50 protein-coding genes (2 of these 50 only partly in view) are annotated in these 57,671 nt (G+C 43.1%); 31 read left to right on the forward strand and 19 right to left on the reverse strand.

The window, feature by feature from the left end:
* From JMY05_RS03565 to pdxH, 4 genes are all read left to right on the forward strand, one after another.
* On the forward strand, positions 1-793 hold the 3' end of the coding sequence (locus JMY05_RS03565; RefSeq protein WP_227678093.1) for a mechanosensitive ion channel family protein. 1,220 nt of this gene lie to the left of the window's left edge; the window shows 793 of its 2,013 coding nt (coding positions 1,221-2,013); the start codon falls outside the window, past its left edge; the stop codon is at positions 791-793.
* 402 nt (positions 794-1,195) lie between these two features.
* Positions 1,196-2,668 (forward strand): IMP dehydrogenase, encoded by a 1,473-nt coding sequence (gene guaB / locus JMY05_RS03570; RefSeq protein ID WP_045446326.1) that lies wholly within the window; start codon positions 1,196-1,198, stop codon positions 2,666-2,668.
* Positions 2,669-2,881: 213 nt separating this feature from the next.
* A complete protein-coding gene (gene glmM, locus JMY05_RS03575; protein WP_201614185.1) occupies positions 2,882-4,249 on the forward strand; it encodes a phosphoglucosamine mutase in 1,368 nt (455 codons plus the stop codon).
* Positions 4,250-4,292: 43 nt separating this feature from the next.
* Entirely contained in the window at positions 4,293-4,937 is a 645-nt protein-coding gene (pdxH, locus tag JMY05_RS03580; protein ID WP_045446485.1) for a pyridoxamine 5'-phosphate oxidase, read from the forward strand.
* Between the two features lie 97 nt (positions 4,938-5,034).
* Here the strand turns inward: pdxH and JMY05_RS03585 are convergent, their stop codons facing one another.
* From JMY05_RS03585 to JMY05_RS03620, 8 genes are all read right to left on the reverse strand, one after another.
* Positions 5,035-5,469, reverse strand: coding sequence for a hypothetical protein (locus JMY05_RS03585; protein ID WP_045446328.1), 435 nt, complete (start codon positions 5,467-5,469; stop codon positions 5,035-5,037).
* Between the two features lie 139 nt (positions 5,470-5,608).
* Complete coding sequence (locus tag JMY05_RS03590; RefSeq protein WP_201614186.1) at positions 5,609-6,904, reverse strand: HlyD family secretion protein; 1,296 nt, start codon at positions 6,902-6,904, stop codon at positions 5,609-5,611.
* 107 nt (positions 6,905-7,011) lie between these two features.
* On the reverse strand, positions 7,012-8,628 hold the full coding sequence (locus JMY05_RS03595; RefSeq protein ID WP_045446331.1) for an MFS transporter: 1,617 nt from the start codon (positions 8,626-8,628) through the stop codon (positions 7,012-7,014).
* A 487-nt stretch (positions 8,629-9,115) separates the two neighbouring features.
* Positions 9,116-9,745 (reverse strand): glutathione S-transferase family protein, encoded by a 630-nt coding sequence (locus tag JMY05_RS03600; protein WP_201614188.1) that lies wholly within the window; start codon positions 9,743-9,745, stop codon positions 9,116-9,118.
* Between the two features lie 47 nt (positions 9,746-9,792).
* Positions 9,793-10,470 carry a type 1 glutamine amidotransferase domain-containing protein gene (locus JMY05_RS03605; RefSeq protein WP_045446333.1) on the reverse strand — a complete coding sequence of 226 codons (678 nt, stop codon included), beginning with the start codon at positions 10,468-10,470 and terminating at the stop codon, positions 9,793-9,795.
* A gap of 219 nt (positions 10,471-10,689) precedes the next feature.
* On the reverse strand, positions 10,690-11,739 hold the full coding sequence (locus JMY05_RS03610; RefSeq protein WP_201614189.1) for an NADP-dependent oxidoreductase: 1,050 nt from the start codon (positions 11,737-11,739) through the stop codon (positions 10,690-10,692).
* Positions 11,740-11,895: 156 nt separating this feature from the next.
* Positions 11,896-13,116 (reverse strand): iron-containing alcohol dehydrogenase, encoded by a 1,221-nt coding sequence (locus tag JMY05_RS03615; protein WP_045446335.1) that lies wholly within the window; start codon positions 13,114-13,116, stop codon positions 11,896-11,898.
* 208 nt (positions 13,117-13,324) lie between these two features.
* Positions 13,325-13,927, reverse strand: coding sequence for a TetR/AcrR family transcriptional regulator (locus JMY05_RS03620; RefSeq protein WP_045446337.1), 603 nt, complete (start codon positions 13,925-13,927; stop codon positions 13,325-13,327).
* 405 nt (positions 13,928-14,332) lie between these two features.
* Here JMY05_RS03620 and JMY05_RS03625 point away from each other — a divergent pair, with 405 nt between their 5' ends.
* Positions 14,333-15,823, forward strand: coding sequence for an aldehyde dehydrogenase family protein (locus tag JMY05_RS03625; RefSeq protein ID WP_045446339.1), 1,491 nt, complete (start codon positions 14,333-14,335; stop codon positions 15,821-15,823).
* Between the two features lie 93 nt (positions 15,824-15,916).
* Here the strand turns inward: JMY05_RS03625 and JMY05_RS03630 are convergent, their stop codons facing one another.
* Positions 15,917-16,147, reverse strand: coding sequence for a hypothetical protein (locus JMY05_RS03630; RefSeq protein ID WP_045446342.1), 231 nt, complete (start codon positions 16,145-16,147; stop codon positions 15,917-15,919).
* Positions 16,148-16,347: 200 nt separating this feature from the next.
* Here JMY05_RS03630 and JMY05_RS03635 point away from each other — a divergent pair, with 200 nt between their 5' ends.
* The 3 genes from JMY05_RS03635 (at position 16,348) to JMY05_RS03645 (ending at position 19,907) form a co-directional block, all read left to right on the forward strand.
* The gene (locus JMY05_RS03635; protein WP_045446345.1) at positions 16,348-17,751 is read left to right on the forward strand and encodes a DASH family cryptochrome; all 1,404 of its coding nucleotides are present in this window, start codon (positions 16,348-16,350) and stop codon (positions 17,749-17,751) included.
* Positions 17,752-17,950: 199 nt separating this feature from the next.
* Positions 17,951-19,192 carry an NnrS family protein gene (locus JMY05_RS03640; RefSeq protein ID WP_201614190.1) on the forward strand — a complete coding sequence of 414 codons (1,242 nt, stop codon included), beginning with the start codon at positions 17,951-17,953 and terminating at the stop codon, positions 19,190-19,192.
* Between the two features lie 205 nt (positions 19,193-19,397).
* Positions 19,398-19,907 carry an Rrf2 family transcriptional regulator gene (locus JMY05_RS03645; RefSeq protein ID WP_045446348.1) on the forward strand — a complete coding sequence of 170 codons (510 nt, stop codon included), beginning with the start codon at positions 19,398-19,400 and terminating at the stop codon, positions 19,905-19,907.
* Positions 19,908-20,001: 94 nt separating this feature from the next.
* Here the strand turns inward: JMY05_RS03645 and JMY05_RS03650 are convergent, their stop codons facing one another.
* Positions 20,002-20,748: a hypothetical protein gene (locus JMY05_RS03650; protein WP_045446351.1), complete on the reverse strand. Its 747-nt coding sequence runs from the start codon at positions 20,746-20,748 to the stop codon at positions 20,002-20,004.
* A gap of 301 nt (positions 20,749-21,049) precedes the next feature.
* Here JMY05_RS03650 and JMY05_RS03655 point away from each other — a divergent pair, with 301 nt between their 5' ends.
* Entirely contained in the window at positions 21,050-21,841 is a 792-nt protein-coding gene (locus JMY05_RS03655; RefSeq protein ID WP_226914666.1) for an ankyrin repeat domain-containing protein, read from the forward strand.
* 151 nt (positions 21,842-21,992) lie between these two features.
* On the opposite strand, the gene JMY05_RS03660 is transcribed toward JMY05_RS03655, so the two are convergent.
* Complete coding sequence (locus JMY05_RS03660; RefSeq protein ID WP_201614191.1) at positions 21,993-22,982, reverse strand: dienelactone hydrolase family protein; 990 nt, start codon at positions 22,980-22,982, stop codon at positions 21,993-21,995.
* A 412-nt stretch (positions 22,983-23,394) separates the two neighbouring features.
* Here JMY05_RS03660 and JMY05_RS03665 point away from each other — a divergent pair, with 412 nt between their 5' ends.
* The 8 genes from JMY05_RS03665 (at position 23,395) to mmsB (ending at position 35,004) form a co-directional block, all read left to right on the forward strand.
* Positions 23,395-24,594, forward strand: coding sequence for an MFS transporter (locus JMY05_RS03665; RefSeq protein ID WP_045446491.1), 1,200 nt, complete (start codon positions 23,395-23,397; stop codon positions 24,592-24,594).
* Between the two features lie 177 nt (positions 24,595-24,771).
* Positions 24,772-26,442, forward strand: a complete 1,671-nt coding sequence (locus JMY05_RS03670) for a fatty acid--CoA ligase (protein ID WP_045446354.1) — start codon at positions 24,772-24,774, stop codon at positions 26,440-26,442.
* A gap of 216 nt (positions 26,443-26,658) precedes the next feature.
* Positions 26,659-28,713 (forward strand): propionate--CoA ligase, encoded by a 2,055-nt coding sequence (locus JMY05_RS03675; RefSeq protein WP_045446357.1) that lies wholly within the window; start codon positions 26,659-26,661, stop codon positions 28,711-28,713.
* A gap of 360 nt (positions 28,714-29,073) precedes the next feature.
* The gene (locus JMY05_RS03680; protein WP_201614192.1) at positions 29,074-30,558 is read left to right on the forward strand and encodes a CoA-acylating methylmalonate-semialdehyde dehydrogenase; all 1,485 of its coding nucleotides are present in this window, start codon (positions 29,074-29,076) and stop codon (positions 30,556-30,558) included.
* Positions 30,559-30,621: 63 nt separating this feature from the next.
* Complete coding sequence (locus JMY05_RS03685; RefSeq protein WP_045446359.1) at positions 30,622-31,782, forward strand: acyl-CoA dehydrogenase family protein; 1,161 nt, start codon at positions 30,622-30,624, stop codon at positions 31,780-31,782.
* 81 nt (positions 31,783-31,863) lie between these two features.
* Positions 31,864-32,646 (forward strand): enoyl-CoA hydratase, encoded by a 783-nt coding sequence (locus tag JMY05_RS03690; protein ID WP_201614193.1) that lies wholly within the window; start codon positions 31,864-31,866, stop codon positions 32,644-32,646.
* 60 nt (positions 32,647-32,706) lie between these two features.
* Positions 32,707-33,936, forward strand: coding sequence for an enoyl-CoA hydratase/isomerase family protein (locus tag JMY05_RS03695; RefSeq protein WP_201614194.1), 1,230 nt, complete (start codon positions 32,707-32,709; stop codon positions 33,934-33,936).
* A gap of 123 nt (positions 33,937-34,059) precedes the next feature.
* A complete protein-coding gene (gene mmsB, locus JMY05_RS03700) occupies positions 34,060-35,004 on the forward strand; it encodes a 3-hydroxyisobutyrate dehydrogenase (RefSeq protein WP_045446362.1) in 945 nt (314 codons plus the stop codon).
* 74 nt (positions 35,005-35,078) lie between these two features.
* Here the strand turns inward: mmsB and JMY05_RS03705 are convergent, their stop codons facing one another.
* Complete coding sequence (locus JMY05_RS03705; protein WP_045446365.1) at positions 35,079-35,837, reverse strand: IclR family transcriptional regulator; 759 nt, start codon at positions 35,835-35,837, stop codon at positions 35,079-35,081.
* 627 nt (positions 35,838-36,464) lie between these two features.
* Between JMY05_RS03705 and JMY05_RS03710 the strand changes: the two genes are divergently transcribed.
* Entirely contained in the window at positions 36,465-37,367 is a 903-nt protein-coding gene (locus JMY05_RS03710; RefSeq protein WP_201614196.1) for a hypothetical protein, read from the forward strand.
* A gap of 120 nt (positions 37,368-37,487) precedes the next feature.
* On the opposite strand, the gene JMY05_RS03715 is transcribed toward JMY05_RS03710, so the two are convergent.
* From JMY05_RS03715 to JMY05_RS03725, 3 genes are all read right to left on the reverse strand, one after another.
* Positions 37,488-38,291: a 4'-phosphopantetheinyl transferase superfamily protein gene (locus JMY05_RS03715; protein ID WP_201614198.1), complete on the reverse strand. Its 804-nt coding sequence runs from the start codon at positions 38,289-38,291 to the stop codon at positions 37,488-37,490.
* A gap of 121 nt (positions 38,292-38,412) precedes the next feature.
* Entirely contained in the window at positions 38,413-38,931 is a 519-nt protein-coding gene (pal, locus tag JMY05_RS03720) for a peptidoglycan-associated lipoprotein Pal (protein WP_045446368.1), read from the reverse strand.
* A gap of 156 nt (positions 38,932-39,087) precedes the next feature.
* Complete coding sequence (locus JMY05_RS03725; RefSeq protein WP_045446371.1) at positions 39,088-39,684, reverse strand: DUF6231 family protein; 597 nt, start codon at positions 39,682-39,684, stop codon at positions 39,088-39,090.
* A 370-nt stretch (positions 39,685-40,054) separates the two neighbouring features.
* Here JMY05_RS03725 and pepN point away from each other — a divergent pair, with 370 nt between their 5' ends.
* Positions 40,055-42,655, forward strand: a complete 2,601-nt coding sequence (pepN, locus tag JMY05_RS03730) for an aminopeptidase N (RefSeq protein WP_201615331.1) — start codon at positions 40,055-40,057, stop codon at positions 42,653-42,655.
* 115 nt (positions 42,656-42,770) lie between these two features.
* Here the strand turns inward: pepN and JMY05_RS03735 are convergent, their stop codons facing one another.
* Entirely contained in the window at positions 42,771-43,853 is a 1,083-nt protein-coding gene (locus JMY05_RS03735) for a 3-deoxy-7-phosphoheptulonate synthase (protein WP_045446373.1), read from the reverse strand.
* A 427-nt stretch (positions 43,854-44,280) separates the two neighbouring features.
* On the opposite strand from JMY05_RS03735, the gene lpxB reads away from it, so the two are divergent.
* The 3 genes from lpxB (at position 44,281) to JMY05_RS03750 (ending at position 48,018) form a co-directional block, all read left to right on the forward strand.
* Positions 44,281-45,588, forward strand: a complete 1,308-nt coding sequence (gene lpxB, locus JMY05_RS03740) for a lipid-A-disaccharide synthase (RefSeq protein ID WP_227678095.1) — start codon at positions 44,281-44,283, stop codon at positions 45,586-45,588.
* Between the two features lie 73 nt (positions 45,589-45,661).
* Positions 45,662-46,516 (forward strand): ribonuclease HII, encoded by an 855-nt coding sequence (locus JMY05_RS03745; protein WP_045446376.1) that lies wholly within the window; start codon positions 45,662-45,664, stop codon positions 46,514-46,516.
* A 272-nt stretch (positions 46,517-46,788) separates the two neighbouring features.
* Entirely contained in the window at positions 46,789-48,018 is a 1,230-nt protein-coding gene (locus JMY05_RS03750; RefSeq protein WP_045446379.1) for a CAP domain-containing protein, read from the forward strand.
* A 286-nt stretch (positions 48,019-48,304) separates the two neighbouring features.
* On the opposite strand, the gene JMY05_RS03755 is transcribed toward JMY05_RS03750, so the two are convergent.
* On the reverse strand, positions 48,305-48,970 hold the full coding sequence (locus JMY05_RS03755; protein WP_045446382.1) for a DUF924 family protein: 666 nt from the start codon (positions 48,968-48,970) through the stop codon (positions 48,305-48,307).
* Positions 48,971-49,060: 90 nt separating this feature from the next.
* Between JMY05_RS03755 and JMY05_RS03760 the strand changes: the two genes are divergently transcribed.
* Positions 49,061-50,299 carry a carboxynorspermidine decarboxylase gene (locus JMY05_RS03760; protein WP_045446385.1) on the forward strand — a complete coding sequence of 413 codons (1,239 nt, stop codon included), beginning with the start codon at positions 49,061-49,063 and terminating at the stop codon, positions 50,297-50,299.
* A gap of 285 nt (positions 50,300-50,584) precedes the next feature.
* Complete coding sequence (locus JMY05_RS03765) at positions 50,585-51,859, forward strand: saccharopine dehydrogenase family protein (protein ID WP_201614199.1); 1,275 nt, start codon at positions 50,585-50,587, stop codon at positions 51,857-51,859.
* A gap of 104 nt (positions 51,860-51,963) precedes the next feature.
* Here JMY05_RS03765 and htpX read toward each other — a convergent pair whose 3' ends face one another.
* Positions 51,964-52,878 carry a protease HtpX gene (htpX, locus tag JMY05_RS03770; protein ID WP_055124936.1) on the reverse strand — a complete coding sequence of 305 codons (915 nt, stop codon included), beginning with the start codon at positions 52,876-52,878 and terminating at the stop codon, positions 51,964-51,966.
* Between the two features lie 325 nt (positions 52,879-53,203).
* Here htpX and JMY05_RS03775 point away from each other — a divergent pair, with 325 nt between their 5' ends.
* From JMY05_RS03775 to JMY05_RS03790, 4 genes are all read left to right on the forward strand, one after another.
* Positions 53,204-53,665, forward strand: a complete 462-nt coding sequence (locus JMY05_RS03775; RefSeq protein WP_045446388.1) for a methyltransferase family protein — start codon at positions 53,204-53,206, stop codon at positions 53,663-53,665.
* 61 nt (positions 53,666-53,726) lie between these two features.
* Positions 53,727-54,056, forward strand: a complete 330-nt coding sequence (locus JMY05_RS03780; RefSeq protein WP_045446391.1) for a DHCW motif cupin fold protein — start codon at positions 53,727-53,729, stop codon at positions 54,054-54,056.
* Positions 54,057-54,129: 73 nt separating this feature from the next.
* Positions 54,130-54,945 (forward strand): PhzF family phenazine biosynthesis protein, encoded by an 816-nt coding sequence (locus JMY05_RS03785; protein ID WP_045446394.1) that lies wholly within the window; start codon positions 54,130-54,132, stop codon positions 54,943-54,945.
* 2 nt (positions 54,946-54,947) lie between these two features.
* Complete coding sequence (locus JMY05_RS03790; protein ID WP_201553890.1) at positions 54,948-55,280, forward strand: YnfA family protein; 333 nt, start codon at positions 54,948-54,950, stop codon at positions 55,278-55,280.
* Between the two features lie 88 nt (positions 55,281-55,368).
* Here the strand turns inward: JMY05_RS03790 and JMY05_RS13945 are convergent, their stop codons facing one another.
* Positions 55,369-55,491, reverse strand: a complete 123-nt coding sequence (locus JMY05_RS13945; RefSeq protein ID WP_020443648.1) for a hypothetical protein — start codon at positions 55,489-55,491, stop codon at positions 55,369-55,371.
* Positions 55,492-55,888: 397 nt separating this feature from the next.
* Between JMY05_RS13945 and JMY05_RS03795 the strand changes: the two genes are divergently transcribed.
* The 3 genes from JMY05_RS03795 to mutL all read left to right on the forward strand — a co-directional run.
* Positions 55,889-56,512: a 6-pyruvoyl trahydropterin synthase family protein gene (locus tag JMY05_RS03795; RefSeq protein ID WP_045446397.1), complete on the forward strand. Its 624-nt coding sequence runs from the start codon at positions 55,889-55,891 to the stop codon at positions 56,510-56,512.
* Complete coding sequence (gene tsaE / locus JMY05_RS03800) at positions 56,505-57,029, forward strand: tRNA (adenosine(37)-N6)-threonylcarbamoyltransferase complex ATPase subunit type 1 TsaE (protein ID WP_201614200.1); 525 nt, start codon at positions 56,505-56,507, stop codon at positions 57,027-57,029. Before JMY05_RS03795 ends, tsaE begins: the two co-directional genes overlap by 8 nt.
* Before the next feature lie 94 nt (positions 57,030-57,123).
* On the forward strand, positions 57,124-57,671 hold the start of the coding sequence (gene mutL, locus JMY05_RS03805) for a DNA mismatch repair endonuclease MutL (protein ID WP_227678096.1). It continues 1,297 nt past the right edge of the window; 548 of the gene's 1,845 nt are visible here — the first part of the coding sequence; its start codon is at positions 57,124-57,126; its stop codon lies beyond the right edge, outside the window.

The raw sequence follows: 57,671 nt of genomic DNA on the forward strand, positions 1-57,671 counted from the left end.
GCTAGTATTTAGCACCTTATGGCTTGGCATTCGTGTTATTAACTTTTTTGCTAATCGCTATCAAAGCCTACAAATTGAAAATCTGGCTGAAGAGCACTTTGATAAAGAGCGCCGTCGCCGTACTTATGTATCGATATTTCGCCGCGTCTTTATTTTTGTCATGATTTTGGGCAGTATTTGGATTGGTCTCAGTGAATTTGCCAACATGGAAGGCCTTGGTAAGACGCTATTGACCTCGGCTGGTATCGCAGGCGTGGTCATTGGGATTGCCGCGCAGCCGATACTGGGTAACATCATTGCTGGGGTACAGGTGGCAGTGACCCAGCCAGTACGGATTGGTGTTAGTGTGATAATGGATGGCAACTTTAGTACCGTTGAAGACCTGCGTTATACGTATGCGGTACTCAAAACATGGGATGAACGTCGATTGATCGTGCCGATGCGTGAACTGATCACCGAAACGGTAGAAAACTGGTCACATACCGAAGTACATCAGACTTGTCCTGTGTTTTTATATGTCGATTATGGCGCAGATATTGACGCCATTCGCCAGCAATTTATATCGGCGGTTAAAGACAATAAGCTTTGGGACAACAAAACTGAGCCTGAGATGTTTGTCGTTGAGGTGACTGCCAACATTATTCACTTGCGCGGCGCTGTTTCAGCGGTAGGTCCCATAGAAGCATGGACACTGGCCTGTGAGATACGTGAGCAGATGCTGAATTACTTATATAGCAAACAAAAAGCTTATCTGCCTGCTGAACGTTTGATATTGAAGGGTAAAGACCAGTAACCGACGATTGAGTATATTTTCTATGCTTTTAAATAGCTGAGCTTTACAGACGTCGATATCGATAGACAAGTGCTAGCAAAATAAGCTGACAAATATAGCATGCGATTTGTCTGATTATTTGTTATAATATGGCGTTATTTTTAAGGGATAAATGAGCGATTAAGAGTAGGGGCGCGCTATATTTGTGCAAACTTATTAGCATCAATCAATTGCAATTTTCGAGTGTCTCTGTTTGTTTAATCACAAACACCGGCTGGCTCATTGCTGATTATCTAAAACTTTGTGATACGAGGTCTTTAATTTTAAGACTTTAGCTTCATAAAGTCATATCGGTGATTTTGGTTGATTGTCTTAATGCCAAAAATATCCCACCCATCAAAATAACCACCACTAGGGGTCTGTATGTTGCGAATTGTCGATGAAGCCTTAACCTTTGATGACGTTTTATTGTTGCCAGCTTATTCTGAAGTCTTGCCAAAAACTGCCGATCTGACCACTCGTTTGACCAAAAATATCACGCTGAATCTACCGCTGATTTCTGCCGCGATGGATACTGTGACCGAATCTGAAATGGCCATTACGATGGCACAGCTAGGTGGTATGGGTATCTTGCACAAGAGCATGGATATCGCCAAGCAAGCGACACAAGTACGCCGCGTCAAAAAATTTGAAGCAGGTACGGTCGTAGATCCGATCACTGTGCATCCAGAGATGACGATTGGTGATCTGCTACAGCTGACGCAAGACAATAATATATCAGGCGTACCTGTGGTAGAAAGAGGCACTGATAATGTCGTGGGTATTGTGACTCACAGAGATTGGCGCTTTGAAACCAATCTGTCTTTGCCAGTTAGTAAAATCATGACGTCAAAAGATCAGTTGGTGACAGTACATGAAGGTGAAAGCAACGAAAACATCAAGCGTCTGCTACATGAGCACCGCATTGAAAAAGTCATCGTTATCGATGATTATTTCCGCTTACGTGGTTTGATTACGGTTAATGATTTTGCAAAAGCTGAAAACAATCCAAATGCTTGTAAAGATGAGCAAGGTCGTCTGCGTGTTGGTGCTGCTGTTGGTACTGGTGCAGATACCCAAGCGCGCGTTGAAGCATTAATCGCTGCTGACGTCGATATCATCGTGGTTGATACCGCACATGGTCATTCAAAAGGCGTGATTGATAAGGTGTCTTGGATTAAAAAGCACTATCCACACGTGCAAGTCATCGGTGGCAACATCGCAACAGGTGATGCTGCACTTGCACTACGTGATGCAGGCGCTGATGCGGTAAAAGTCGGTATTGGCCCTGGTTCTATCTGTACTACGCGTATCATCGCTGGTATCGGTGTGCCGCAAATCTCAGCTATCGATAACGTCGCTAGCGCATTGAAAGACAGTATTCCACTGATTGCTGATGGCGGTATTCGCTATTCAGGTGATATGGCAAAAGCCATTGCCGCTGGTGCTTCGTGCATCATGGTAGGCTCATTGATGGCTGGCACTGAAGAAGCGCCGGGTGAAGTTGAGCTGTTCCAAGGTCGTTACTATAAAGCTTACCGCGGTATGGGTAGCCTTGGTGCGATGTCAGGCTCAAATGGCTCATCAGATCGTTACTTCCAAGATGCTAAAGATGGTGTAGAAAAATTAGTACCAGAAGGTATCGAAGGCCGAGTTCCTTATAAAGGTCCAGTTGCTGGTATTGTTAATCAGTTGGTTGGCGGTTTGCGCTCATCAATGGGTTATACTGGCTCTGCCACCATCGAAGATATGCGTACCAATCCGCAATTCATTAAGGTGACATCCGCGGGTATGAAAGAGTCGCATGTCCATGATGTTCAAATCACCAAAGAAGCACCGAACTATCGTGTGAATTAAAAGGTCTTTTATAATCCTGCATTACGTCAACGATAGCTATTTTGCAGGGCTGCAGTGACCTTAAGATACAAACAGCCAACAATGCCTTGTTATTGTTGGCTGTTTTTTTTGTAAAATACACAAGCGGATTATAATAATAACTACTTAGACTGTTTATACGTTATTGTTTGCGTATTCGTCTGGTTTTCACTCTTAGATTTGGGAGCATATATAATGAGCTACTTTGGCACCGATGGTATTCGCGGAAAATTCGGTGAGTCGCCGATTACCCCTGATTTTATTTTAAAATTGGGCTATGTGACGGGACGTGTGCTGATAGAGAATAATGACAACCCTGCTCGCAAGCCAAGCGTGGTCATCGGTAAGGATACGCGGCTGTCAGGTTATGTGATTGAAGGCGCATTGCAAGCGGGGTTTAATGCCGCTGGTGTTGATGTGCATATGCTTGGACCATTACCCACACCAGCGATTGCACATTTGACCCGTAGTTTCAATGCAGATGCTGGGGTGGTTATTTCAGCATCGCACAATCCTTATTATGACAATGGCATCAAGTTTTTTTCAGGTGATGGTAAAAAAATTAGCGATGAGATGCAGACGGCAATCAATAATAAATTAACGGCAATTATGAATGACGTTAATAGTAAAGAAGCAACCATGCCGATTCTTGATTCTGCAAATTTGGGAAAAAATAACCGCATTGACGATGCAAAAGGTCGTTATATCGAGTTCTGTAAAGGCAGTTTTCCCTATCAGTACGACTTGAGTCATCTGACTGTCGTCGTAGATTGTGCTAATGGTGCAGGCTATAGCGTGGCACCAAGAGTCATGCGTGAGTTGGGTGCCAATGTGATTGCTATTAACAATACGCCTGATGGCATCAATATCAATGCTGACTGCGGTTCTACCCATCCTGAAGGCTTACAGAAAGCAGTGATTGAGCACGAAGCAGATGTTGGTATCGCACTAGACGGCGATGGCGATCGTATTGTGATGGTTGATGAGGCTGGTAATCTGGTTGACGGCGATGGCATTTTATACGTACTTGCTACCCAAGGTCAGACTAAGGCGAAAGGTGTGGTTGGTACGCTGATGAGTAACATGGGCTTAGAGCTGGCGCTCAAAGCGGCAGATATTAAATTTACGCGTGCAAAAGTAGGCGATCGTTATGTGATGCATGAGCTTGAAGCGAATGGCTGGATACTGGGCGGCGAACCATCGGGTCATATTCTATGTTTAGATAAGAGTCGTACGGGTGATGCCATTATCGCCGGCTTGCAAGTGCTTGCGGTGATGGAAGCACGTGGTAAAGCGCTCAGTGATTTGACCGAAGGCTTTGAAAAATTGCCACAAAAACTGGTCAATGTGCGCTTAAGTAAAATGCAAGATCCGTTTGAGCATGAAGAGCTGGTTGCTGCTTTTGCAAAAGCACAGGCCACTTTAGAGGGTCGTGGTCGTCTGCTCATTCGCCAATCAGGTACAGAACCTATGATACGTGTGATGGTTGAGTCGGATGATGAAATAGAATGTGATGTATTGGCAAATGATTTGGCTGACCATATCAAAGCAGTATTGGGTTAAAGTGATAATGTAGTTATATTAAAATAAGGAATATTTTATGAGCATGGATTTTACCGATCAGCGTTTGTCATACGAAAAAGGTGAGCTTGATCAACAGTCCGTCCCAGACTCTCCATTTGAGCTACTAAAAGAATGGATGAATGAGGCAATAGCACAAAAGGTGCAAGAGCCTTATGCGATGAGTTTGGCGACGTGCGGTGCTGATAATAAACCTAGCGTACGCATCGTACTTATGCGTGAGATTACTGAAAATGGTGTGGTGTTTTATACCAACTATGAAAGCGCTAAAGGTCAAGATATTGCCGAAAACCCGAATGTCGAAGCGCTATTCTTTTGGCATGAGCTGGAGCGTCAAGTACGTATTAGTGGCAGCATTGCTAAAATCGATGCTAATAAGTCATCTGCTTACTTTCAAAAGCGTCCTCACGACAGTCAAGTGGGTGCGTGGGTTAGTCAACCTCAAAGTGGCGAAGTTGCTGATCGTGAGGTGATGCAAACCAAGTTTAATGAGCTACAAAATCAGTATCCAGAAAGTAGCCAAGTGCCAACACCAGAATTTTGGGGTGGTTACGAGATTAGCATTCATGAGATTGAGTTTTGGCAAGGTCGTGCCAATCGTATGCATGACCGTATTGTCTATACTAAAGACAATGGTGAAAGCTGGAGTACCAAGCGTTTATTACCTTAAACATATTTGCTGTTTATATTTAGATATAAGCAGAGAGTGATTTCTTAGGTGCTGTTGCTGCTCTAAATAGCAACAGCACCTAATTTTATTAAAAGCTTTATGGTATAAGCTCGAGTACTTGCGACTTTTTTAGCTTTCCTGGGAAGTTTCCTGTAAATATACGGCAATATAAAGTTTTGTCGTTCTCTAAGTATGTTGAAGAATCAAGTTTGATGCTATAGATGTATTGATCTGAAAGTGTGTCAGCAGTAGGTTTGGTGTTTTTAGGAATATTGCCGCTCAAATAATTATTCGAAGAGTAGTCAGGAATGTATTTATCATCATAGATTCGTTTATCGTTGATACAATGTATATAACTCCCTGTATTTCTAGTTGATTCACGTATTGAAAAATTAGCTTCTGATAAAAAAGTTATTTCATAATATGATGATGTCCGTTTAAACTCGACCAATTGAACTTCCGTATTTTTATGATTTTTTATGCACCCTGATAAAATGAGTAAAGCACTTAACCCTATTATCTTATTCCGCATTATCATTCCTTTCATATAGTCAATTTATCATAAATTGACTGTAGATGTAAGCAGCATAACAATTGATTGATAGTATCAAGATTTTCTTGCTCTAGTCTTACCATTTAAATAAGAGAAAGGCCGAGTTGCAGATATCCCTTTATTTTTTATTTTTTTTGGTATCGACATCGACCGATACCGACATACCGGGGCGCAATTGCGCAAGCTCAGGTTGTTCTTGCTCTAAATCTATTCGTACCGGAATACGCTGAGCGATTTTAATATAGTTGCCAGTTGCAGGGTTTGCCGCGCCCGCGCTAAATTCACTGCCAGTGGCTGGCGAGATATTGCTGACATGACCTCGAAACTTAACGCCGCCTAGCGCATCCACATGAATAGTTGCAGGCTCGCCGACGGTCATATTTGCCACTTGGGTTTCTTTAAAGTTGGCAATAATCCACACGCCTTTTGGCACCACATACATGAGCTGTGTGCCCGCGCTGACATATTGCCCAGCTTTGACGCTGACTTGACTCAGTTGTCCTGATTCAGGGGCAGTAATAATCGTATTGTCTAAATTAATCTTTGCTTGCTTAGCAACTGCTTCTGCATTTTTAATATTGGCATCGAGTGATGAGCGGCTACCACTGGTTTTTTTGCTGGCCTCAAGGGCGACTTGTAGATTGGCTTCTGCTTGCTGCACGCCAGCTTGTGCTTGAGCGAGCTGAGCTTGGGCATGAGCAACTTCTGCTTTGGATACTGCGCCAATCGCATCAAGCCCTTGATAGCGCTTTACATCTTCGCGTGCACTATCAACGCTGACTTTGGCACTATATAAGTCCGCTTTACGTGCTTCGATTTGTGCCTGACTGGTACCCGTATCTTGCGCATTGCTTGAGCGGTCGGTCATAGCGACTTCGATATTGGCTTGTGCTTGTTCGAGCTGCTGTAAAAAGGCACGGTCGTCTATCTTGACCAATAAATCACCTGCTTGTACATTTTCAAAATCTTGCACTGCCACTTCTGTGACATAGCCAGAAACTTGCGGGCTGATAATCGTTGTTTGACCTTTTACAAAGGCATTATTAGTCTGCTGAACCGTAGGCGTAAAGGGCGGTAGCTTCCATGCATAAAGAATCAAAAGGACGCCAATAATGATTAGTGCAATCAATAAGCCTAGGTTAAAGTAAGATTTCTTTTTAGGCGACCAACCCGTAGCGTCAGGAATAGGCTCTTTTGGCGGCATTGGCGCTTCATCCGCATCAGCAACTGACGTTATTATTGAGTCCTCTGTTTTCGGTATAGTCACAGTATCATCATTTTTCGATTGGTTTAGAGGCATCTCTTTTGCTGCTGCCTTGGACGATGTCTGATTGTTTTTAGCAGTATTTTGGGTGGCATCTTGAGCGGTGTTTTGATTATGGTCATCAAGATCATTTAATTTGTCTTCGCTCATGACGCGCTCCTAATGAGATTAATAAACATGGTGGATAACTTTTTAAAATATAGTAATTAGCATAAGAAGAAAAGGTAACAGCAACAAATCGATATTATTGTCACCTGTTATTTTTTGCCCATCATTTCTGCCAATGCGGCAAGTTCTTTACCAAGTGGATTGCGTTTATGATAAAGGTAATAAAAATAAATCATCAATAAATATAGCGCAGTGATAGTGGCGCCCACGGCCATCAAAAAGAATAAATCGTCATAAGCGGCGACCGTTGCTTGACGTTGCACACCCTGTAGCATTTGGGTCATCGTAGCAGGATCAGTGGTATTCATTGAACTGACCATATCGGCATAATGCATCTGAGTACGAATGGTGGTAAATGCTTGAATACCTGCCGCGCCTGCCAAACCGCCGATCGTTTGTGAGATACCAAAAATCACCGAAAAGCTAATAATATAGGCAGGTCCGTTAGCAATGGCACGAAACATACCTTCAAATACCATTGGCCCCATAAAGTAAACGGCAGCAAAAGCGATTATAAACTGACTGAAATAGAACATATAAGGGGTAGAGTTTAGCGACACACCCGTATCTATCCATGCACCAATCGCAATCAAGGCAACCGCAAAAATCACGGGTCGGCGCAGATCCGTCGCTTTGGTGGTAAAAATGCTAATCACTAATGCCAGTATGCTAGCCACCAAGATGATGGCATAAAAAACAATCAGCTGGTCATTACCATAACCAAGGTTTGCTAATAATCCTGCGGCGCCCACACTTTGCTCAGACAGCAAAATGCGCATGACGGCACCAGTAATCATAAAGGCAATAATGGTGCGACTACGCATCCAGCGCACTTGTAACATAGGGTTTTTGCGATGCGTCTCAATCCATAAAGCAATCGAGATAGTCACGACGGCAATGATCAATGGATAGCTAAGCCAAGGCATCGTCCACCATTGAATTCTACCTTGTACTAAAAATACCGATAGGGCGGCAAGACCACTGGCAAAAAAGCCAAAACTCACCAAATCAAGTTTTTCAAAGACCTTTTCCGTGTTGCCCGGTGGTAGCTCAAGAATGTTAATAAGCCCAAAGCAAATCAGCGATAATCCAACTTGGAATAAAAATAAACCTTCAAGCTGACCATCAACGGCTAAATAAGGCGAGATAATCCGTGACAGTGGAATGCCAAACTGCACCAAGCCGAACCCCAATATCAGTCCGCTGATACGCCGAGCAGTTGGCATGCCTTGTAGACAATAAAAAATAGACAATACCGTCATCGCACTAGCCACCACACCACTAAAGCCACGGGCGAGCAGTTCTAAATAATAAGGCTCAATGCTAATCCCAATCGTCGTACTGAGTAGATTGCTACTGACCAACCACTGCATACTGGTAGCTGCCAATAAGAAGAACAAAGTGATTTTGCTAAATAACGACATGCCAAATTGCTGGCGAATTTTGTACAGCAGCACCGTGACACAAGCATTGGTCATATTGTAAGCGACTGATATCCAGCCACCTTCTACTGGTGTTAAGCCCATTTCACCTTGGATTTGAGTGAGATTCGCGACCAATAGACCATTCTGAAAGCTGGCAGTTAAGCCAATAAAAATACCAATCAGTAAATAAAATATTTTACGGCGCACAGGGTGATCAGGGGTGGCAGGCGAGCCAAGCATGAATGGTCGTTCATGGGGCTTAAACTGGTATTCAGTACTCATGGATGGATAATCTGCGTAGAGGGATAAAATGGTGTATAGCCGTTGTTAAACAAGCATCGCGCTCATCGGATAGTCATGAAGCTCAAGACGTTCAAAGTCATTTAACAGAAAGCCATTTAGTAGACTGATAAAACCAAAAAAGTATTCTAAACCCTGTTTTGAATATTTTATCATAATTTTTGTTGAGCATTTATCACGCATAACTCACACATTGAAAATCAAGTTAAAAGATAGATACAGCTGTCTGTCAATGATAGACGATAAGAAATACAGTGCTATAGTCAGAGCACTTTTAAACCGCTACGGCGTTACCCACCTTAGATGTAATCAGTGTACTATCTGCGGTCGGTCGCCTTGTAGCGATTCTAAAATTCCTTGACTATATGTCACATAGCTACGACTCAGGTCATTTTTGCCCATAAAAAACAGCTCTATAAAGAGCTGTTTTTTATACATTAAATAGTCGATAAACAGTTAGACCATGGTACTAAATAGAGTGATCATAATTCGCCTCTAAACGCATGCTGCGCTGATAACTATCAAGACTGGCAAGTTGTAAAGCATACTGCTTAATATGTGGATAATCATCTAACGCTTCACGCTTAGCCAGCATGATTAAGTCAAAAGACAGCATAAAGTCAGCGCCGCTTAGCTTATGACCAACGATAAATGGCTTATCTGCAACTTCCTCGTTTAGATAGCTCAACAGTCTGTGTTTTTCTTGACTGATATAACCATCTAAAAACTCGTTATCGACGATACCGGCTTTTTTGGTAAATAGCTCCAGTAATAACGGCAACATGAGCGAGCTTTCAGCAAAGTTAATCCATTGCAGATAATGTCCATAGTCTGCGCTATCAGTCGTAGGACGTAAGCGCTCTGGCGCAAATCGCTCAATCAATAACTCAGTGATTGCACCCGACTCGGCATAAAGTTGACCATCCATCTCGATAACCGGAGATTTACCGAGTGGATGTACCGCCTTTAAACTGTCTGGTGCCAAGTGAGTATTAGGATCGCGTTGATGACTAATGATCTCATAAGGCACGCCCAGCTCTTCTAAAAGCCATAAAATACGTAATGAGCGAGACTGGTTGAGATGATGTAAGCGAATCATGATAGTGGCCTTTTTGCATGGTCTATTATATTAACGTTAAAAAGATATTAACCTTTCAGCTTAGTGATTAAGCGCTTGGCAGCTTCCTCTGATGACGCTGGGTTTTGTCCAGTAATCAGCAAGCCATCTTCGACCACAAATGATTCCCAATCAGCGGCTTTTTCATAGTTACCACCATTGGCTTTTAGTGCATCTTCTACTAAGAATGGCACGACATCTGTTAGACCAACGGCGTCTTCTTCTGAATTGGTAAAGCCAGTCACTGTTTTGCCTTTGACTAAATACTCACCGTCAATTTTGACATTTTTAAGAGCGGCTGGAGAATGACAAACAAAGGCGACAGGTTTGTCTTGTTTGACAAACGTCTCAATCAAATTGATCGAATTTTTATCAACTGCCAAGTCCCATAGTGGACCATGACCGCCTGGATAAAAGACTGAATCAAAATCTTCAGCGTTCATATCAGCGAGTTTTTCAGTATTGGCAAGATGCTTTTGAGCATCGCTGTCTTCTTTAAAGCGCTTGGTATCTTTCGTTTGCGTGTCTTCAGTATCGCTGCTCGGATCAAGCGGTGGCTGCCCGCCAGCAGGAGAAGCAAGTGTCACATTGACGCCTGCATCGATAAAAGCATAATAAGGCGCGGCAAATTCTTCTAGCCAAAAGCCCGTTTTTTTGCCAGTATCGCCCAACTTATCATGTGAGGTTAGTACCATTAAAATATTCATAGTCGTCCTTATTTATTATTGATGTTGTTTTTAAATCATGGGTTGTTAGCAGTCATGCTTAATTAATCATCTGTAATCAATATGAGTATTTGCAATGACTGCTAGCGGTATTCATAGAACAGTATTCATGGTTGAGAGGTCATTTTCAGTGGTTGTCTTAGCAAGTTATGTTGTTAAGTCGTTATTTGCGATTCAACCAACTAGTAACAATTGGTTCAGTTATTCAACCTCAGAAACTTTAACCACTGTTTTACCAAAGTTATCGCCATTTAGCATGCGAACAAAGGCATTTGGTGCATCGTCTAAGCCTTCAGCGATATATTCTTTGGTTTTAACATCGCCTGACTCGACCCATTTACTCATGGTTTTTAAAAATTCTGGGAAGTGATCGCCATATTCTTCAAAAATAATGAACCCTTTAATGGTGAGACGACGGCTTAGAATGTTGCCCATTAATACGCCTAAACGATCTTTACCATCAGGCAGCTCGGTGGCGTTGTATTGCGAGACTAGACCACAGACTGGGATGCGTGCATGCGCATTTAATAATGGCATAACGGCATCAAATACTTTGCCACCGACGTTTTCGTAATAGATATCGATGCCATCTGGGCACGCCGCTTTTAATTGCTCGGCAAAGTCATCCGCTTTATGGTCAATACAGACATCAAAGCCTAGCTCATTGACAGCAAAGTCACATTTTTCTTTGCCACCAGCCACACCAACGGTACGTAAGCCATACTGGTTGCCAACTTGACCTACCGTTGCACCAACGGGACCCGTTGCAGCAGCGACGACCAAAGTTTCCCCTTTTTGCGGCTTACCGATGTCGGTCAAACCCATGTAACCGGTAAAGCCGGGCATACCTAATACACCTAAACCATAAGAAGGATTTGACATGTTTTTGTCAAGCTTTAAGACGCCTTCGCCATCACTGACGCTATAGTCTTGCCAGCCTGAGTTTGAGACCACTAAGTCACCAACAGCAAATTTGTCAATATTGGATTCAACGACTTGGGCAACCGTTCCACCCATCATGACATCACCCACTTCTAGCGGATCAGCATAGCTTCTTGCATCGCTCATACGTCCACGCATGTATGGATCTAAGGATAAGTAAACGGTACGCAGCAGCATTTCATTGTTATTTGGCGATGGGATATCGCTGGTTACCATATCAAAGTTTTCAGCTTTTGGCTCACCTGTTGGACGGCTTGCCAATTTGATTTGACGATTTGTTTTTTGATTTTGTTGTTTATCAAAGCTCATTATCAGATTCCTTTTCTATTTATTAATTTTAAGATTCTATTTATTTTAATATTTACTGGTTTTAATATTTCATGGTGAATGGAGTAGTTACTCAGTGCTGAGCAACTACTATAAATAGCATAACAATATGTGTTTCTTATTACGGTGGTGTTTTTATTAAGCAGCTTTGCTACTAATAGCACGTTGCAGAATACGACGTGACACTTCTAAATCATTGTTGCTGTGCTCGCCCAGTTTCACCATGTTGTGCGCTTCAAGCTGCTTGATAATTGGATCAATAGCTGACGCATCAAGTTCTGCATCTTCTAAACTGACGGGCAAGCCAAGGTCACGGAAGAAGTTTTCGGTACGGACAATAGCCGCTTCAATGACAGCATCTTCGTCTTGATGAGTATCATCGAGCGTAATATTCCAGACATTATGTGCATATTGAAGTAGTTTCTCTTTTTTGCTGTCTTTCAACTCACGCATTACTGAGGGTAATAAAATGGTTAGGGTGCGAGCATGATCGATGCTGTGTAACGAGGTTAGCTCATGACCGATCATATGTGTCGTCCAGTCTTGCGGTACGCCTGCACCGATTAGACCATTGAGTGCCATGGTCGCTGTCCACATAATATTCTTACGAGTTTCTAAGTTTTCTGGATCTTGTTTAACGATACGACCTTCATCAATGAGGATTTTCAGCAAGCTCTCAGCAAAGGCATCTTGCACTTTTGCATTGACTGGATACGTTAGGTACTGTTCCATGACATGGACAAAGGCATCCGCAACACCATTCATCACTTGACGCTCAGGTAATGTCAGTGTTTTGATTGGATCTAATATTGAGAACTTAGGGAAGGCAAGTGCGTTGCCAAATGGGAGCTTAGCTTGACGTTCACTATAATTGATGACGCCGCCTGAGTTCATCTCAGAGCCAGTGGCTGGAATGGTCAAAACAGCACCCAAATCGATGGCAGAATCAATGTCTCTGCAATAGCTGGTTAGTGCATTCCATGCTTGTTCGCGTGAGACAGTCGTGCCATCTTCTTCAGTGAGGGACGATACCAATGCCACAAATTTACTACCATCAATGACTGAGCCACCACCGACCGCTAGCAAAAAGTCAATATTGTGCTCATTGACCATGTCTGCTGCTTTTAAAAGCGTCGTGAATTCTGGATTGGCTTCAATACCACCAAATTCGAATACGGTACGTGTACCGCTTGCAGCCAAGGCTTCTTTTACTTCGTCTAGCGTACCTGTGCGCTGTGCCGAACCGCCACCATAAGTGATAAGCACACGGGCATCAGTCGGTACCAATTCTGATAGTTGTTTGATTTGACCTTCACCAAAGACGATACGTACTGGATTGTAATATTGGAAATTATTCATAGTATTCCTAAAATTATTAAATATTTGTGTTGGGCGTATGGGGTGCAAAAATCTCAGTGGCAAATTAGCGATTCGTTTTTGCAACTGTGGGCATTGTACATTAAATAGACCAGTCGTCTAGTGATTTTTACAAAACTCTCTTATAACTCAATTTTTTGCTTTAGATATAGGGAAGTATAAATGGCTAAAAAGCGTTTAACGCACGAAATTAGCGTCCCAATTGAGAAGTAGTCATCTGCCATACTTCTGCAAGCGGTGTATTGGTTTGGCTAATCTTGGCGATTAAACTGGCACCAAGCCAAGCAAAATACCAACGTTTTGCCATGCTCTCGGCCGCGATATTGTCAGGTTGTGGTACAGAGTCATCCGCCCAGCCTGCTTTGATTTGTTCGGCAAGCCAACTGATGGTCTGCTGGTAACCAGCATTCAGTGTGATGCGCATAGGTTCAGACAGATCTGCAACCTCAGCGCTGAGCTTCACTACCAAGCACTTTTCATGATCACAGCCATTTTGTTGGGTGTCATACCAGCTTTGAAAGTAATCATAAATCTTTTGCTGAGCATTAACTTTTTGACGACCAATGGTGTCTAAGCGTATCTTATAGTCAGTAAAATAATGACTGATGATAGCTTCACCAAATGCTTCCTTTGAGGCAAAATAATGGTAAAAAGAGCCTTTAGGAATACCGGCTGTGTCTAGTATTTGTTTGATACCGACGGCAGTAAAACCTTTTTTGGAAATCAGTTGATAGCCCGTTTCTAACAGATGCGTTTTGGTATCTGGTGGGATTGTGGTTGAGGCCGCAGACATAATGGTAATGTCCTCCTATATTTTTATGAATGTATTTCAGAGATAAGGTATGGCGAATAATGCTACTTAGCGCGCTATTAACAATTATTCATGATACTTTCTATGGGTAGATGCAGATTTTTATCGTTGCTTATAATGAGTGCTTATTGTAAAGGTTGATATGGTCACGTTACGTTTTTTCAACAATACTTGCTGACGAAATACGCTTATTTGTATGAGGTCTATGGTAGCATTAGACCAGTCGTCTAGCAAGTCTCGTTTTGATGTGTTTAATCAAATGTCGCGAGCGCAGGCTATTTAATATAAATAACTGTGTTAAGGGTTATTTTTTATCTGCCTCAATTTGCTAGTCATACTGTTTTATTGACAACCAACATAACATCCATAAAATAAATGAGAAGAATTATGTCAACTGATACCGATAATACCAAAGCCAATGCCTATAATGATTTCCACCTCCAGTACATTGCAGGGGAATGGCAAAGCGGTCAAGATGATAGCGTCAATACCAATACCAACCCCTACAATGGCGATACACTTGTAAAGATTCAGCAGGCGACAGAAGCACAGCTTAATGAAGCTTATCAAGCAGCAAGTGCGGCACAAAAAGAGTGGGCACAGCAGACGCCAGCGACACGAGCAGGTGTGCTATATAAAGTGGTTGAGATTTTAGATCAGCGCCAAGATGAAATCGTCGATTGGCTCATTAAAGAGTCGGGCAGTACCCGTGTTAAAGCCATGGTTGAGTTTGCTGCTACCCGCGCCATTACCCTTGAGGCTGCGACTTTCCCCAGTCGTGTACATGGCGAGATTCGTCCATCTAACACCCCTGGTAAAGAAAACTTTGTTTACCGTGAGCCCATCGGTGTCGTCGCTGTCATTAGTCCGTGGAACTTTCCATTACATTTGACCCAACGTTCTATTGCACCAGCCTTAGCACTTGGTAATGCTGTGGTACTCAAGCCTGCGAGTGATACTCCAGTGACTGGTGGTTTGCTGCTAGCAAAAGTATTCGAAGAAGCAGGTTTGCCAAAAGGCTTGCTCAACGTGGTGGTTGGCTCAGGTAAAGAGATAGGAGATGCGATCGTTGAACACAAAACCCCAAGCTTTGTATCATTTACTGGCTCTACTTCAGTCGGCAAGCGCATTGGCGAGTTGGCTAATGGCGGCGACTACATTAAACAAGTAGCGCTTGAGTTGGGTGGTAACAGTCCATTTGTGGTACTAAAAGACGCTGATATTGAGCAAGCGGTCAAAGCAGCAGCCTTTGGGAAGTTCTTACATCAAGGTCAAATCTGTATTGCTATCAATCGTATTATCGTTGAAGACGAGATTTATGATGACTTTGTTGAACGTTTTTTGGCACACGTTAAAACGTTAAATGTCGGCGATCCGAGCAAACAAGACACGGCGGTTGGTCCGATTATTAACAAAAAACAAGTAGAATCGTTGAAAGAGAAAATCGCCAACGCGCAGCAAGAAGGTGCAAAAATGATATTAACTGGTGAGATTAAAGGACAAGTCGTACCACCGCACATCTTTACTGAAGTGACGCGCGAGATGGATTTGTCACGTAATGAGGTGTTTGGACCATTGGTCGGTATCATCCGTGCCAAAGATGAAGATGATGCGTTATCGATTGCCAATGACTCAATGTTTGGTCTGTCGAGTGCGGTATTTACAAAAGATATGGCAAAAGGCATGCGCTTTGCTCGCGGTATCAGAGCGGGCATGACCCATATTAATGATATTTCAGTCAATGATGAAAGTAACTTGCCATTCGGTGGCGAGAAAAACTCAGGTATTGGTCGTTTTAACGGTGAGTGGGTGCTAGAAGAGTTCACTAGAACGCACTGGATATCTATGCAACATGAGCCACGTGAGTATCCGTTTTAAGCGATGTATATTTTCAATGCTCTAAATTAAAGTTTTAATAATAAAAAAGCCTGCAAATCAGCGGGCTTTTTTATGGGAACGTTGAAAGTGTGATTATTTAAGGTGAAAGCCTAGCAAGCCTTGTATCTCCTCGACGGTCATATGTCTAACGAGCGCTTGATCTTCTACCGACAAGCGATTGGTGTGCTCTTTTATCATAGTATGGATGCTACGAGCGACCTCAGAGGTGCTAGCATAATACATTTGCGGCTCTTCTTTGGTGAGTTTCATCAAAAACTTATCGATGATTTTGCGCTTTTCATGGGAAGCGTGTTCTTGAGTCATGACATTCTCCTAGTTATAAACCATCTAAGCAGTCAGCTCAGTGATAGTCAATGCTTATGGCTAGTATAACGCAGATAACAACGAGGGTAGCGACTTAAGTTGAACGGGTAACACGCTCTATACTGTGTGTCACATTCTAAAATATTATAGTTTAGACTCAGCTTCAAGTGAGCGCGTTTAACTACTTGGGAATCGAGAGTATGTCAAATCACCAATCAGACAACGCATCAAATAAGTCAGTCAAAAAAGCGGTATTGGTCTTATTTCATCACGATTTGCGCATAGAGGACAATGAAACGTTAGTCAAAGCGGCGACATTGGCTAAAAGTAATCAAGGCAACCTGATGCTCATCTATGCTGATTTTTTGGCTGATTGCATTGAAATGAAAGAGAGCTGTCAAGCTTACCACTTTAATGAGATGGGCGCTGCTCGTCAGCAGTTCTTGTCTGAGAGCTTGGCTGATTTGGATCGATTGCTTCAGCGCCTTGGTAATCGATTGCTGTATCTGTCGCCAAGCTATTCATCAAAGAGTCAGTTGTCACCAGATAAGGTGGAGTCTGCCTTAAACGCCTTTACTCAGTTATGCCAGCTCATTGAGCAGCAACAAGTCACCGATATCTGTGTCAGCCACACGGCAGATTATAATCAAAATAAAGGTTATGCTGCCTTGCAGAGTAAATATCCGCAGATAATATGGCACAGGCAATCAACCCATACGCTATTTGCCGATTTACCGACACAAGACCTGCCCAAAAGCTTTACCCCGTTTCGTAAAAAGGTTGAAGCAAGCCATGATTTATTGAATGCTGATGACGAAGTGGCTGTTTCTCCTACGCCAAAGTCGCTACCGCCAATGCCTGATGCGTTGATAGGTCATAGTAAATACCTTTTTAAAACACAACCATCTGATGAGCAAGCGCTTAGTTTTAAAGGTGGTGAAACAAATGCAATGCTTCATTTAACTCACTATTTTGATTCTGCTGCGCCGCGCACTTATAAAACCACACGTAATGCCCTGGATGACTGGACGCATTCCACTAAATTCTCGCCTTGGCTGGCAAATGGTTGCTTGTCTGTGAAAATACTGTTGAATCGCTTACGTCATTATGAGCGTGAGATGATCGCCAATGAGTCAACGTATTGGATATGGTTTGAGCTGCTGTGGCGCGAGTATTTTTATTGGTATGCGATTGAGCATGGTAGCGATCTGTTTTTGTTTAAGGGCATTGATCATCAATTACCAGCTACTCATTTTGACGATCAGCGTTTGCAGCAATGGCAGAATGGCAGCACGCCATATCCTATCGTCAATGCCTGCATGAATCAGCTAAAGCAAACAGGGTATATGTCCAATCGAGGCAGGCAAGTCGTTGCTAGCTGCTTTATTCATGAGCTGGGTTTAGACTGGCGTTACGGTGCAACCTATTTTGAGCAGCATCTTATCGATTATGATGTCGCGAGCAATTGGGGGAATTGGCAATATCTAGCGGGCGTAGGCGCTGATCCAAGAGGATGTCGGCAATTTAATCTTCGCAAGCAAACCCAGCAATACGATCCCAATGGTGAGTTCATTGATAAATGGCAAGGCGGTCATGTAAGTTAAAGCAGTTTATGGATTTTAGAGCACAAATACTAAATAGCACTTTCTAAACCGCTTAATAGTCTTATTAGCGGTTGTTTTTTATGCTAATAGCAAACCGTTATAATGAGCTATAAAATTATCACTATTGTATAACTTATAACATTCATTTAAAATGAATCTTTATATTAAACTCTATTCACATGCTTCTAAGAAGACTGCCATGCAATCGATAAACTTACCCAGCAAGCCGCCCAGCTCTCCGCATCCTATTTTGAATTTGAGCTTTCGAATATTTTTTAGTGCTGCCGCGCTATTTGCCGTGATAACGATGCTGCTATGGTCTTTTGTATTTACCGGTCATACAGATATTGACGCACAAGCACTGAACCCATTGTACTGGCACGGTCATGAGATGGTCTATGGTTATGCCTTGGCGGTCATTGCAGGATTTCTCCTCACAGCAGTGAAGACGTGGACATGGGTAATGATGCCGCATGGTTATAAGCTGCTGGCTATATTTTGCTGTTGGCTGCTGGCACGTTTGAGCTGGGCAGGTTTTGGGCTTGGTATGACGGTTGCGGGTAGCAGTATATCGTTGTTATATGTCGCCGCAGTATTTGACTTATTGTTTATCGCCTCAATGGCATTTGTGATATGTCGAGCGGTATTACAGGTCAAGCAGTATAAGCAAATGGGCATCTTAGCGAAATTGGCATTATTGACCGTTGGCAATGGAATCTGCTACTGGGGTATTATCAATGCCGATATGAATATGACTAAAATAGGTATTTATCTAGGGTTTTATTTAATTATCGGTTTGGTGCTGACCATTGGTCGCCGCGTGGTGCCATTCTTTATTGAACGTGGTCTGAGTGTTGGAACGACGGAAGGCATCAAGTTGCGCAATAGTAAAGTACAGGATATTGCGAGTTTATTGTTTTTCTTAGCGTTTTTTATCAGTGACTTGTTTTATCCTAATCAGTATCTGCTGACTATTACGGCACTTGGCGTAGCAGTGGTTAATATCGTCCGTTTAGTAGGCTGGTATCATCGCGGTATCTGGCAAAAGCCACTGCTTTGGTCATTATATGTTGCATTTTTGGGCATGTGTTTGAGTTTTCTGCTGTATGCGCTGCAACCATGGTTGGGCTATACTCATAGTATTGCGATGCATGGGCTTGCCATTGCAGGCGTTGGTATGATGACCGTGGCGATGATGACGCGGGTATCGCTTGGCCATACGGGACGCAGCATTCATCAGCCGCCCAAGACGGTGAATATCATGTATGGTCTGATGGTATTGGCATTTGTCAGTCGCGTGCTGTTGCCGCTTGCCGATATGAGTCACTATCTACTATGGATCATGATTGCCCAAGGGGCGTGGATTGCTTGCTTCGTGCTATTTTGCATCAGTTATTTGCCGATGCTGGCACGTCCTAGACCTGATGGTCTGTTTGGTTAGAGCCTGTAGAGCAGTTATAACGCTATCGCCAAAAGAATAGGGGATTTATCCAAGTCTATCGACTGATTGTTGATATTTTTGAGTAGATTATTTTGCAAATGTTATAAGGTTGTAAGACCCTCATTTTCAAAATTATAGAGTTACATTGCTAAAATTTAGGCTGATACATACTTGAGAGATTTATATAAAATAGGAGTGCAAATAAATGCGATTGACCAATTATAGCGATTATGCACTGCGCTCATTGATTTACTTGGCGGTGAGACCAGAGCCGCCATTACTCGCAAATATCAGTGGTATTGCCGACAGTTATGGCATTTCTAAAAGTCATTTGACCAAGATTATTCATCAGTTGGGTCAGCTTGGTTATATAGAAAGTGTGCGTGGTAAAAATGGTGGTATACGTTTGGCTCGTGCGCCAAAAGACATCAATTTGGGTGTATTAATTAAACAAATAGAGCCAGACTTTGATTTGGTCGAATGCTTTGCGACACCCGCGAATGATAAGGGTAGTGATGGTCGACAGACTGGTTTGCCTATTACGCTTATTGATGAAACGACAAATAACGCTAGAGGCTGTGTCATTAGCCCAGCATGCCAACTAAAAAGTGTATTCTTTGAAGCATTAACGGCATTTATTAACGTCCTTGAGCGCTATACCTTGGCAGATATCATCAATAACGAAGATGAGCTAGCGTCTTTATTGTTTCGTTAATAACTTTTGATGTTGATGGCGTCATTGCAAAAAAGGGAGCGACCATCTTGGTCACTCCCTTTGTTATACTTCTAATGTGAGGTTATACGGTCAATTAAGCTTTTTCTAATTTTGGACGGGCTTTATCAATGGCTTTTAATAGCGCCACTTCAAACTCACCGTCATTGAATGTCACTAAATAGGAATGTGCAGCGCAGAAATTACGCACATCGCGCCATTCATGTGCCAAATTGCTTGCCCAATCGCAATATTGCTTGCCTGCATCGGGCTCATTTTTTAGCGCTTTTTTGGTCGTTGGGTGTAGTATCAGTTCGGGTAATATCGCCTCTAATAACTTCATCGGTGGACTCATAAAGGTATCATCGACGTGCAAGCTTTGACTGGCAGGATGATAGGCTAATAGTGAGCCTGCATGAATCATCTCATTGGGTGAGATATAGTGGATGCCTTGTGACATTGAGAACTTAAGCTCAGGGTAACGCTTGGCGACCGCATCGCTTTCAACCAAGTCATCTGCCCATTTTACTTCAGGTACTTTTTTATGGTGGCGGCTACTGCCATAAAAGGTCGCCTGCGGGAAGTCTTTTGCTATTTGTGCACAGTGCACCGTATGGAATGGGTGGACGTTCAGTACTGCTTCGACATCTTGACCATTATTGGTTAATGCCATCACCTCATCGCGTACGTCACCAGTCAATGAATAGCTATCCAAAAATATAAACTTTCCTGAATTTAACTGTATAAGTGAGCAGTGAGTGCCAATGTTTAGAACACCGCCAATGCGAAAAGATCCGCGTATATTCCAAAATCCTGCCCCTAAATCATGAATTTTATCGGTCATTGAAATTATTCCTTAGTGTTTTTATTCGAGTTTTTTAATGTCTTAGTAATTTTAATAATAAATATTTCTCATCAATAGATGACAACTTATTATAAATGACCTCTTATTATGGTGAGTCATGTACCTAAAGTCTGTTATAAAAAAGATGTTGATCGTTAGGTTCAGTGTATAACGTTAAAGTCTGATATAAGCCTATATTAACCGAGGGTCATTGTCATTCATAGCTTATAATTTATAGATTATTATTTAATGAATCTGTATAATGCTTCTTACTATTTTATTTATGTTTGAAGGTTGAGTGATGAGATTTTTTGATAAAATGAGCGCATCAGCGGTTATTGCAACGATGTTATTAGCAGGTTGCTCAAGCCTAAACGCTGATAACAGCGCAACCAAAACGGATACTATCCAACTTGCTCAAACAGCACCAATCCCGCAAGTGGATTTTCGCTTTAGCGCTGCTGAGAATGTTGATCTTGCCAACCAAAACAAACTTTCTTGGCGTGTGTTTTATGACAAACCCTCTACAGGTGCAGATGCTACTTGGTTTGATGCCGTAAAACATGGTGACCTAGCCACGGTCACATACATGGTCAATAATGGTCAAGACTTAGAAGTTAAGGATACAGGTAGCCTTAATCAAACGGCATTAGGCTGGGCTGCCTTTATCGGCTATGAAGATATGGTCGATTACTTAGTCAATAAAGGCGCTGATATCTATGCTAAAGATGACGGTGATGTATATAACGTCATGAAATCTGCTGTGCTGGGAAAAAATACCAATATTGTCAAAAAAGTACATATGTTATTGAATGACAAAGCGCCTGTAGATTTAAATGATCAGACGGTAGAGAGTGATGGCGAAACCTTGATTATGGTTGCTGCCAGCAATGATCGCCTTGAGACTGTCAAGTATTTATTGGCGCAAGGCGCCAATCCAAATCTAGTGGCAACGACCAAAGACAAAAAAATGGGCTCGTATAATCAAGGTGCCTATTCATATGCGTGTTCGCGAGATTTGGTTGATATGCAAAAGCTATTGGCCGCCAATGGTGCTGTGAATCATCGCACTGGCAAAGCGAGCTGTGAATAATTGCGTTAATGACTTTATAAAAAAGGCTGCCATTTCGGTAGCCTTTTTCTATGCTAAGCGCTCCCAAGTCAGACGTTGACCAGCGGATTGTTTATAAGTGTCTAGTTTATAAGTGCCTAATTTATAAGTACTTTTATCATGAGCACCTCGTTTACGAGCAGTTTTTATAGTCGTAAGCGGATATACGAGGATTATTGCCATAATTATCGTTACTACATAAAAACTGATCAAAGCGGGTATCGCCATTAATATAGCGATGCATCCAAGCAATACCTGGCTTGCTCAGCAATATCTCATTAAAACGATAACTTGGACAAAAATGGCTACCGTTCTTTATTTCAATCTTCATTTTTGCGCCCGTAGCCTTATCATAAAAAGGACTGCTGTATTTTTTATTTGAGGCAATGCGGTCATTCTGGCAAGTAATGAATAGCGCGGGCGTGTCCATTTCGCCGTAGTCTTTATCATGATAGGGCGTTTGCGGAATAATGGCTCGAACCGTCTTACGTTTTGTCGCTAGCTGGAGCGCACCGCCGCCGCCCATTGACCAGCCAATAGCGCCCAAGCGCGTACTATCTATCTGAGCACCCACAGTATTGTCATTAAGGATATAATCAAGCGCAGCACTTAACTGCGTCGTACGGCTATCTAGGTCATCGTAAATAGAGTTAGTATCGATGGTAATAACCACAAATCCCCAAGATGCCAAACGCGGGCCCCACCATTTAATAGAAGATTCGTGGGACACATAGCCGGGTATCACCGCGATTCCGCCTAACAGACCACAGCCGCCTGCGTTAGTTGGATAATGAATGGTTCCGCCACCGAAGCCATTGGCCAATTGACGAGTAACGGGTTTTTTAGCTACCGAAAAAGGTCCCTTATCACGCGTATCTGACAGGTTAGCCGCCGTAATAATACTCTCAGCGATACAGTTTGACGGCGAGGCTGATGTTGTTATTGGTGATGTTACTGTAACCGATGATGCTATCGGGGTAGATAATATTTTGGTCGGTTGCTCTTTAATTGTGAGTTTATGAATTGCGGCTACTTCGTCTAACGTAACTGCCGACGCATTTATAGAAAAAATCAGTGCACCTATAGCGACAATCCATTGCGAATAAAAAGGGTATTTGGGCATGATAGAGAGTCTGTTATAGGTGAATCGGATTTTGTCGCAGGTTATATTTTGTGGATATAAGTTTTTGTGAATTGCATCTATATATAATAGATCAAAATAATAGTAGACAGTAATCTGCTTGCTGTCAAAAATATACGTCACCTAAACAGTATACAAAGCAGCAATTTTTAGTGTTCAACAGACCCTAAGCATCAATAAAGCAATACCGATAACACACCGAAACCAGAGTCTGGTATTTGGTGTGCTAAAATCATACATGATGCCTATCCCTAGCATCAGCCATTATTGTCATCATTGTTTTCGTCATTATTTCAGCTATTATCGTCCTATTTCTATTACTCACGCCAGATCATCCGCGTCCAACATAGCCTGTATCCCTGTGAAAAATACCATCAGTAAATCCCAAAATAATATGCCAGAACCTATATCTACACCAATCAATCATGCAACATCGTGGGTCTTAAAACTCACCATTGGCTTGATTGGGATGTTTGCTTTTTTGCAAGTGTATTCTATTCAGGCCATTTTGCCCGTATTAATGGTAGACCTGTCTGCAACTGAGGTGCAAGCTGGCATGATCGTCGGTGCAACGGTGATGGCGATTGCTATTATGTCGCCATTCTTGGGCATGCTGTCTGACGCTGTGGGGCGTAAATCCTTTATCGTTGGCGCGTTATTATTTTTAGCGATACCAACTGCTTTAATTGCCCAAAGTCCGAGTATTGGTTGGATGGGCATGTGGCGGTTTATGCAAGGGTTGTCTGTACCAGGCATTACCGTGGTGACGATTGCTTATATCGGTGAAGAGTTTGAGGGACGCGCTGTCACGGAACTGATGTCGTTTTATGTCTCCGGCTCGGTACTTGGCGGCTTTATGGGGCGATTTTTACTTGGGCACTTGCACGAGCTTATCGGCTGGCGTGCAGGCTATTATGTGATGGCAGCGATGACCCTTATCGGTGCGCTGTGGGTCGGCAAGATGCTACCATCGTCACAGCAGTTTGTGGCCAATCCGAATTTTCGTTCCGCGATGCAGACGCTCGGTGAGCATTTAACCAATCGTTATGTGGTGACGGCGTGTCTGTTAGGGGCGTGTGTTTTATTTTCACTCGTGGGTTGTTTTACCTTTATCAATCTACATCTTGCTAAGACGCCATATGAGTTGAGTACGGGTGCGCTTGCCAATATTTTTGCCGTTTATTTAATAGGCGTTGTCATCACGCCATTGTCGACGACCTTGCTACGTCGCTTTGGTTCAGCGCGCACAGTACGTGTGGCTGTTTTCGTTTCTATGATTGGGGTGCTGTTAACGCTAGTAACGCCGTTATGGGGCATTATTATTGGTCTTGCTATTATGTCCTCAGGTGTCTTTATCACCCAAGCTGCCACCATCAGTTATATCGCCGTCAATGTTAAAAAAGGGCGCTCATTGGCGTCTGGTTTATATTACATGGGGTATTATGCTGGCGGTACGATGGGTGCGTGGTTATGCGGTATGGCTTATGCGCGCGGGCAGTGGTCTCTCACAGTATGGCTGCTCTTATTTGTACAGATTTTGGCATTACTGGTTGCCAGTTTTGGCATGATTAAAACAAAATCACGCGCGGCTTGATGGCCGTTTTTGAGCAATATTCATCAAGCTATTGCAGCTTAGGATGTTTACGTAAGGTCGCTTTACATAGCACCTATTTTTTCTTACTATCGATATAGCCTGCTCAATACGCCATCAATTATTTATGATTCACCCGCATAATAACTTATCCGCATGACCAACAAGGACGTCACATCTATGTCAAATATTTACCACAGCGCCCCTTCTGCTTACGATTATCCCTTATTAGTTAAGCAACTATTGAACCGTGCCAAAACGGTGTCGCTTGAGCAAGAAATCGTTTATGCTGACAAAAAACGCCTTACCTATAAAGATTTATTCAATCGTATCAATCGCTTGGCCAATGTCTTAGCAGGTTTAAATCTAGATGCAGGTGATATAGTGGCGGTGATGGATTGGGACAGCCATCGTTATCTGGAGTCGTATTTCGCAGTACCGATGTCAGAGTATATTTTGCAAACCGTTAATATCCGCCTATCGCCAGAAAAAATTCTTTATACCATCAATCACGCTAAGCCAAAAGTGCTGCTGCTTAATTCTGAGTTTGCGCCATTGGTCAAAAGCTATCAGTTTGAAAACTCTAGTATTGAGCACATTATTTGGCTAGATGATGATGGCGTAACATCTGAAGGAGTCTTCGGTGGTAATCAAAACCGCGTAGTAGGTGAGTATGAAGCGTTATTACAAGCTGCCGATAGTGAGTTTGACTTCCCAGATTTTGATGAAAACACCATTGCCACAACGTTTTATACCTCAGGCACGACGGGCGATCCAAAAGGCGTATTCTTTAGCCACCGCCAGTTAGTATTGCATACCCTCACCGAAGCGGCGACACTAGGTATGCTGCCCGACAAGCAAGGCGTCAGTTACGGTGATGTCTATATGCCGATGACGCCGATGTTCCACGTTCATGCGTGGGGCTTTCCATTTACCGCGACCATGGCTGGTCTGAAGCAAGTGTATCCAGGACGCTATGCACCAGATGTGTTAATGGACTTGATAATTAATGAAAAAGTCAGTATTACCCATTGTGTCCCAACGATTTTGCAAATGGTGCTCAAAGAAGCGCAAGATCGCGGTGCCAGTTTCAATGGTCTAAAAATGATCATCGGTGGCTCACGATTGACGGAAGGTCTGGCAAAAACCGCTATGGTACAAGGTATCGAAGTATATACTGGTTATGGTATGTCAGAGACAGCGCCCCTTATTAGCTTGACAGAATTTAGTCTCGACGAGCCTAAAATGAGTGAAGATGAAGATATCGCTCGCCGTTGTATGACTGGTAAGCCCGTACTGATGGTGGATGCTCAAATATGGAGTAGCAATAATGAGTCGGTTGGTACCGGTCAAGACAATACTGGCGAGCTGGTATTACGCGCACCTTGGCTAACGCAAAGCTATCTAAAAAATGACGATGCGGGCAAAGAGCTGTGGGAAAACGGCTATATGCACACCCAAGACATTGCTTATATACGTCCTGATGGTTATATTAGGATTACTGATCGCTTAAAAGACGTCATTAAGTCAGGCGGCGAGTGGATATCGTCATTAGAGATTGAGACGATTTTGTCGTTACATCCAGCGGTCGCTGACGTATCTGTGATTGGGATACGTGATAAGCAATGGGGCGAGCGTCCATTGGCCTTGATTGTGTTAAAACCTAATGCTCAAGACACGAGCGTTGGTGATATCAAAGCCATTGCTGAGAAAGCCGTAGAGCGGGGTATTATCCCGAAATATGGTGTGCCAAGTCAATTTAAGTTCGTCAATGAGCTACCAAAGACTTCTGTTGGTAAACATGACAAAAAAGTGATGCGTGAGATGTATGCTGATCAAACTGAGGTATAGGCTTAAAGTGGCTTAACTATTGAGCAGATAACTGGCTTAATAGTTGACCTTTATTGTTAGCTCTGCTACATTTTAAACCGATACCTACTAAATCGATACGTAGTGTATCGGTTTTTTTCTATTAGAGATAGCTGGCAGGGATAGCCAATCTTTTCTATGACATTATTAGACAATATTACATCGTATTACCCATCATTTATGCTAAGGACAGCTATTATGAGCGAGCAAACCGCCACTTCATTGACCAACCAATCGTCAGACCAAGCTCAGACTTCTCAAGCGTCATCTAATACCACTCAAACTTTTGCTGAAATTTATCACTCTTCTATTGAAAATAAAGAGCAGTTTTGGGCTGAGCAAGCAAAGCGTATCTATTGGCATAAAGAGCCTGAACAAATTCTTGATGACAGTAATTTGCCATTTGCGCAGTGGTATGTCGGTGGCGAGACCAATCTTTGCTATAACTGTGTGGATCGCCATCTTGCAGAGCGCGCAGAGCAGGATGCTTTTATCTGGTTATCCTCTGAGATTAACCAAGAGTTAATCGAAACCTTTCCTGCAGTCGTCGATGCGTTTAAAGACTTGGGTAATAACGTTGAGCTTTATACGGACTATACCAAGCGTCGGCTGACCTATAATGACCTATATAAAGAAGTCAATTATTTTGCCGATGTGCTACAGCGTCATGATATTGGCAAGGGCGATCGCGTTGTCATTTACATGCCGATGATTCTAGAAGCCGCTTATGCCATGTTGGCTTGCGCTCGTATCGGTGCCGTACATTCTGTGGTATTTGGTGGCTTTGCGGCGCATAACTTAGCCATTCGCATGGATGATGCCGAAGCAAAAATGGTCATCACGGTGGATGCAGGTCTGCGCGGTGGTAAAGTTATTAATTATAAAAATCTTGTCAATCAAGGGGTCGAGCAAGCAACGGTTAAGCCCGAGCATGTATTGGTCATCAATCGTGGCATTTTACCATTTGAGCCAAAAAATATTGATGTTGATTATGCAACCCAGCGCCGTATCAGCTGTGAAGCCAATGCGATTGTCGAGCCAGTTTGGCTTGAGTCAAATACGCCATCATATTTACTTTATACCTCAGGCACTACGGGTACGCCAAAAGGCGTGCAACGTGATACAGGTGGTCACGCGGTTGCGCTAACGACGTCGATGGACTATATCTACGATGGCAAGGCGGGCGAGACATTTTGGGCGATATCAGATATCGGTTGGGCGGTTGGGCATTCTTACACCATTTACGCACCATTGCTGGCTGGCATGACGAGTGTGATGTATGAAGGTCTACCGCATCGCCCAAACCCCGGTATTTGGTGGCGAATTGTTGAAGCAAACAAGGTCAATATCTTATTCACGGCACCGACGGGTGTTCGTATGCTGAAAAAACAAGATGAGACATGGATGACGCGCTATGATGTCTCCAGCGTAAAATCCTTCTTTTTGGCAGGTGAACCACTGGATGAATCGACAGCCAATTGGCTGACTAAGCATTTAGGTGTGCCAATTTTAGACCATTATTGGCAAACAGAGTCTGGCTGGCCCATCCTCAGTAACACGCCCAAATTCAATCATAAACCGCACAAGCAAGGCTCACCCGGTTATCCCATGTATGGTTATGATGCGCATGTCATTAATGAAGAAACTGGCGAACCTTGTAAAGCTGGCGAAAAAGGACTGCTCGCGATTCGTGCACCATTGCCGCCCGGTTGTCTGACCACGGTATGGCGAAATGACGAACGCTTTGTCAGTAGCTATTTTGGTCTGTTTGATGGCAAGCAATATTCAACCTCAGACTATGCCGTGACTGATGAGGAGGGTTATTTTTATATTTTAGGACGCACTGACGATGTCATCAACGTCGCCGGGCATAGACTGGGCACCCAAGAGATTGAAGAGGCGATCAGTACCCATGCAGAGGTTGCAGAGTGTGCGGTGGTGGGTATTCAAGATGAGCTAAAAGGCGAGCTGCCGATTGCCTTTTGTGTGCTGAGAGATCATGAACAAGTCACGACCACCGAAAATCGTTTCCGTATTGAGCAGCAGGTCATCGGTGCTGTGGTCAAATCCCTCGGTGGTATCGCAAGGCCAGCGGCAATTTATTTCCCGCAAGCGCTACCAAAAACGCGCTCTGGCAAAATCTTACGTCGAGCCATTCGTGCTTTAGCAGAAGGCAACGAAACAGGAGATATGTCAACGCTTGATAATCCAACAGCGATTGACGCGATTAAGCAATCTATGAAAGACTACTAATACGATGGTGTATTAATTGAAAAAAGCCATCTGACGTTAATATTGAAAAAAAGCTCATGCACAATCATGGGCTTTTTTGTTTTTAATTTAAGGCGTTTCCTCATTTTTATCATCACCTAATCGCTTTCGCTCAAACTGAAAATATACCTTACATAAAGTTTTTCTCGTTAACATAAACTCAGATAAAATTTTGACAAAGCGCTTGACCCTAAAAATGGTTTATTGGTATAGTCAATAACGATACGAAATAAATCATTTTATAAATTACGTTTGATCGATAAAAGCTCATCATTTTTTCTCTCTTTTTGAATATTAAGACACCGCTAAAGGGTAGTCTCGCAAACAAGATAAGGATATCTTATGCACCATGTCAAGCAGCTCATCAATGGTCAATTTGTTGATTCTAATACCAGTGAATGGATTGATATCACCGATCCTGCCACGCAAGAAGTAATCGCCAAAGTCCCGCAAACTACAGACGATGAAATTAATCAGGCAGTTGCAGCAGCCAAGGCCGCTTTTCAAACATGGCGCAAAACGCCGATTACCACACGTGCCCGTATCTTTTTAAAGTATCAAGCATTGATACGCGACCACATGGATGAGCTAGCAGAAATACTGACGGCAGAGCAGGGCAAGACCATTGCTGATGCACGTGGTGATGTGTTCCGTGGTTTAGAGGTAGTTGAGCATGCTGCTGGTATTGCCAATTTACAAATTGGTGACTTCGTTGAGAACGTTGCATCAGGCGTTGATACTTATAGTATTTGGCAGCCATTAGGCGTCTGTGCGGGTATCACGCCATTTAACTTCCCAGCGATGATTCCTCTGTGGATGTTCCCAATGGCGATTGCGACGGGTAATACTTTTATCCTAAAACCTTCTGAGCAAGATCCAATGGTCACGATGCGTTTGGTTGAACTGGCAATAGAAGCGGGCGTACCTGAAGGGGTGCTAAACGTCGTACATGGTGGCAAGGCGACCGTTGATGCGATTTGTGATCATCCTGATATCAAAGCAGTTTCTTTCGTGGGTTCGACCAACGTCGGCAAACACGTTTATGAGCGTGCCAGTCAGTCAGGTAAGCGCGCACAGTGTATGATGGGCGCAAAAAACCATGGCGTTATCTTACCCGATGCTAATAAAGAGCAAACGCTGAATCAACTAGCAGGCGCGGCATTTGGTGCTGCTGGTCAACGTTGTATGGCATTGTCAGTTGTGGTGCTAGTGGGCGCTGCGGGTGAGTGGATTGATGATATCAAAGCTAAAGCAGAAGGTTTAATCGTCTCAGCTGGTAAGCATGATAAAGATTTGGGTCCCCTTATTTCTCCTGCCGCAAAAGCGCGTGTTGAGCATTTGATTGGCACAGGCGTAGAGGAAGGGGCGAGTTTGATACTGGATGGTCGTGGTATTACCGTTGAAGGTTATGAACAGGGTAATTTTGTTGGTCCAACTATTTTTGATAATGTCACTGCAGATATGCAAATCTACAAAGAAGAAATCTTTGGACCTGTCCTGTGTATCATGCGTGCCAATAGCTTAGATGAAGCGATTGAGCTGCTCAATGCCAACCCACATGGTAATGGTACGGCTATCTTCACTCAGTCAGGGGCTGCTGCGCATAAATTTCAACAAGATATCCAAGTGGGTCAAATTGGTATTAACTTGCCGATTCCTGTGCCACTACCGATGTTCTCATTCTCAGGCTCACGTGCTAGTAAGCTTGGTGATTTGGGTCCTTATGGTAAGCAAGCAGTGCAGTTTTATACCCAAACTAAGACGGTTACGGCGCGCTGGTTTGATGATGAAGCAAGTCGCGGTGTTAATACGACTATTTCAATTTAATGCTGAATCACCTATATTTGCATTGACGACTTAACACACTCTATTCAGCATAAGGATGACCCCATGGATTTTTCATTAACCGATGACCAAATTGCCTTTCGCCAAACCGCTAGACAGTTTGCCCAAAAAGAGCTAAAGCCCAATGCTGCTGAATGGGATCGTACTTCGCATTTCCCAATTGATGTGATTAAAAAATCAGGCGAGCTTGGCTTTTTAGGGTTATATACCAATCCTGACTATGATGGTTTGGGTCTGCCGCGTTTAGATTCTGCCATGGTGTTTGAGGAGTTAGCATGGGGTGATACGGCTGTTGCTGCTTATATGAGTATTCATAATATGGCTGGCTGGATGATTGGTGAGTTTGGCAGCGACGCTTTGTGCAAAAAATATTTGCCCAATATGGTCAGTGGCGAATGGCTGGGCAGCTATTGTCTAACGGAACCTAATGCCGGTTCTGATGCCGCATCACTGCGTACCAAAGCCGATAAGCAAGGTGAGTATTATATACTGACCGGCGAAAAAACCTTTATTTCAGGCGCAGGCTCAACCGATGTGTTAGTGGTTATGGCTCGTACGGGCGCTGCAGGACCCAAAGGCATCTCAGCATTCGTTGTCGATGCCGATAGTGCTGGTATCGAATACGGCAAAAACGAGCATAAAATGGGCTGGAAAGCACAGCCAACGCGCACCATTAGCTTTAAAGATGTCAAAGTGCCAGTAGAAAACCTCATTGGCGAGGAAGGCCAAGGTTTTCGTATTGCTATGAAAGGCTTAGATGGCGGCCGGATTAATATCGGCATCTGTGCAGTAGGAACAGCGCAAGCGGCGCTTGAGACAGCGACCAATTATGTACAAGAGCGCAGTCAGTTTGGCAGCCCGATTGCTAGCTTACAGTCGGTACAGTTTAAGCTTGCTGATATGCTGACCCAAACCATTACCGCAAGGCAAATGCTCTATTTAGCGGCGAGCAAAGTCGACAATAACGATGTTCAGGCCTCTACTTATTGTGCAATGGCAAAGCGTTTGTCTACTGACTTGTGTTTTGATGTCGCCAACGAAGCCTTACAGCTGCATGGTGGTTATGGCTATCTTAATGAGTATCCGCTTGAGCGTCATGTGCGAGATTTGCGTGTGCATCAGATTTTGGAAGGTACCAATGAGATTATGCGCGTGATTGTCTCGCGTCAGCTCTTACAAGATGATGCGTTAAGTCAGCTGCGTTAACCACTTTATATAAATAGATAGTTTGCCTATTCGAATGTATGGATAACGCAATTTTATAAAAAATTATAACAAGGATATTTCATGACGGATTATGCCAACTTAAAACTATCGATTGATGGTCATACTGCAACGCTAACATTGAACAACCCACCTGCTCATACGTGGATGATGGACAGCCTACAGGCGCTTAAGCAGCTGGTCACTGATCTCAATGCCAATGATGAGGTATATGCGTTAATCGTCCATGGCGATGGCGAGAAGTTCTTTTCAGCAGGTGCCGATTTAAATAATTTTGCAGATGGTGATAAAGGTCGCGCGATCAGTATGGCGATAGCTTTTGGTGAAGCATTTGAAGCGCTGTCAGCCTATCGCGGCGTAAGCATCGCTGTCATCAATGGTTATGCGATGGGTGGTGGTCTTGAGTGCGCACTCGCTTGTGATATCCGTATCGCAGAAGCGCATGCGCAAATGGCATTGCCTGAGACTGGCGTTGGTTTGTTACCTTGTGCTGGCGGTACGCAAAATCTAACGGCTTTGGTAGGTGAAGGCTGGGCAAAGCGCATGATATTGTGCGGCGAGCGCGTCGATGCCGAGACAGCCTTGCGTATTGGTTTAGTCGAAGAAGTTGCTATAAAAGGTGAGGGATTACAAACAGCACAAGCCTTGGCACAAAAAGTCGCTAAACAATCACCAGTTGCGGTCAGTTATTCCAAAACACTTATCCAAGCGGCAAGACATACTCCGCCTGCACAAAACCTTATCCATGAGCGTGAAGCCTTTGTTAAATTATTTGATACCAAAGATCAGCGCGAAGGTGTGCAAGCATTTTTAGAGAAGCGTAAGCCCGTTTGGAAAAATAAATAAACGCCATAAAATCAAACTTAATGATACTATTTTTTCTTTTAATATTTGTAGGTCACCTTTATGACAACAGCTATAGAAGGCAAACCAGAAGCGCCTGTACTATTCAGCACCGAGCCGACAGATTGTGGTCACCTGATTGGAATAATGACGTTAAACACACCCAAATCACTTAATGCCCTTAGCGTTGAGATGTGTCAGTTATTAGCCCAGCAGCTAGAGCAGTGGCAAAATGACGATCGGATAGTAGCATTGCTATTAAAAGGCGCAGGCGATAAGGCATTTTGTGCTGGCGGTGATATTCGTAAGCTTTATGACAGTATGTCTAGTGATGCACCGCTACCGAATCCTTATGCGACAGAATTTTTTGGTCATGAATATCGTCTTTATCGGAAAATGCACTTTTATTCCAAACCACTAATACTCTGGGGTGACGGCATTATTATGGGTGGCGGCATGGGCTTGATGGCAGGCTGTAGTCACCGCTTGGTCACAGAGCGCACTCGCTTTGCCATGCCTGAGATTAATATTGGCTTATTTCCTGATGCCTCTGGCAGTTGGTTCTTACGGCGTATGCCCGCCAAAACAGGTTTGTTTTTAGGACTAACGGGTGCGATGTGTAATGGCAGTGATGCGCTATTAGCCAATCTTGCAGAGTATGCTGTCGCCAGTAGTGACTATGATGGCGTCATACAAAGTTTAAAACAGAGCGATTGGCAAGTTGCCGCTAGTAGTATGGATAAATGCGATAACAATAGCGCTCATAGTATCGTTAGCCGTGTGCTTGCAGCGCAACCAATTGTCGAGTTGCCTGCTAGTAAATTGGCAATCCATTGGCAATCTATTCAGCAGTTGATGAACAGCGGCGGACTGGGTGATATCGATGCTTTATTACAAAGTGATGCAGCACTCGAAAAAATAGATATAGAGTTTGCAAATGATAGCTGGACGCAGCGAGCAGTAGATACTTATCGCCATGGCTGCCCAGTGACTGCTGCTTTAACTTATGCGCTTTATTATAAAGTCACTGACTTATCGCTAGAGCAAGTTCTGTATTTAGAAGCCAATGTAGCCGTACATTGTGTTGCCAATCCTGACTTTAAAGAAGGCGTACGTGCGCTACTGATTGATAAAGATCGTAATCCACAGTGGTCACGCTCACTAGCAGACTGCTTGAGTAGCGAAGGGCAGGCGTACATACAGCAGCACTTTGTGAATCCTTATGCTAAAGATGAGCATCCGTTAGGCGATTGGTTGGGTGATGAGGCTCTAGGCAGTCAGTCTGTGCGTTAAAAATTGAATTTATCAATTCAATATAGACATCAAATTAAAATTACACTCAATTAAATAGTTTACAGCTATATGTGTAGCAACGCCTGCGCGTATGATTAATACTAACCATCAAGGAATGATGAGATGAATACAAAGGATGTAAATGCCACCGATAACGATACTACTAAGCCAAATATTGCTTTTATCGGACTTGGTAATATGGGTGCACCAATGGCTGAAAACTTGCTAAAAGCAGGTTATGCGCTATCGGTCTATGATTTATCTGCAGAGGCAACCGCGCGCTTGCAGCAAGCAGGTGCCAGTGTAGCAGACAGTCCTAAAGATGCTGCACGTCATGCGCAAGTCGTTATCAGTATGTTGCCTGCTGGCAAGCACGTCCATTCAGTCTATCTAGGAAATAATGGCGCTGACGGTCTGCTTGCAGCGTTACCGAAAGGTACATTAGTCATTGATAGTAGTACCATTGCAGCGGCTGATGCAAGGAAGGTCGCAGAGGCAGCAAGTAAGCTTGGGATAGACTTCTTAGATGCGCCAGTCTCTGGTGGTACGGGTGGTGCTATCGCTGGTACGTTAACTTTTATTGTCGGTGGCAGCACTAATGCCTTTGCCAAAGCTGAGCCGATACTGGCTGTGATAGGCAAAAACATCTTCCATGCAGGCGAGCATGGCGCAGGACAAGTGGCAAAAATCTGCAATAACATGCTGTTAGGTATTCTGATGGCAGGAACAGCAGAGGCGATTAACTTAGGCGTCAAAAACGGTCTGGACCCAAAAGTGCTATCGGATATCATGCTACAAAGCTCAGGTCGTAATTGGACGCTAGAGGTCTATAACCCTTATCCGCAAGTGATGGAAAATGTCCCTTCTAGTAATGGCTATCAAGGCGGATTTATGAGTAAGCTCATGCAAAAGGATCTTAACCTTGCCATGCAGACCGCTGAAGATACTCATGTAGAGACGCCAATGGGCGCTAAAGCGACAGAGCTATATGAAGCGCATGCAATTGACAATGGCGACAAAGATTTTTCGAGCATTATGGCGCGACATGACAGCTCAGTATTGACTTAAATTATCAAAGTACCTATGAAAAAGGTCTGCATTATTATCTTAATGCAGACCTTTTTTTGCTTATATTGCATCATCTAGCTGGGTAGGTCATAGACGAGCGACTGAATATCTTTCGCTGCTTTTTGCAGTCGTGGGACATGGGTTAAGAGATCATCTAAAGACACTCGTATGGTCGGTGCATGAAGATACAGCGAGGCAAGGTAGCGCGACTTTCTATCCCGTATCGGTACGGCGATTGCCACCATCTCAGAGATAAACTCTTCATTATCGATACCAATACCTGTTTCAGCGATACGATCAAGCTCAGCGTTTAGCGCATCGATATCGGTAATCGTATTTTTGGTAAACTTATCCAATGACAGGTTTTGCAGTATTTTGTCGCGGCTTGTGCGCGGCAACTGGCTTAAATACAGCTTGCCAGTCGCAGTACACCACATGGGCGACTTTGCGCCCACTGGCAAATAAATCTGTATCGGCAAGGTCGTATTTGCACGGTTGGTATAGATCATGTTCATCTGATAAGGCACACCGATCCCGCAGGTCTCTTTTAGCTCATCAACCAGCTTTTGCAAAATCATTTGTCGCTCATTAAAGAACAATCGCTGCTGCCAAAGCTCAACACCCAAGTTGCGTACCCGCTTGCCCGGTATAATGCCGCCGCCAATATCCACAGTCACAAACCCTTCATCGAGCAGATTTTGAATCAATCGATGAATGGTCGGCTTTGGAATATCAAGCTCTTGCGATAGCTCAAGTGGCGAGAGCGGTTTTGAGGCATAGGACACCGCCTCGATAATCTCTAACACACGGGTAATCGACGATACTTTAGGCATATGAGTGGCTCAATAAGAATAAAAAGAATACAGTAGGAAATACAACAAGGCATTAACAGATAAAAGTAAATACGCAGCCTTGCGACACATTTTCCCTAACCTCTAATTTAGCATAATATCAAGCCTAGACAAGATCTAGTTACTTTATATGCCAATACTAAATGTATCAATACTAACGTCACACAGTCATGCAATATTGAAAACTGATACTAATACTTTTTTCTGAAAAGTTTTCTAAAAGCAATAATTACTACACCATCTCACAAAATACAACAAACTGTAGTAATAAGCTATATAACTGTCATTGAGTTAAATAAAGAGGTAGGTCATTATAATGACATATTTTGTAATATCCTTACATGAAGATTAAGCTAACCAATATTCATGTTTGCGCTGCTGAGTTACTTTAAGAGCATTGTGTAACAGAAAGTCGAAGTTTTGCGGATTGGTGTAGTAATTATTACAATATCTATGCAATCTTTACATAACGGCAAATAAAAAGCGCTCCTAGAGGGGTGACTTTTCCGGCCAAAATTGTTTTAATCTGCTCAACAAAATGATCGATTTAAAAAAAGCTAAATTGTCATTTTTTATGGGCGACTTATTCCAAACTTTAGGAGAGTATTTATGAGACTTATTAAATTAACAGCAATTTCTGCTGCCGTTTTAGCGTCAACTGCTGCACTAGCTGCTGAACCTGTTATCGTTGTTGATGGTAACGATGCAGTTGTTTACGAAGCTGAGCCTGTTGCTGTTGCATACGAAGCTGAGCCTGTTGCTGTTGCATATGAAGCTGAGCCTGTTGCTTATGCATACAATGCTGACGCTGGTATCGTTCGCAACACTACTGGTGCTGTTGTTGGTGGTACTAAGACTTTCTTCCAAACTGCTATCAACCCAGCTTCTGTTAGCGCTGAAGTTGGTACACTAGGTTATGGTGCTAACATCGGTTGGTCACTAAATGAGAAAACTGAACTACAAGCTGGTTGGGCAGGTGGCGATGTTGCTGACCTATTCGGCGGTGACTTTGACGCAAACGACGTAAACTATGACGTTGATGCTGACTTCAGCAACCCATACCTAGGTGTGCAATTACGCCCTACTGGTAACTGGTTCACAATGGGTGCTGGTATCATCGTACCTGACAACGATATCGATGTAACTGCTAACGCTGAAGGTAGTTTCTTCAAACTTGATGGCATTCAATATAATGCTGCTCAAACAGGTGCATTGCAAGGTACTATGGAACATCGTAACAAGTTAGCGCCTTATGGTACTATCGGTTTCCGTCCTAACATCGGTAACAACTGGGGTGTGTTTGGTGAAATCGGTGCAGCCTATATGGGTAGCACTGATGCTACTGTAACTTCAAGTAATCCAAATGCTGACGTTAACTATACAGATGCAAACGGCGATACTCAAACAATCAAAGGTAGTGAAGTTGCTAAGATTGCTGAGCGTGAGCTAGAAGACAAAGATTGGTTAGAGTGGATGCCAATTGTTAAGCTTGGTGCAACTTACCGTTTCTAATCTAATCACAGTTTAAGTACTGTTATTAGAAGAAGAGTAAGAAAAAACGATCCTTTTTGGGGTCGTTTTTTTTTGTCTGTGGAAGGGTAGTTGTTAGAATAAATTATATGTATAAATAATCTAGAAAATAACGATGGTTTGTTGCGCTGACAATACCGCGATACGGTAATCGGACTTAATGTCTGCTATGACCATTAAAGATGACGGTTCTCTAATGGCATAAACTAAATCAGCAATCAGGTAGGAGTAATCTATTCCTAACCCTTGTGCCAGTTTGTATTGATGAATTTTGATAAAACTTTCTTTTATTTGCCACAGTAATTTAGCGATAATCTCACGCTGAAGTGGTGATAGTGCTTGTAAATCAGCCATTTCATGCTCAGAATAAAACCGCTGTGCTACGTGCCATGCTACATGATTGATTTCAATATCAATACCAATGGGACGGTGACGACTAATGACCACTGTTACTTTACTGTTCAATGATGTATCGATTGTCTGAACAGTATTTTGATTAATATCATGGTGATTCTTGCTGCCTGTATGACTAAAGCATACGTAATATTCACTGCTGCTAAGCCGATACGGGAAATTTGACTCATCCAAAGTATCGCACAACTTTAGCTCATCCAGTAATTGTTGTAGCAATAATCGAACGCCTTTGCGTTGTAGGCGACGTTGATGCTGCGCCATTTCACGTGTTGATAAACTTACTGGTGACAGGCAGTAATGCCAATTAAGCTCGTAAAATTTCTGAAAATCTACTTGTGATATATTGTTAGCGGATGACCACAGTAATTCATCCCACAGTCTTTTAAGGTTGAGGAATGAACGCTCGCTCACTTGTGCAGTGGCGCACCACGTTACAGGATCGAGCTGGGTATATTGGACATGGGTCAGGTTTAAGATAGAGCTTGGCATCATTGATTACATCTATTGGAGTCGTTTGCTTAGTAACATGCAAAAAGCCCAGCGATATATTATTGCTGAGCTTTCAATTATAAAATATGTTGTGCTTTATCGACTGTGATTGGTTTTACTGATGTTAGTAAGACAATTCAGCACGGCGATTTAGTGCATAAGCTTCTTCAGTATTACCAGCGGCAGCAGGGCGCTCTTCACCATAGCTGATGATGCGGATATTGTTTACTGCGACGCCTTGAGTAGCAAGGTAATCACGTGCTGCTGCAGCACGGCGCTCACCTAGTGCCATGTTGTATTCACGGCTACCGCGATCATCAGTATTACCTGCGATAACAACGCTGGCTGCTGGATTTGAGTTGAGCAAGCTGGCATGTTGATTAAGAATACTCGCTGCTTGTGAAGTGATTTCACTGCTATCAAAAGCAAAGTAAACAACCGCCTGTATGTTTTCTGCGCCCATAATAACCGCGCTTGAGTTATCTACGATGACTGCGCCAGTGTATCCAACTTGACCACCTGGGATACCTAGTGGGGCAACCACGACTTCAGAAGTAGCACGTTTGGTCGCACAACCTGTGGTTAGTGCCACAGCGCTTGATAATACAGCGAGGGCTGCGATCTTAGAAAAACTGGTTGACATAATGAGCTCCTAAAATTTTAATTAATTAAAATTGTTTTTTTTGAACTGCTTACGATAAAACTTAGGCAATTGCTATCTATCATATACTAAATGTTACTTTATGTAAGTAGTATTACTGTAAATAATGCTAGAATTTACAGATAGATATGAGATCCACTACCAGCGGTGCTTGCCCCAATTTTCAGGATTGGCCCAATAATCCGCATTTAACCAATTTGGCAGCTGTTTATAATCATATAAATTGAACTGCCAAAGTCTGGCGGACGCTGATGACTTTGCAGATGAAGGCTGCTCTGTTTGGTCAGTAGTATTCATCTCTAAAGATGGCTCATTCAAGATATCAAAGGGGGTAAAACCATAAGCTTTTAGATCTAGGGTGTCATCAAGGGCGATGAGCAGGTGTGCCGCATAAAGATCTCGATAGCGCATGAGCAGCGGAATATACTGCTGCAGCAACTCTGGTGAGAGTGTGGGTAACCAAAAACAGGCGAGCTCATAACGTTCAGGCAATTGTCGTTGATTGAGCTCTAATAGTGTCGATATTTGTGGTGAGCGGGTATTTTTTAGCAATGTCTTTAATGCTAACCGCGCATTTTGGTCTGGGACGACCCACAGCAACTCAGTGTTATTATCAGTAGATTCAATGGTTGTGGATGCGTTCGCTGGTATGGTTAGTGAGGGCAAAAGAGCCTCAACGTAATCTATCAATAATGGTAACGTAATGTCTGAGCGACTGGCAGTTTGCTTTATCATATAATAGGCCGTTTATCGAGTGTTGGTCATCAGTGACCCTATTAAATCATTTTAATCGCGATTATCCAATGGGTGATTGATGCTGATTATGCCGCTCTTTGGATATATCGACTCTCTCATTACCATCGCATTTTGATAAGTGTCATGGACGATGAACATAATAAAATTGGGGTATGCTCTTGAAATTTGGCAGTTTAGGTCAATGTAGCAAGATACCATTATCATGTTAATGGTCATAAAATTATGCTAACTGATGACCTGCCTTAACCTAAATTATCCCGCTTTTTACCGTATATATTTTTTGCCACAAATAATAATAGGAATACCCATGTCTATTGCTGAAACTGATGCTCAAATTATTAATCCTGATATGCCAGATGTGCCACCGCATGCACCAAGTAAAATTAATTTAAAAGATTACCAGAAACCTAGCTTTGATGTGGAAACGGTTGATTTAGATATTAAACTGTTCGAAAATCATGCGCAGGTAGACAGCACTCTGAAGATGGTACGTCAAACAGCAGGAGATCTCGTATTATTCGGTGAAGAGTTGGAACTGATCGCCATTACAATGAATGGTAAGCCATTGATGGCTGAGGATTATCAACAACAAGCAGGCACGTTGACGATTGCTAATGTACCTGATGAGGTTGTTTTAGAGATTCAAGTACGCATCTGTCCGCAGACCAATACCGCACTTGAAGGGTTCTATATGGCGGGAAGTGGTGATGAGACGATGTTTGTCACCCAGTGCGAGCCTGAAGGTTTTCGTAAAATCACCTTTTATCCAGACCGCCCCGATGTATTGGCGATATTTACTACGCGTCTTGAGGCGGATAAGCGTTATCCAACACTATTGGCCAATGGTAACTTGGTCGAAGCGGATAAGGTGGCAGATGCCCCAGACCGTCATTATGCGATATGGCATGATCCAACCAATAAGCCAAGCTATCTATTTGCCTGTGTTGTCGCTGATTTAGACGTATTGACGGATTCTTATACCACCAGCGAAGGTCGTGAGGTGTTGCTGGAAATATACGCAAAGTTTGCTGACATTGATAAATGTGATGTCGGTATGCAAGCGTTGAAAGATTCGATGAAATGGGATGAGGTCAATTATGGTCGTGCCTACGATTTAGATCGCTATATGATTGTTGCCGTGAGTCAATTTAATATGGGTGCGATGGAAAACAAAGGTCTGAATATTTTTAATACCGCTTGTGTGTTATCCAGTCCTGAGACGACAACGGACTCGCGTAGCTTTAGTGTGAAAGCCATCATTGCCCATGAGTATTTTCATAACTGGACGGGCAATCGCATCACTTGCCGTGATTGGTTTCAATTGTGCTTAAAAGAAGGCTTTACTGTTTACCGCGATCAATCATTCTCAGCGGATCAGCAGTCGAGTGCCGTACAGCGTATCGATGATGTGGCGACATTGCGTGCTCATCAGTTTGCGGAGGATGCAGGACCACTGGCACACCCGGTACGCCCTGAGAGTTTTGTCGAGATTAATAATTTTTATACGACGACTGTTTATGAGAAAGGCGCTGAAATCGTACGCATGATTGCCAATACGTTAGGAGCCGAGAACTTTCGTAAAGGCACGGATGAGTATTTCCGTCGTTATGATGGGCAAGCGGTGACGGTTGAGGACTTTTTATCTGCGCTTAGCATCACTGATAGCAAGATTGAAAGCTTTATCGACTGGTATCGTCAGCCGGGCACACCAATGGTGTCTGGTCATCAATATTATGACCATGCAGCGCAGACACTGACGATTACGTTAAGTCAGCAAACCCGTCATGTCAGTGGCTTTGCTGCGCCAAAACCTTTGCCTATTCCGGTCGCGACGGCGCTATTTGATAAAGACACTGGTGACATTGTGGCTGAGCGTATGCTGCTACTCGATCAAGCCACGCAAACCTTTACCTTCGAACATGTAGCGCGTGAGCCTGTTGTATCTTTGCTACGTGATTTTAGTGCGCCAGTACAGCTCAATTATGATTATCAAGATGCAGATTTGGCATTTTTGCTCAAACATGAAACCAATGGTTTTAACCGCTGGCAAGTGACGCAGATGCTGGTCAATCGTATCTTGTTGCAAGGTCAAGGCGAGAAGAGCAGTCCTGATATCTATCTGCAAGCACTAGCGCAGACATTGCCTGTACTCGCGGCTGAGGATGCGATGTTGGCTGCCCGCTTGCTTGATATTCCATCAGCGCAAGAGCTGGCGTCTGCTATTCATAAAGATTACGATCCAGCATTGGTGAAAGCGCAGCGCGACGACTTGTATCAGCAGCTTGTAGAGGCGCTAAACGATCAATGGGCTGAGCTTTATAAGCAGTTACCTATGCAGGCTTATGAAGATAGTGCCGAAGCTCGTGGCACCCGTGCCTTGCGTAATGTGGTGCTCGATATGGCGCTGACCGCAAATGTCGATGGCGCAGATAAATGGGCGCAGCAGCAGTATAATGATGCAAGCTGTATGACGGAGCGTTTCGGCGCGTTGAAAGCGATGGTCAATCATCAACTGCTAAATGCTGATGAGTATTTAGCGGACTTTTATAATCGCTTCCAAAATAATGATTTGGTCATCGATTTATGGTTTAGTGTGCAAGCGTCTGCTGATGCTGTGACCGCTGATACTATCCAATCCTTGATCGCTCACGCAGATTTTGATTGGAATACGCCCAATCGTGTACGCTCAGTGGTCAGCGCCTTCACCTCGCAGCCAACGGCTTTATGGACGGCAGAAGGGTTAGAGCTTTATATTGGTGTGATTAAAAAGTTGGATGATGCCAATCCTGTTTTGGCGTCGCGCTTATTGCAAGTGCTAGCGCGTTGGAATACCTTGGCTGAGCCACGTCGTCAAATGGCGCATGAGCGGTTGATTGAGTTGCAAAAGCAGGCTTCTTCTAAGCATGTACTTGAAAGTCTAAACAGTGTTTTAGGTGCAGCGAGTGAGTAGGTTAAACGACCTTGCACCCGAATTGAAAGCATAAAAAAATCCCGTCCAACATTATTATGTCGGACGGGATTTTTTTATACTTGGCTTATAGTAATTAACTATAAGCCAATGACGACTAGCGGTTAGGCAAAACGTCTTTGACCATATCACGTAGATTATACAGGGCAGTGACCGTACTATCCCAATCTAAGCAACCATCAGTGATAGACTTGCCGTATTCGAGCTGACTTAAGTCAGCCGTCAGTTTTTGATTGCCGCCCTTTAGATGACTCTCAATCATCATACCAATGATAGATTTATTGCCGTTTTGAATTTGTTCCGCAACGTTTTGGATAACCATCGGCTGTAGATATGGGTCTTTACCTGAGTTGGCATGGCTTGAGTCAATCATAATCTTGCTATTGGTTTTACCTTTTGCCAGCTCGTTTTCCACTTGTGCAACCGCAGTTTCGTCATAGTTGGGCTTGCCGTTACCACCGCGAAGTACCACATGCGCGTAAGGATTGCCTTTAGACTTGATGATTGAGACTTTGCCATCTGCTGACAAACCCAAGAAGCTATGACCTTCTTTTACGGCTTGCATTGCGTTAACAGCGACTGTCATGCCGCCATCTGTTCCATTCTTGAAGCCTACTGGGCATGATAAGCCTGAACTCATTTCACGATGCGTTTGGCTCTCAGTGGTACGTGCGCCAATCGCTGACCAGCTGATCAAATCCTGCATGTACTGCGGGGTATTCGGGTCTAATGCTTCGGTGGCGCAAGGAAGACCTTTTTCATTCAAATCGAGCAGTAGCTTACGGGCAGTACGCAGACCTTTTTCGATATCGAAGCTGTCGTTCATATCAGGGTCATTAATCATGCCTTTCCAGCCAACGGTTGTGCGCGGCTTTTCAAAATATACGCGCATCACCACAAACACGCTATCTTCGATTTCTTTTGCTAATATGGCCAAACGATCGGCATATTCGTGAGCGGCTTTGATATCATGAATAGAGCAGGGGCCGATGACCACAAAGAGGCGCTTGTCTTTACCGTCCAAGATGTTTTGGATGGTATTACGACCGTTTAATACGGTTTTATAGGCTGCATCTGATAAAGGTAGCTCAGTTTTTAGCTCAGCGGGAGTGATCAAAGGAATGAACTTTTCAATATTCACGTCGTCAATATCTGCATTATGGGTAACTGATGTTGTCATGGTTATATATCGTCTAGCTGATTTATAGGGAGTTTCATTATGCGGACAAAAGTGTTGGTTGACAAGGGCAGTCGCGCAGTTAATTGACTGATAACTGGAATGAGGAAACCAAAACTTAGTTATACTTGTTCAGCGCCAATCGTAGATGAGCGCTTCAACAAGCAAGATTGTTACTCAATTTATCTGTCCGTATAGAAAAACGAATTAACCCGTTAAGTGGTCATTTCTGGCTTTTATCAGCTAATTTAGCTATTTGTATCATCGTCACGTATGATGACAATATAAAAGGTATGACGATAAAATAGTGAGTATGGCGAATGCTTAGGTATCACAGAGCTTTCGCGCAGATTTTATGCGTCGTATTTTATAATAATCATTCATTTATTTTATATGCATTTATTGTATTTTTTAATATCGAGAGCTTGTCATGACAGATTCTGCTACGCCTGATCAATATCATAACCTTATAGACCAAACAGAGACTGAAATTCGAAGTGCTGAATTACAGACTGTGCCATTGGTCATCGGTATCGTCGCAGGTGAGGTGTCAGGGGATAGCTTGGGTGCAGACTTCATGCAGCAGATGAATAATCTACGTGGTGATATTGTGTGGGTCGGCGTCGGTGGTACAAAGATGCAAGCGCAAGGGCTGCACAGCATTTTTCCGCTAGAGCGTTTGGCGGTGATGGGTTTGGTAGAAGTTATGGCGCAATTGCCTGACCTGCTTAAAGCTCGCCGTGAATTACTGAGCGCATTTAAAGCCGCTGATATTGATTGGTTTATTGGCATTGATGCGCCTGATTTTAATCTTAGAGTGGCTAAAAAGTTAAAACCGCAAGGCGTATTCTGCGTGCAGTATGTGAGCCCTTCTATTTGGGCATGGCGTGAGTCACGTATTCATAATATTAAAGCGGCGACCGACCTTGTGTTGTGTTTGTTCCCCTTTGAGCTGTCCGTTTATGAGCGTCATAATCATCCAGCAATATGTGTTGGTCATCCACTGTTGCGTACGATCGATCAAAAATTATTAGAGACACCGATCAATCAGCGCCGTAGTGAGCTGGTTTGGCACAACGATGGCTTGCAGCAGTTTTTTATTGAACGATTTGACGATGTCAGCCAGCTTATTTGTGTAATGCCAGGCTCTCGTCGCGGTGAAATCACGGCTATTTTGCCATTGATGTTAGATGGTATTCAAAAGTTGATATTGCTCGACCCCAAGCTGTGCTTTATCATTCCGACCGTCGACCAGAATCACCAATACATCGTTCAAGATGTTATTGATCAGCGCTCAGAGCAACTACGTGCTGCCATCGTTGTAGTTTATGATGATAGCCAGCCAGCTTTTAGTCAGCACGCGATGGCAGCCTCAGATATTGTGATGCTGGCATCTGGCACTGCAACCCTAGAGGCGATGCTATTAGAGCGACCGATGGTGGTGGTTTATCAATTAAATAAGCTCACCTATCAGATTGCCAAACGCTTGGTCAAAGTGCCTTATGTGGCGCTGCCCAACATTTTGGCTGATACTGCAATCGTTCCTGAGCTGATTCAAGAGCAGGCGAGTGGCGACAATATCTGTCGTACGGTCATGCGGCTACTGCAACCGCGTGCCTATGCTGAGCAATTAAGAGATCTCGTCGCCACCAAGCACTTATTACAACAGCAGAGTAATCATGATCCCGCTAATAGTGTGATTGAGCAATGGTTTATCCAAGAGAAACATCGGATTTAAGCCATTATTGATTGCGATCATTTCTTCTTCTATTAATTACAAAGATACCTAATAACAAAGATACCGCACCCCTATGAGTAACCAGTACCAAACCGACAACTCTGTCACCCCGATCGAAGTAAGTATTGAGCAAATTGATATCAAAGGTCAATATCTACAGTTGGTTGAGCCTATTCGTTTATCGGGTCAGGTAGATATTGATGAGCTACTTACTCAGTATCCGATCAAGGTGGAACAAGGCTTACAGCAGTCAACGCTACAAATAGGCGTTGATGAAGCAGGACGTGGGCCGTTGCTCGGTAGCGTCAATGTGGCTGCTGCGATATTGCCTGAAACTTGGTCAGGATTGATTGAGATGCAGCCATTAAAAGACACGCCATTATCTATCTTGACGGACTCCAAACAGCTGAGTGAAAAGAAGCGTGACCGCCTTTATCCATTGGTTCAGCAGCATGCTATTGGTTATGTTGTCGCTGAGATCCCAGCAGCGGTCATCGATCAAGTCAATATCTTGCAAGCGACGATGCTCGGTATGCGCTTATGTGCCGAAGTATTGTTAAAAGCCATTGCTCATCATCTTGTCAACTCTATGAGGCAGGTCGAAGTTTTGTTCGATGGTAATCGCTGCCCTGAATTAAATGAGGCAATGCTCGCTGAACTGGGTATAGAAAAATCGACTATCGATTGCCAAGCATGGGTAAAGGGCGATGCGCGTCATACCAGCATTGCTGCCGCCAGTATATTGGCTAAAGTCAGTCGTGACAAAGCCATGTATGCGCTTGATGCTGAGCATCCAGAATACGGTATCGCCAAACATAAAGGTTATCCAACACGCGCACACGTAGAGGCAATCGAAAAATACGGCGTATTATCTGCGCATAGACGTAGTTTTGCACCAGTCAGAAAGTCATTAGAGAAAGCCACTTAAGAACAAAGCACTTAAAAATAAACGTTGAGCTGAGCATGCTTCTTTAAAATAGCCTAAGCGGAAATAGTCATGACTAAAAATAAGACAGTCTATAATGAACGTATCAGTCTTCAACAAACACCAAGTAAAATTTTTTGGACTGTATTACAATGCCATTACAAATAAATTCAATACTGTGATATTAGCAGCTTAAGTCTACTTAGCTTATGTACCCATACTTAACGCTGGCATTTATTGACTTATATACGCGCTACTATTCTATAGGATAAAAAATGACGCTCAGTACGCTATTAATCAGTACGCCACAGAAAAATCTTGCTGCAGTGCTTTTTTTGACAGTATTTATAACGGCTTGTGGTGGGGGCGGTGGTGGCTCTGATAGCAGCTCTAATACCAATGCGCCAAGCCCGAACCCACCTGCTATCGAGCCAAACGAGCAGCCCAATGATAATACAAGTGACAATTCAAGCGATAATGTTGACGACCAACTTGATAGCACTACTGCTACTAATGAGGTAAAGGCTGCATTAATTGCCAACAATAAGTTCAGTTTGGCACGTACCAGCTGTGGTCTGAGCGGCTTATCTGTTGATACCGCGCTTGATGATGTTGCCATTAAACATGCAAGTTATATTAAATATGTCTTTGCCAATAGCTCACCGACCGCATTCAGTGCGCATTACGAAAATAAGATTGCAGATATTTCTGGCGTTACCAGTAACAATAATCCATTTTTTGGTGGGTTAAGTTTTACCGATCGCTTATCAAACGCAAATTATCCAAATGTACGATATGGTGTGACTGAGAATATCGCCCAATCTATCCACTATAGTTCAGCAGGCAATCTTATTCGCTCGGATGTTGTGGCAGGCTCGATGGCAAAGTCCCTGCTGGCAGCACCTTACCATTTGCGTTCATTAATGATGCCTAGTGCAAGCGTGACGGGTGCTGGCGTGGTTATCTATAAGCCATACAATAAAGAGGCGGCGAATAACCAAGGTTATGTATTGGTCAGCCATGCAGCAGCGACCCAAGCGACTAAAGATAATACGGTTAAAGGCGTATTTACTTATCCATGTGAAGGCGTGACGGATACAGTAACCGCGCTATATAATGAGACGCCAGATCCTGTCAAGCATACAGGGCGTGACTTGCGAGTGGATCCTATCGGACAACCTATTTATATCAATATGCCATCTGCTCAAACGATTGATATCAGCAATGTGATATTCCATGATATCCAGCGAAATATCGATGTACCGATTGAGCTGCTAGACTATCGCCAAGATCCCTATGAAAATACAGCAAATGCACTACCAGCAAACGAGGCTTTTATATTACCAATCACTGATAATTTAAAAAGCTGCCAGATTGCCAGTAAAAAAGGCAAAAACTGTGGTTTACATGGCAACAGTGACTACCGTGTCAGCTTTGATATTTTAGTGGATAATAAAACTATCGAGCGTGAGAGCTTTACCTTTACGACAGGGATAGTGAATTAATAATTAGGTGAACTAAGACGTGTTCTTAATCTGAATAAAAACACCAATCTCAACGAAAGTATCTAAAGAGTAAGTAAAATAAAGCAAGGGCTGAACCAGTTATCTGATTCAGCCCTTGCTTGATTATTATAGTCAATCCATTGCACTATAAAGAAGTTCGGCGTTCCTCTCGCTTGAAATATATATATGCCTATACTTGGTTGCCTTGTACTTCACCCTTATTTTGAGTCAAAGTAACTATATTGCAATAAACCATATTGCAATCAATCATATAAATATATAAGCGCTAAAACGATGAGTTCGGTTGTTGCAAGAAGGCTTCTTCTTCATCCGTTGACTCGCGATCTAAAATGTCATTGCGATGCGGATAGCGACCGAATTGCTCAATGATATCTTTATGACGATTTTCGAAATCCAGCGTATTGTCATCATGTAATTTTTCAAACAATGGTAAGTAGCGCTTATGGATCATCAATGATTCAGAATGCATAAATGGCATGATGATAAACTTGCGCCATTCAGTCGGTAATGTATCAAAGTGTGGTTGTCCAATAGCCTCTTGTGCCAATGCGATAGCCATACTATCTTGTGCAAAAGCGCCTGCTTGCCCACGACATAAATTACGCGAAAACTGATCTAAGACAATAATTTCTGCTAGTCTGCCTGCCAAAGCGGTGATGGAGCTATTGCTATCGGTTGGCGCGTTTGCGCTACGCCATGTCACGCATTCACCTTGTTTTGCCGCTTGCCAAATATCAGCAAACTTGTCTTTTATTTGCTTATCAAAAGTATCATTTTGCGCAAACCAATATTGCTCATTGTCTTTGTCGAACCAAAACTCCAGTACTGCACGCGCATTAGCATCAAGATGTTCTAAATGAATATTTTTTGGGTCGAGCTGCGATGAATAAGCTTGGCTAGTAGCAGTGGAATAATCGGTTGATAGTGACATAAGATATTCTAATTATGATGAATTTAGTCTACTATAGCGCAAATATTTATGTCTGTCATGATGCCAACAGCAGCTATTAGGTAACCTCTTATGAATGCAAAAACTTCGCTAAACACCAACCAATCACCTCTACCTCCCACGCCTTATTATTTGCTCGATGAAGCGGCAATCGTTGCCAATATGCAGATTATCTCACGGCTGTGTGAGCTATCAGGCGCTAAAGCATTATTGGCACTCAAATGCTTTGCAACTTGGGGCGTGTTTGATGTGATGCAGCCTTATTTGCACGGCACAACGTCATCTTCGCTCAATGAAGTTAGACTTGGCTACGAGACTTTTGGTAAAGGTAAAGACAGTGATAATAAAAAAGAAACTCATGCGTATAGCGTCGCCTATAGCGCTGATGAGATCGATGAAGTATTGAGCTATGCTGATAAAATTATCTTTAACTCTATCTCACAGTTAAATGCTTTTAAAGGTCAAGCGGCGGCAAAAAACATCCCTGTCGGTCTACGATTGAACCCTAAGACCAGTAATTCATCGTTTATAATCGCTGATCCTGCGCGTCCTTTTAGCCGTTTGGGTGAACATGATAAAAACAAGATTGCAGCGGTACTTGATGACATTACTGGGGTAATGATTCATAACAACTGCGAAAATGACAGCTTTGAAGCCTTTAGTGCCAGCTTGGCAGATATTGAAGACAGATTTGGTGATATTTTAGCGCAGCTTGAGTGGGTGAGTTTGGGCGGTGGTATTCACTTTATCGCGCCTGATTATCCACTAGAAAAACTGGCTGACAGGTTAAAAGGCTTTAGTGAAAAATATGGGGTGCAAGTTTATCTTGAACCGGGTGAGGCAAGTATCCATGGTGCTGGGTCATTGGTCACGACTGTCTTAGATACTATGCACAACGAAAAAAATCTCGCTGTAGTAGATTCATCCATTGAAGCGCACATGCTTGATTTGTTAATTTACCGTGAGTCAGCGCCGATAGCGGCTGTTAATAGTGATTTAATGAATATTGCCTCTCTTGATATCGACCCTACCAATATCGCACCCATCAGCGAGAACGCTAAGTCAGCTGATAATACCATTATTTATGGTCGTTCTTGCTTAGCAGGTGATATTTTTGGTGAGTATGCCTTGCCAAATAACCTAAAAATAGGTGACACCGTGACCTTTGGTAATGCCGCAGGTTATACCATGGTGAAAAAGAACTGGTTCAATGGTGTTAATATGCCGGCGATTGTGATTCGTCGTCTAGATGGCAGTATAGATGTGCAGCGCGAATTTGATTATCAAGATTACAAAGCCAGCTTATCTTGATTTAGTTGTGTCGGCAAATTTATTTAAATTTTATAAATCAAAGACTTAAGTTCGTTTTTAGATGACTTCAACTCGTCTGTTTTTTATACATTATTTTTACCGATGACTTCATAAAAATTGTTATAATCGCCACGGGCAAAAGCCAACAATCAAATGGTGCTTTGCCCGACGGGTGCGTGGGTTTTCCTCGGTCTTCCTTTTTAATTCACGCATATCATTCACTCGTTTCTGTTTTGACTCGCCACTATCGATGGTATCGACAGAGACACAAAGGAGGATTGTTCATTGAACACAAACCAACAAGCCAAATCTAGAAAAAAAGACGTACTCATCATCGGAGCCGGCGGTGTCGCTCAAGTGGTCGCGCATAAATGTGCGATGCATAACGATATCCTTGGCGAGATTCATATTGCCTCGCGCACGCAAGATAAATGTGATGCCATCGCCCAAAGCGTGAAAGATAAGAATAGCTTCAAGCAGCCTGCAGTATTGCATACGCATAAAGTGGATGCTATGGATACTCAGGCGCTGATACAGCTGATTCAAGAGTCGGGTATCCAGATCGTCATCAATGTCGGTTCGGCATTTATCAATATGACGGTATTGGAAGCTTGTATCGAGACAGGTGTTGCTTATATCGATACTGCCATTCACGAAGATCCACGCAAGATTTGCGAGACGCCGCCATGGTATGACAATTACGAATGGCAGCGCAAACAGCGCTGTGCGGACAATAATGTCACGGCGATTTTGGGCGCAGGATTTGACCCCGGTATGGTCAACGCCTATGCGCGTCTTGGCTATGACATGATGGATGCAGGTTCGGTGACGGATATTGATATCATTGATATCAATGCTGGCAGCCACGGCAAATACTTCGCTACTAACTTCGATCCTGAGATTAACTTCCGTGAATTTACCGGTACGGTTTACTCTTGGCAGGACAGCAAGTGGCAGTCTAATAAAATGTTCGAAGTGAAGCGTACTGACGATTTACCAGTGGTTGGCGTGCAAAACAGTTACTTAAGTGGTCATGATGAAGTGCATTCGTTATCCGCCAATTTAGACGTACCAAATATTCGTTTTTGGATGGGCTTTGGTGAGCATTATATTAATGTATTCACTGTGCTACAAAGTTTGGGTCTACTCTCTGAGCAGCCAGTGATGACTGCTGAAGGGCAAGAAGTAATTCCGTTAAAAGTGGTCAAAGCGGTACTGCCAGACCCAAGTTCTCTTGCACCGAACTATACGGGCAAGACCTGCATCGGTGACAAAGTCAAAGGCAAAATCAACGGCGTCGATAGCGAGGTATTTATTTACAATATCTCAGATCATAAAGACGCTTATAACGAAGTTGGTAGCCAAGGTATCTCTTATACCGCAGGCGTACCACCCGTCGCTGCTGCGATTCTGGTCGCAACTGGTGAGTGGGATGCTGGCAAGATGGTCAACGTCGAAGAGTTGGATGCCAAGCCATTTATCAATCTATTGAATAAGATTGGTTTGCCAACGCGTATCAAAGATAGCGAAGGCGACAGAGCGTTAGCGTTTGATATTTAAATAACGAGTTTGATTTAGAAAAGCCTATCTTTTATAGATAGGCTTTTTTTATGTCTGGGTTTTTACGTTAATCTTACGAGGAAGTAGGGGAGCTGATCCTGTCATTACCCCTCACTAGGGTTATAATTTCTCAATGCTGCAATACGATCATCAAGCGTTGGATGCGAGCGGAAAAGGTTTGCGATACTAAAGCCTGTAGATTGTCCTGATGAAATAGCAAATGCTTTCATACTCTCAGGCATTTGATCTGGACGCTGCTCAGAAGGACGTAAAGCATCAAGCGCACTAATCATTTTGTCTTTGCTAGCAAGCTTTGCACCCATCTGATCCGCACGGAATTCGCGTAGACGTGAGAACCACATTACGATGGCAGATGCCAAAAATCCAAGTAAAATATCCATCACAATACTCGTGATGAAGTAACCAATACCTGGGCTATCACTGGTGTTTTTAAACACCGTCCGATCGACGAAGCTACCAATAATACGCGCAAAGAACATCACAAAGGCATTCACTACGCCTTGAATGAGCGCAAGGGTGACCATATCACCGTTTGCCACGTGACCAATTTCATGCGCCAATACCGCTTCTACTTCATCGGGTGTCATGCTTTGCAGTAAGCCAGATGAAACAGCGACTAACGCTTTGTTTTTATTCCAGCCTGTGGCAAACGCGTTTGGCTGAGAATTATTAAAAATCCCCACTTCTGGCATGCCAATATTTACCGCTCGCGCTTGTCTGGCGACCGTATCTACCAGCCATTTTTCAGTGGCATTGCTTGGCGTTTCAATAACCACCGTTCCCGTTGATCTTTTGGCCATCCACTTCGAGATAAATAGTGATACCATCGAACCAACCATGCCGTACACGCCGCACATAATGGCAAGGCTGGTGTAATTTAGCCCGCCTGCGCCATGTACGCCACCAATTCCAAAAAATCTGGATAAAATACCAAACACGATGCTAAATACCACAATCACCGCTAAGTTGGTTAATAAGAACAATCCGATACGCATCATGATGCCAGTTTCCTCATTTAAATTTAAATACAACTTTAAGACATAATACTCTATGAGGTATTATATTTTTATATATGTTTTTACTTTACATAAATGGCGTTATTTTGATAAATAACAATCCCAGTTAACCGTATAAATACAGTGATATGGTTAGCGAGCAAAGAATAAAAATAAACGATAGCGACATCTAAAAGGTGAAAACAATTATTTTTTGACGGTTTAAATAGTCAAGGGCTAAAAGTAAAAATTAAAACGAAAATAGTGAGCAGGTATCATGAGCACTCACTGTTGAGGTTTTTCATTTAACGCTCTATGAGGTCTAATCATGAACGCTCTAGCACTTAAAGTCCCTCCAGTCGCCCAAGTGATTATTACCGCCGCTGCTATGTATGGTGTCTCTAAAATGGTTCCTGCTTTGACGTTCTCACTCAACGGCTCAATTGCACTGGCAGTGGCTTTGGGTCTGATGGGTCTGAGCTTAGGTATCATGGGTGTGACTCAATTTAGAATCGCTCAGACCACGCCCAATCCGCAAGCGTTAGAGAAGGTCTCTAGTTTAGTGACCAGCGGCGTATATCAGTATAGCCGCAATCCGATGTATGTGGGTCTGGTGCTTATACTATTAGGCTGGGCGTTCTATCTTTCTCACTTTCTAGCGTTTGTATTATTGCCTATTTTTATACTTTACATGACGCGCTTTCAAATCCAGCCAGAAGAGCGGATGATGGCACAGAAATTTGGCAAAACTTATCAGGATTATCTAAATAAAGTGCGGCGCTGGATTTGAGGTATAGTAAGTAAAGATTTTATGATAACTGAATGAACAATAAAATCAGGGAGATGACGTTATGGAAATGAAAAATATACCTTTTGCTATTACCGATTGGACGACAGTAGAAGCGGTAGAAAACAGAGGTGAAACGGGCACGGGGTATTGGAAGACTTGCGAATTTAACAATATCAATGTGCATATGGTTGAGTACTCCGCAGGCTACCTTGCTGATCACTGGTGCGATAAAGGACATATTTTATTCTGTGTTGAGGGCGAGTTGAACACTGAGTTAAAAGATGGTCGCACTTTCACCTTAACAGCGGGCATGACTTATCAAGTGGCGGACAATACGATTGCCCATCGTTCGTCAACGAAGATAGGCGCTAAGCTATTTATTGTTGATTGATATTGCCAGTAACACCATAAAATTCATAAAGCTATAAAACCATAGATCTATAAAAATAAAGCGAGAACATAAAATGCAGCTAGAAATCAATGTCATTGATGCTTTCACGGATACGGTTTTTAAGGGGAATTCAGCGGCAGTTGTTATCACTGATAACTGGCTCACTGATGATTTGATGCAGTCTATCGCTTTTGAGAATAACTTATCTGAGACAGGGTTTATCGTCTCTGATGATAAAAATATTTATCATATTCGCTGGTTTTCGCCCTTCACTGAGATTGCTTTTTGCGGGCATGGTACATTGGCATCAGCTTTTGTTTTATTCAACAAAAACCCTACTTTAACATCCATAAAGTTTTCTGCCAAAGCCGTTGGTATTTTGACAATCGTAAAAACGGACTCTGGTAAAATTCAAATGGATTTTCCAAACACAAAGCCTGAAAAAGTTTATGATATTCCGGATAGTTTGTTAGCGGGTTTCTCTATTGTACCCATTGAGGTTTACCGCAATGAGAAAGCCTATTTTGTCGTTTGTGAATCTGAGTCTGACGTATTCAATGTAGAGTGTGATAATGAGAAATTAAAAGAGTTGTTACCATTAAATGTGGTGGTGACTTGTCAGGCTGAATCGGACGCTTATAATCATTATGATTTTATATCACGATATTTTTGGTCAAATAATGGTGGCGGTGAAGACCCAGTAACTGGCTCAGTGCATACTGGTCTTGCACCATTATGGGCTGAGCGTTTGGGTAAAAATCACTTGGTCGCTTATCAAGCATCAAAACGAGGCGGTATTTTAGACTGTGTGGTCGCAGGTGACAGAGTAATGATTTCTGGCAATGCCGTACAATATATGACAGGTTTTATCACGATCGAGGAGTCATAGGGTTGACTGAATTAAAAACCTTTGGACTGTTTGCGCTGACCGCATTGGCAGAGATTGCGGGCTGCTATTTGCCTTATCTATGGTTGCGAGAAGGTAAGTCTATTTGGCTGCTTGTCCCTGGCGTACTAAGTTTGGTCGCTTTCGTTTGGCTGTTGTCTTTACATCCTGCTGCAGCTGGTAGAGTCTATGCGGCTTATGGCGGCGTGTATATTTCGATGGCTATTTTATGGTTGTGGACAGTGAATGGTATCAGGCCGACCACGTGGGATATAGTAGGTTCTGCGGTTGCGTTATTAGGCATGGCAATTATTATGTTTGCGCCGCGCGGTGCTTAGCATAAAGACCGCACCTAGCATAAAAAATGCCAATCAAACCGTGAGGTTCGATTGGCATTTTTTAAATGGCACAATGATGTACTAAATATTAATGTTTACCTAAGATACTGCCGTTGTCGTCTTTCTTAGATTGTTTGGCGGCTTTTTTCTCTTTTGCCGTTAATAGCGGTTTCTTTTTTACGTTCTTTTTACTGTCTTGACCTTTACTCATGGTTTTTTCCTCTTGAGATAAGCCGTAATACCTTTTAAGCCAATGTAAATAGCTGAAAGGTTAGATTAATGCTGATGACGCAAATAGTGCGTACTGCAATGAGTATATGCTTAAGGTGTTGCAATAGATAGTGCTAGCACAATTCACCTACGATTCTAGTCAATCCTGTATTCTTCCTTTGTTTAATACTACTTCTCAAAAATTTGTCTGATAAATGAATTTTATAAGTAGATTTTCGATGCCATGAATTTATTTAGTCAATACTGCTATTAATAAGTGCTTACTTACGGAGTCATCACGATTTGCTATAATAAGCCACAAGCCGATAAGTCGTCGCGGCAAACTTTTATAATATTCATATTTAGCATAAAAATGCTTACTGTTTTGGTTGATTGTTATGCGTATCCGTAAACTTTTTAAATTTGAAAATGCACATATTGTGCGTAATTGTAGCTCTGAGCGCTGCAAACACTCTATCCATGGTCATAGTTATCAGATTGAGCTGATTCTTGAGGCTAAGCGCTTAGATCATGGGCAAATGGTCTATGATTTTGGCTTATTAAAATCGTCTATCAAGGACATTATCGATAGCTTTGATCACGCGATTTGTTTTTGGAATAAAGACGACCCTGAGTATGTCGCTGCCTGTAAAAAATTCAGTGCGCGCTGGATAAGCTTGCCAGTATCGCCATCGGCAGAGCAGTTCTCACGCGTGATATTCTTTTGGGCGCAAGAAATTTTAAAACAAACCCAAATGCAAAACGGTGAATCTGATGTCAGCGTTTACTCGGTGATTGCACACGAAACCGCTACTGGTTACGCGCAGTGCTTTGCTGATGATGTGGCGAACGAGCAAATGGGTAAGCTTCATCTAGAAGCGTTTGAGTTTAGCGATCAAGTCAGTGCCGAGTGGCACGACCCTGAGCTATATGCCAAGTTAATCCGCGGTGAAAGCTTTATTAACCCAACGGTGACTATGCAGGTACAGACGCAAGTGCAGGTAGGTAAGCCCGATGCCTAATAGTACAACAGAGGACAAAAATGCTAAGACGCTGACACTGTATACAGAAGCTGATACTCAGCGTTTGGCCGCACAATTGGCAGCGTTGCCATTGACAGGTAGTGTCTGGTTAGCAGGTGATTTAGGGGCAGGTAAAACGACTCTGACTCGCTATTGGTTGCAGGCGCTCGGGCATGCAGGTGCCGTCAAAAGCCCAACTTATACTTTGGTTGAGCCTTATAGCATCGAGCAAAAAGATGGCTCAATCAAGCCAGTTTACCACGCGGATTTGTATCGTCTGCAAGACCCAGAAGAGCTGTCTTTTATCGGTTTTGATGAATATCTGGATGAGCCAAACGCGTTGGTTATCATTGAATGGGCAAGCCGTGCGGACAGCTATTTACCGCCGCCTACTTTGTTTATTGATATGACGCAAGCTACTAGCACTGATAAGGATAATGAGTCTCGTCAAGTTGAGCTGCGGCTATCGAAGGCTGGACAAGCGCAAGGCTTGGATTTATCCTCTGTTAAGATTTAATTATACATTTGAATGTTCAATAGACCCTAATATAAGTCATCAATATCTGCCAGTACTACTTACTTATCATCACGTAAAACAACGATACCTCTTAATGCCGCAAATGCCAGACAATCATTCTTATACTCACATCAAAAAACTATCGCCGCTGCTCATCAATCAATTGGCAGCGGGTGAGGTAGTGACACGCCCAGCAGCTGTAGTCAAAGAGCTGCTAGAAAATGCCATTGACGCTGGTGCGACCAATATTGAGATACATATTACCCAAGGCGGCATGGGTATGATTGAAGTGATCGACAATGGCGTGGGTATTCATCCCGATGATATGGTCATGGCAATTACCCGTCATGCAACCAGTAAAGTCGCGGATGTCGCTAACTTACAAGGTATTACGACGTTGGGTTTTCGCGGGGAGGCGTTGGCGGCGACGGCGGCAGTATCTCGGCTGACTTTGACCAGTAGCCATAATGACAGTGGCATCGGTCGCCAGTTGCAAGTCGCAGGTGTGTTAGATGATGCGCCAAAGCTCATGCCAGTTGTGCATCATCGTGGTACGACTATTACGGTTAAGGATTTATATTTTAATGTACCAGCACGCCGTGGCAATTTGAAATCTATTGCGACGGAGTTCGGTTATATCGA

It is taken from the genome of Psychrobacter sp. JCM 18902, from assembly GCF_904846615.1.
Lineage (GTDB): Bacteria > Pseudomonadota > Gammaproteobacteria > Pseudomonadales > Moraxellaceae > Psychrobacter.

Coding starts and splice junctions, on each gene's coding strand:
- guaB (WP_045446326.1), top strand. CDS start 1,196: ATGTTGCGAATTGTCGATGAAGCCTTAACCTTTGATGACGTTTTATTG.
- glmM (WP_201614185.1), top strand. CDS start 2,882: ATGAGCTACTTTGGCACCGATGGTATTCGCGGAAAATTCGGTGAGTCG.
- pdxH (WP_045446485.1), top strand. CDS start 4,293: ATGGATTTTACCGATCAGCGTTTGTCATACGAAAAAGGTGAGCTTGAT.
- JMY05_RS03585 (WP_045446328.1), bottom strand. CDS start 5,469: ATGCGGAATAAGATAATAGGGTTAAGTGCTTTACTCATTTTATCAGGG.
- JMY05_RS03590 (WP_201614186.1), bottom strand. CDS start 6,904: ATGAGCGAAGACAAATTAAATGATCTTGATGACCATAATCAAAACACC.
- JMY05_RS03595 (WP_045446331.1), bottom strand. CDS start 8,628: ATGAGTACTGAATACCAGTTTAAGCCCCATGAACGACCATTCATGCTT.
- JMY05_RS03600 (WP_201614188.1), bottom strand. CDS start 9,745: ATGATTCGCTTACATCATCTCAACCAGTCTCGCTCATTACGTATTTTA.
- JMY05_RS03605 (WP_045446333.1), bottom strand. CDS start 10,470: ATGAATATTTTAATGGTACTAACCTCACATGATAAGTTGGGCGATACT.
- JMY05_RS03610 (WP_201614189.1), bottom strand. CDS start 11,739: ATGAGCTTTGATAAACAACAAAATCAAAAAACAAATCGTCAAATCAAA.
- JMY05_RS03615 (WP_045446335.1), bottom strand. CDS start 13,116: ATGAATAATTTCCAATATTACAATCCAGTACGTATCGTCTTTGGTGAA.
- JMY05_RS03620 (WP_045446337.1), bottom strand. CDS start 13,927: ATGTCTGCGGCCTCAACCACAATCCCACCAGATACCAAAACGCATCTG.
- JMY05_RS03625 (WP_045446339.1), top strand. CDS start 14,333: ATGTCAACTGATACCGATAATACCAAAGCCAATGCCTATAATGATTTC.
- JMY05_RS03630 (WP_045446342.1), bottom strand. CDS start 16,147: ATGACTCAAGAACACGCTTCCCATGAAAAGCGCAAAATCATCGATAAG.
- JMY05_RS03635 (WP_045446345.1), top strand. CDS start 16,348: ATGTCAAATCACCAATCAGACAACGCATCAAATAAGTCAGTCAAAAAA.
- JMY05_RS03640 (WP_201614190.1), top strand. CDS start 17,951: ATGCAATCGATAAACTTACCCAGCAAGCCGCCCAGCTCTCCGCATCCT.
- JMY05_RS03645 (WP_045446348.1), top strand. CDS start 19,398: ATGCGATTGACCAATTATAGCGATTATGCACTGCGCTCATTGATTTAC.
- JMY05_RS03650 (WP_045446351.1), bottom strand. CDS start 20,748: ATGACCGATAAAATTCATGATTTAGGGGCAGGATTTTGGAATATACGC.
- JMY05_RS03655 (WP_226914666.1), top strand. CDS start 21,050: ATGAGATTTTTTGATAAAATGAGCGCATCAGCGGTTATTGCAACGATG.
- JMY05_RS03660 (WP_201614191.1), bottom strand. CDS start 22,982: ATGCCCAAATACCCTTTTTATTCGCAATGGATTGTCGCTATAGGTGCA.
- JMY05_RS03665 (WP_045446491.1), top strand. CDS start 23,395: ATGCCAGAACCTATATCTACACCAATCAATCATGCAACATCGTGGGTC.
- JMY05_RS03670 (WP_045446354.1), top strand. CDS start 24,772: ATGTCAAATATTTACCACAGCGCCCCTTCTGCTTACGATTATCCCTTA.
- JMY05_RS03675 (WP_045446357.1), top strand. CDS start 26,659: ATGAGCGAGCAAACCGCCACTTCATTGACCAACCAATCGTCAGACCAA.
- JMY05_RS03680 (WP_201614192.1), top strand. CDS start 29,074: ATGCACCATGTCAAGCAGCTCATCAATGGTCAATTTGTTGATTCTAAT.
- JMY05_RS03685 (WP_045446359.1), top strand. CDS start 30,622: ATGGATTTTTCATTAACCGATGACCAAATTGCCTTTCGCCAAACCGCT.
- JMY05_RS03690 (WP_201614193.1), top strand. CDS start 31,864: ATGACGGATTATGCCAACTTAAAACTATCGATTGATGGTCATACTGCA.
- JMY05_RS03695 (WP_201614194.1), top strand. CDS start 32,707: ATGACAACAGCTATAGAAGGCAAACCAGAAGCGCCTGTACTATTCAGC.
- mmsB (WP_045446362.1), top strand. CDS start 34,060: ATGAATACAAAGGATGTAAATGCCACCGATAACGATACTACTAAGCCA.
- JMY05_RS03705 (WP_045446365.1), bottom strand. CDS start 35,837: ATGCCTAAAGTATCGTCGATTACCCGTGTGTTAGAGATTATCGAGGCG.
- JMY05_RS03710 (WP_201614196.1), top strand. CDS start 36,465: ATGAGACTTATTAAATTAACAGCAATTTCTGCTGCCGTTTTAGCGTCA.
- JMY05_RS03715 (WP_201614198.1), bottom strand. CDS start 38,291: ATGATGCCAAGCTCTATCTTAAACCTGACCCATGTCCAATATACCCAG.
- pal (WP_045446368.1), bottom strand. CDS start 38,931: ATGTCAACCAGTTTTTCTAAGATCGCAGCCCTCGCTGTATTATCAAGC.
- JMY05_RS03725 (WP_045446371.1), bottom strand. CDS start 39,684: ATGATAAAGCAAACTGCCAGTCGCTCAGACATTACGTTACCATTATTG.
- pepN (WP_201615331.1), top strand. CDS start 40,055: ATGCCAGATGTGCCACCGCATGCACCAAGTAAAATTAATTTAAAAGAT.
- JMY05_RS03735 (WP_045446373.1), bottom strand. CDS start 43,853: ATGACAACATCAGTTACCCATAATGCAGATATTGACGACGTGAATATT.
- lpxB (WP_227678095.1), top strand. CDS start 44,281: ATGACAGATTCTGCTACGCCTGATCAATATCATAACCTTATAGACCAA.
- JMY05_RS03745 (WP_045446376.1), top strand. CDS start 45,662: ATGAGTAACCAGTACCAAACCGACAACTCTGTCACCCCGATCGAAGTA.
- JMY05_RS03750 (WP_045446379.1), top strand. CDS start 46,789: ATGACGCTCAGTACGCTATTAATCAGTACGCCACAGAAAAATCTTGCT.
- JMY05_RS03755 (WP_045446382.1), bottom strand. CDS start 48,970: ATGTCACTATCAACCGATTATTCCACTGCTACTAGCCAAGCTTATTCA.
- JMY05_RS03760 (WP_045446385.1), top strand. CDS start 49,061: ATGAATGCAAAAACTTCGCTAAACACCAACCAATCACCTCTACCTCCC.
- htpX (WP_055124936.1), bottom strand. CDS start 52,878: ATGATGCGTATCGGATTGTTCTTATTAACCAACTTAGCGGTGATTGTG.
- JMY05_RS03775 (WP_045446388.1), top strand. CDS start 53,204: ATGAACGCTCTAGCACTTAAAGTCCCTCCAGTCGCCCAAGTGATTATT.
- JMY05_RS03780 (WP_045446391.1), top strand. CDS start 53,727: ATGGAAATGAAAAATATACCTTTTGCTATTACCGATTGGACGACAGTA.
- JMY05_RS03785 (WP_045446394.1), top strand. CDS start 54,130: ATGCAGCTAGAAATCAATGTCATTGATGCTTTCACGGATACGGTTTTT.
- JMY05_RS13945 (WP_020443648.1), bottom strand. CDS start 55,491: ATGAGTAAAGGTCAAGACAGTAAAAAGAACGTAAAAAAGAAACCGCTA.
- JMY05_RS03795 (WP_045446397.1), top strand. CDS start 55,889: ATGCGTATCCGTAAACTTTTTAAATTTGAAAATGCACATATTGTGCGT.
- tsaE (WP_201614200.1), top strand. CDS start 56,505: ATGCCTAATAGTACAACAGAGGACAAAAATGCTAAGACGCTGACACTG.